The organism is Flammeovirga sp. SJP92, from assembly GCF_001583495.1.
In the GTDB taxonomy this organism is placed as follows: Bacteria; Bacteroidota; Bacteroidia; order Cytophagales; family Flammeovirgaceae; genus Flammeovirga.
On record NZ_LQAQ01000091.1, the window covers coordinates 57672 to 115342 of the forward strand.

Consider the following 57671-nt stretch of genomic DNA (forward strand, 5'->3'; position numbering starts at 1 on the left):
TAATATTTTGACAGGTTACCTTCAGTTTACTTATAACGAGAAAAAAAGAAAGGAAGGAGAGGAACTGATAAAAATTGCTCTAGAGGCACATCCTAATGATGATAGAGTTTTTGCAATATATGGCGATTTTCAAGTTTCAATTAAACAATACGCTGAGGCAAGAAAATATTACAGAAAATCTTTAGATATCAATCCTAATAATTTTAAGCTTTGGCAACAAGTTCTATCAATTGACTGGGAATTACAGGAAACAGATTCCGTAGAAGTACATTCAGACTTAGCTATTGAATATTTTCCAAACCAAGCTATTCTTTATTTTTATAGTGGCTCTTCAAAGTTATTTTTGGAAGAATATGAAGAGGCTGAGGCAATGTTAAATCAGGGACTTCAAATTGTAGTAGACCCTTCTCTAAAAATACAATTCAACGCTCAATTAGGTGATACTTATTATAAATTAGATGATTACGATAAGTCCTTTAAAAAATATGAAGAGGTACTTAAGGTTGATCCAATCAATTTATATGTGTTGAATAATTACAGTTATTTCCTTTCTCTTCGAAAAGAGAACCTAGAAAAAGCAGAGGAAATGTCTCATGAATTAATCTTAGCAGAACCTGAAAATGATACTTATCTAGATACTTATGGTTGGGTTCTTTTTGTAAGAGAAAAATATGAAGAGGCTGAAAAAGTGTTAGAAAAAGCAGCTAAGAATACTAAGAGCGGTACAGTTTTAGAACATTATGGAGACGTTCTTTTCAAGGTTGGAAAAGAGGAAAAAGCCATGGAATATTGGAAGAAAGCCAAGGAAACAGGCGATGAAGTTACCGAAGTATTAGATCAGAAAATAGATCAGAAAAAATATATTGAAGAATAAATTAAAAAGGCATTGAAGAATTTAACTTCAATGCCTTTTTAATTACCCTTCCTTCTCAGATAAATATTTCAATACCTTAAGAGTTGGTTCATAATTAGAACAACCTTCCAAAGATTTTTGAAAGTACCTCCTCGCTAATTCTTCATTATTGGATTGTAGATAGGCGATAGCTAAATTATAATGTAATGCTGGGAAATAAGGAAGTCTCATCTGCATTTTTGTGTATAAATCAGCCGCCTCTTTTAATTCTCCACATCGACTAGCAAAATTGGCGTCAGCCAATTCTGTAAAATCAGGGTGATGTCCTTTATTGGCTCTATAATACTCAATGAGCGTACCTGGAACTCCAATTAGAAACATAAGGTTTTTTAGAATATTTTTATGGAAAAACTCAATTCCTAAGTTGTCACCACCGTAATATTTGGTTGTTTTCCAATAAAACTTCTTTTCAAAGAAATAATATTCGTATTTCCATCTGTAACCCAAACGGTCATAATATCCTGTTTCAGGACAAATATCAAATAATTCTCCATTGGAGAATAATAATCCATGCTTGTCTGAAATAGAATGACACTCATTGCAATAGTGATATTGAGATTCAAGTTGATGGTCCCAATTTATTGGATTATCACAATGCCCACATCTTCTTGTAGTTTTTGCATTTTGAGAAATGAAAATATCAAAGGCTCTTTTAATATCCTTAATCATTCCAGATTTGATCACAAGAGCATTATTTTTTTCAATTCTCCATTTGGCAGTTCTTTTTCCTAGCAAAGGATACTTCTGAAAAGTGATAATTAAGTAACCACCGAAGTAGGTCATACGTAAAATATCATAGAAGGAGATTAATTCTCCTGTTAAATAGATGCCATTTTCATTGATATTTCCTAATTTAGGAAGGAAGAAATAACTTTTTTTCTTTTCTGAATAAGCTTTAAAAGAAAATGCAAATGATGGATTTTCAAGCATAAAAAGGTTTATAAGACGATTTTATCAAATGTATAAGCACTAATCCATTGGTTTCACGTAAACTTTTGATATTTTTACAAATCAGAAGTAAAACTTCTTATAAAAGAATAATACAACGTATTTAATGCGTTTTAAAGATAATTAATTTGACACTAGTAGAAAACCTGTCGCTAATAGCGCCAGGCTTTTTTTTATTTCAATTTTTCTCATTAACTTTTATTTTGTGTTGATTGAATAAAACTTCAAACAGATAATTTCATGAAAAACAGAACTAAATTTTCAATTTGGTACTTTTTAAGCATTCTTGGAGGAATGCTATTTTTAGAGGCTTTATTTTTCTCAGGACCCAATGTTAAAGAACTTTCTTATAATGCTTTCAGAGATAGTGTAGAAAATGGAAAGATAGAGCATGTGGTGATTGCAGACGATAAGGTTTATGGTAAAATTATAAAGTCTTCAAATTCTATAATTAATGATACAACCGAAGTGGATTCTACTGATGCAAGTAAGCGTAATGGTCTTTGGAAAATTGATGCTACAGGAAAGGCTGCTCCATGGAGAATTGATTATGAAAGAAGAAAAGAAGATTTGAGCCGTCAGTTTTACGTGATAAAATTAGACGACCCTAATCTGATACAAGATTTACAAAAAGCGAAAATTGATTATAAAGGTATAATTGAAAATGATTGGTTGGGAAACTTTTTCTCTAATTGGTTACTTCCTTTTGGATTACTTTTCTTGATCTGGGCTTTGGTAATGAGGCGTATGGGTAAAGGTGGTGGACTCGGTGGAGGTGGAGGTAATAATTATCTCAATGTTGGAAAAAGTAAAGCAAAAATATATGCTGCTGATGCAGAACACTTAGTAAATTTTGATGATGTAGCTGGTTGTGATGAAGCAAAACAAGAGTTAGCGGAGGTAGTAGATTTCCTTAAAAACTCTACAAAATATACTGAGTTGGGAGCTAAGATACCTAAGGGTATTTTATTAGTAGGCCCTCCAGGTACAGGTAAAACATTATTGGCAAAAGCAGTGGCAGGTGAAGCAGGTGTACAGTTCTATAGCTTGTCAGGTTCTGATTTTGTTGAAATGTTTGTTGGTGTTGGTGCCGCAAGAGTAAGAGATTTATTTACTCAGGCAAAGTCAAAAGCACCTTGTATTATCTTTATTGATGAGTTAGATGCTATTGGTAAAAGTAGATCTTCTAATGGGATGTCTGGTAATGATGAAAGAGAGAATACATTGAATCAGCTTTTAGTAGAGATGGATGGTTTTGCGGCTGACCAAACAGTGATTGTTTTAGGAGCGACCAACAGACCAGAGATTTTAGATAAAGCCTTATTGAGACCAGGGCGTTTTGACCGTCAGGTACAAGTGGATAGGCCAGATTTAAATGGCCGTTTAATGATTTTGAAGGTACACTCTAGTAAAATCAAATTAGGGAGTTCAATCAACTTGGAGGAAATTGCTGCACAAACCGCAGGTTTTGTGGGTGCTGATTTGGCCAACTTATGTAATGAAGCGGCTTTATTGGCTGCTAGAGAAGGAAAAACAGAAGTAGAGCAAATCAACTTTACAGATGCATTTGAAAGAGTAGTGGCAGGCTTAGAGAAGAAAAATGCTGTGATTAGTGAATCTGAAAAGAAAACAGTTGCTTATCATGAAGCAGGCCATGCCATCGTAGGACACTTTACTAAAGGTGCTGATCCAGTTAGGAAGGTTTCTATAGTCCCAAGAGGTTCTGGTGCTTTAGGATACGTATTACAAGCACCAACTGAGGATCGATTCTTAATGAGTAAGGATGAATTATTAGGCAAGATTAAAGGGCTTCTTGGTGGTAGAGCAGCAGAAGAAATTATTTTTGGAGATATCAGTACTGGTGCATCTAATGATTTAGAAAAAGTAGCGTCTATAGTTCGCTCAATGCTTACGGTTTATGGTATGAGTGAAAAATTACCTAACTTGTCTCTTCAAAAAGAAGGACAGAATAATTTCTTAGGAAACGGTGGAGCTTCTTATAAACGATCTGAAAGTTTAGAAAAAGAAATCGATAAAGAATCCCTGGAGATTATTGCTACTTGTTATGAAGAAACAAAAGTCTTTTTAAATGAAAGAAGAGATGATTTAGAGAAATTAGCTCAGATATTATTGAAGAAGGAAATTCTAGATGAACAAGATGTCCTTGAAATTCTCGGACCAAGAGCAGTTTAAAATGATAAGAGAGGAAAAGAAAATTGATGAATTTATCAATAGGGAAGCAAAAGGAATTAAAGATATGTTGAAAAGTGGAAGCATATCAAAAGACTTAGTGACTTTAGAAATCTTTATAGATAATATTATGTCAGATTTTCAAATTGATCAAAGCCAAAAAGAATATACTGAAAACCGTTCGAAAGAAATTTTAAAGGAAAAAGGTATAAATATTTCTGGATTGTAATTATATTGAAAGCCATATGTTTCATAGTATTGAAATGTATGGCTTTTAACTTGACTAACTATTTTTTCGTTTTAAGTATTATATCGCAGTTGACTTAAGTTAATTTCGAAAAAGTACCTAAATAATTAAACACATAATTTCACATATTTAACCAATCACTAGCATGTATTTTATTGAAAAACAGGAGTACGATAAGTACACTGATGAAGACCATCAAGTATGGCAGACACTCTACAAAAGGCAAATGAAAATCTTACCATCATTAGCTGAAAATGATTTTTTAGAGGGGATCAAAGCCATAGGATTTAAAGAAGATAAAATTCCTTCTTTTAAAACATTAGATGAGAAGCTACTGTCTATTACAGGGTGGAGTATTGCACCGGTAACGGGACTCATTCCAAACAAAGAGTTTTTTGAACTATTGAAGGCTAAAAAATTTCCTTCTTCCACATGGTTTAGAAAGTTATCAGAATTGGATTATTTAGAAGAGCCCGATATGTTTCATGATATTTATGGGCACGTGCCTCTTTTAACCAATAAGTTCTTTTGTCAATACTTAGAAAAAATGAGTGTTATTGCTTTGCAATATATTGACAATGAGCATGTAATTGAATTGATTTCACGTTTATATTGGTATACCGTTGAGTTCGGTTTAATTGAGAAAGAGGAAGGTTTGAGAATTTATGGAGCCGGAATACTTTCTTCTAAAGGGGAAAGTGAATACAGTCTGTTTTCTGATATTCCAAAACGCCATCAATTCAATGTGCTGGAGATTATTCAAACTCCTTATATCAAAGATAAATTTCAGGAACAATATTGGGTGATCAGTTCTTATAAAGAGTTGTATGACAGCTTGGATGAATTGGACCGCCTTTTGGGTAAAGTTGTGAAAAATGATATTATTATTCAGTAGGTGAATATATAAACTCAAAATGCTCTTCTATATTGGACATAAAGGTTTTTCTAAAAAGTAGAGCACCATTAATGTTATATAAAAAAGAACTTCTCTGAACAATACCTATCGGCAATAGATAACATTGTAATTGCTTTGCAATTCTTGCTTTCGAATCAGCCAAAATAGGGAAGGGGAAGTTCTTTTTCTTTAATACCTTTGAAATTTCTTCTTCATTTTGATGAACAATGACAAATATATTTTGAACATGTTTTGTAATCACCTTCATCTGTTTTTTTAGTAAATGAAGGTGCTCTTTATCCAATTTTGAAGAGACGGTAGGTAAAAAGACAATAAGAGCGTTCTCGAATTGAAAACGATGGACCTGTCCTTTATAATTTCTTAATTCAAATGTTTCCATAAAAAAGAAGAGCGTATAATACTGAAATTATACGCTCTTAAAATATAATTTAGAAAGAATTACTTAAGGATATTATGTCCCATTTTATCTCTCTTAGTCTCTAAGTATTTTTTGTTGTATTGATTAGGTGAAATCTCAATAGCAATGCTATCTACAATCTCAAGACCGTAACCAATCAAACCAGCTCTTTTCTTAGGATTATTAGAAATCAATTTCATTTTACTAACCCCTAATTTTCTTAAGATTTGAGCACCAACACCATAATCTCTTTGATCCGATTTGAAACCTAAAGCTTTATTTGCTTCAACAGTATCCAAACCTTCTTCTTGAAGTTTATAAGCTTTTAATTTGTTGATCAAACCAATCCCTCTACCTTCTTGATTCATATAAAGAATGACACCTCTGCCTTCTTTTTCAATCATTTCCATGGCACCATGAAGTTGAGGACCACAGTCACATCTGCAAGAACCGAAAATATCACCCGTTACACATGAAGAGTGTACACGAACCATTACAGGTTCATCCGTAGTAATATCACCTTTAATCAATGCAAGATGTTGTTCTCCAGTTTGTGTATGACGGAACGCTTTTAAGTTAAAGTGTCCGAATTCTGTTGGCATATCAACACCAATTTCTTCTTCTACTAACGACTCCTCCAACTTCAAACGGTATTGAATTAAGTCTTCAATACTGATCAACTTTAAGTTGTGTTTCTTTGCAACATGTACCAAGTCTGGAAGACGTGCCATTGTTCCATCATCATTCATGATTTCAACAAGAACACCACATGGTTCTAAACCTGCCAAACGAGCTAAGTCGATTGTAGCTTCAGTGTGACCTGTTCTTCTTAAAACACCATTTCTTTTCGCCTTAAGAGGGAAGATGTGTCCTGGCTTACCAAGTACTGCTGGATCAATGTTAGGGTCAGCTAAAGCTTGTACTGTTTTAGCACGGTCGCTTGCTGAAATACCTGTAGTACATCCATGACCAATTAAATCTACAGATACAGTAAAAGGTGTTTCAAACGCAGCTGTGTTTTTACCCACCATTAACTCAAGTCCAAGATCTTCGCAACGATCTTCAATCAAAGCACAGCAGATTAAACCTCTACCTTCTTTAGACATGAAATTAATGATTTCTGGAGTCACTTTTTCAGCAGCACAGATAAAGTCACCTTCGTTCTCTCTATCTTCATCATCAACTACAATAACTATTTCACCATTTTTGATTGCTTCAATTGCATCTTCAATGGTATCTAATTTGAATTGTTCTGACATTTTATATATGGATGTGAATTGTTCTCAACATGTTTATATTACAAAGGTAGGATATTATTGAAATATAAACTATAAAAGAACACTTATTCATTTATTTTAAAAAGCTTGTTAGGACTAAACTCATAACGAGTATTAATCCTCCCATCATATAGAGTATGATCATGCTTGATCGTAGCCACTTCTCATCTTTATCTTTACTAAACTGATAGAGCTGACTACCAATGAAGACAAAAATGACACAACTAATAAAAATAGTTGTTTTATGATTGATATTACTTCTGGGAATATCTTGGATATACTTGTAAACAAGGTCTCCAATACCAACACCTAAAAGGGCACCAAGCCCCATAAACCTTTTTAGCATATCGTATAAAAAAACGGAAATAAGCTGAATTGCCTATTTCCGTTTTGTATTTATAAAGTGTTATACAACAACATTTACAATTCTCTTAGGAACAAAGATAAACTTCTTGATTGGTTTATCTTCTACCCATTTTTTAACTACTTCGTTGGCAAAAACAGCTTCTTTTGCTTCCTCTTGAGAAATATCCATTGGAAGGTCAATTTTCACTCTCATTTTACCATTAATAGAAACTGGGTAAGTATGTGAAGCTTCTACTAGTAATGAAGCATCAAACTCAGGGAATGAAGCTAAAATTACAGAATCTTCATGACCTAAAGCTTCGTGCCATAATTCTTCAGCAATGTGAGGAGCGAAAGGAGATAAGATCACTAATAATTGCTCTAATACCTCTTTCTTATGACATTTAGCAGCTGCTAACTCATTTACACATACCATGAATGCAGGAACTGTAGTGTTCAAACTTAAAGACTCCATGTCTTCACCTGCTTTCTTGATCGTTTTATGAAGGATCTTTAATTCCTCTGGAGTAGCTTTACCATCAGTTACAACTAATTGTCCTTGATCATTGTAGAACAATCTCCACATTTTTCTTAAGAACTTCCAAACACCGTCAATACCTTGCATTGACCAAGGTTTTGATTGCTCGATAGGGCCTAAGAACATTTCATAAAGACGAAGTGTATCTGCTCCGTATTTCTCGATTACAACATCTGGGTTAACCACGTTGTATTTAGATTTTGACATCTTTTCTACAACATGACCACACATATATTTGCCGTCTTCTAAGATAAATTCAGCGTCTGCATAATCTTTACGCCACTCTTTAAATTTTTCTGTATCTAATTCATCGTTATTTACGATGTTTACATCTACGTAAAGAGGTTGCACGTCATAGTCTTTTCTTAAACCATAAGAAACGAACTGATTTGTACCTTTTACTCTGTAAACAAAGTTAGAACGACCTTGGATCATACCTTGGTTTACGATTCTTTGGAATGGCTCTTCATGACCGATGAAGCCCATGTCGAATAAGAACATGTTCCAGAAACGTGAGTATAATAAGTGACCTGTTGCGTGCTCAGTACCACCTACATATAAATCTACTTGGTTCCAGTATTCAACCGCTTCTTTGCTTACGAATGCCTCTTTGTTTTGAGGGTCCATATAACGTAAGAAGTACCAAGATGAACCTGCCCAACCTGGCATTGTTGTTAATTCGTAACCGAATTTATCATCAAATTTCCAGTCCTTAGCGTTTCCTAGTGGAGGATCACCTTCAGGAGTAGGTAAGTAGTTTTCAACTTCTGGTAAGTTCAATGGAAGTTGTTGATCAGGTACCAATTGAGGAGAATCATTTTCATCAAAGTATACCGGAACTGGCTCACCCCAATAACGTTGACGAGAGAATACTGCGTCTCTGATTCTGAAGTTTACTTTCGCTTTACCTTGACCAGACTCCACTAATTTGTCAATTGCCACTTTGATAGCTTCGTCAGAATCCAACCCATTTAAGAAACCTGAGTTGATCATTTTACCCTTTTTCACTTGAGTAGGGTCTTCCATGTCTTCAGTTCCCTCGATTACACGAATAATTGGTAAGTCGAAGTGATTTGCAAAACGGAAGTCACGATCATCTGATGAAGGTACCGCCATTACAACACCTGTACCGTATCCTGATAATACATAATCAGCGATCCATAACTGAACTTTTTCACCAGTCAAAGGATTGATTACATAAGAACCAGTAAATACACCAGATACTGTTTTTACGTCTGATTGACGATCTCTTTCTGATCTATTTTTTGCCTCTTCAACATACGTCTCAACTGCCTCTTTTTGTGCATCAGTAGTTAAAGTAGGGATTAATTCGTGCTCTGGAGCTAAAACTACATAAGTAACACCATAAACAGTGTCAACACGAGTAGTGAAAGCTGTTAAAGTAATATCGCTATCTGCTACTTTAAAGTCTAATTCACAACCAATAGATTTACCAATCCAGTTACGCTGCATTTCTTTTAAAGCGTCAGACCAATCTAAACGATCTAAGTTACCCAATAAACGATCCGCATACGCTGTGATACGCATCATCCATTGTTTCATTTTCTTTCTTTCTACAGGGTGTCCACCTCTTTCTGAAACACCATCTTTTACTTCGTCGTTGGCTAAAACCGTTCCTAGAGCAGGACACCAGTTTACCATTGCTTCAGATAAGAAAGTTAATCTATATTGTAATAGGATAGTAGCTTTTTCATTGTCTGAGTATCCTTTCCAATCCTCAGCAGTGAATACAGTTGCATCGTCATCACACTCAGCATTGATTCCTTCAGAACCGTTTGCTTCAAAGTGCTTTACTAACTCAGCAATGTCTTTCGCTTTATTCTCGTCTTTATCGTAGTAAGCATTGAATAATTGTTCAAAGATCCATTGCGTCCAACGGTAATACTCAGGCGAAGAAGTCTGAACTTCACGACTCCAGTCAAAACTGAAACCGATTTTATTCATTTGAGACTTGAATGTGCTGATATTTTGCTCTGTAGTGATTGCAGGGTGTTGCCCTGTTTCAATCGCATATTGCTCTGCAGGAAGACCAAATGAATCAAACCCCATAGGGTGAAGTACATTGAATCCTTTTAATCTTTTGTATCTTGAAACAATATCAGAAGCAATATATCCCATTGGGTGACCTACGTGAAGACCAGCTCCAGAAGGGTATGGGAACATATCAAGTGTATAATATTTTGGCTTACTTTTATCAATGTCTACTTTATAGATATTGTTGTCTTGCCAATATTTCTGCCATTTAGGCTCAAATGAATTATGGTTATATTCAGACATACTGTAGATGTATCCTAAAAATTAATTGCGTTTTTTGTTTTAGTACTAAAGCCTAGCACTCTAATTTTTTGACCTGAAATCAATAAATCAAGCAAAGATATAAATAAATCTATTTTATAATACTTCTGAGAGTAGGATAAACTAAGATTTTTAGATCAAACAATAATAATTGTCAATTTTAAAGCTTCAAGTACTTTTGCTTAAGAAATCTTATTTTAATAAAAAATGAGAGATTAGATATATTCAAGAATTGTCATTTCACTACCATTGAATTTAACCTTGTCATTCTCTGATTTTCCAATAAATATTTTACCAATAGGAGATTGAGCACTGATTACAAATACATTTTCTTTCTCAAATTTAACCTGACCAATACTAATAAGTAGATAGTATAATCCTCTATTAGTCTTGATTAAACTTCCTGGCTTAATAGCTTCAGATTTTGCATCATTGATTTCCTCAATAACTTTCAAAAGTTGAAGGTTTTGAGAGAGTTGAGTACCCATTTTTTCCTTTTCTAAGTGCATCATGGCACGAGCTGTATCATGTTTATCGCCTGCAGTACTTCGTGTTTCAGCATTTGCGGATTGCTGGGCGCTTTCCATGGCTTCCTCTAATGATTTAACCTTGTCTACTATTAGAGATTTACAATGTAACTTTAAAGCTTTTTTATATTCAATATTTAATTTTTCCATCTATTCTAAAAAGAAAAGAGGAAGACAATTCTTCCTCATTGGTTCACTCACTTTATAAATTCGGATTTCAAAATAGTAATTTCATTTCCGACTTTCAAATCATAGGAGTCGTATTTTTTATTATACATTTCTTTAATGTATTGAACATGCTTCCAAGTCAGTTCCTTTTCAGGAAGATGTAAAGCTTTGAATAACCTTCGTGTGATTTGAAAATATCCATCACCATATTGAACTGTAAGGATAACGGAAATAATTGTGTAGTTTTTTACTTTTTCATGACTCTCTACAGTAGCGAATGTTTTTGAAGAGAAAAGGAGAGAGGCTGTTAAGAATAAGATCAAAAGATGTTTCATAATATGAAGTAGTTGCTTAATGAATTATGTATTACAAATATATATACATTGAATCACTCTTACAACTAAAATAGTAATAAAAATATACTTTAAAACATTGATAATGAATTATATAAAACTACTATTCATTTTTCTCAAAACTTCTATTTAACATAATGTTTATTATATTTAAATACTAATATTATCTATCAAATAGGCTCATATTCGTTTCTTAGATTAATTCCAACCTAACAATCTTTCCATTACTTTCTGCATCATAATATATTCATAATTCTGATCAGGCTCTTTGATTGTACTTAAAGAATGAATTTTACATATATGCTTTGTATCGTTTGCTAAGTGATCGCCTATGCAGATAATTCCAAAATTAGTTTCCTTACAGAATTGTTCTGCTTTTTGAATGTATTCATCATTCATAGGAATTGCCAAATAAAAATAATCGCAGAATAATGTCTTTGTCATAATTTTCTGTTTTTGAGATTTAAATGATGACAAATCTGTAATGATCTCTGAACCAATAATAACAGGACGTTTTTTATAGTTCTTTTCAGGCCTTGCTAAAGTAACTACATCAATTTCTTTAGAAGGCTGTTGAATTACAAAAGCAACAAGGTGTTCATGATTGGATGAAAAATCAACTTTTAAAGTTCTAGCAACCCATTGTTCAGACCTTAAAGCATTCAGGATGTTGGCTCTTGCTAGGTTCTCTGAAGAAAGTTGGTATTTCTCCATTTTCTTCAAATCTTGCCAATAAGTATCAATGGTATTTTTCTCTACATTTTCGTTTCTAACGGTATCTTTCAATTGATATGGAAGTACAAACTGCGATTTAGTTTTCTTATCTGTAATCACAACTGGATCCTCTTTTTTACGTCCTCTTTCAGTCTTCCCCCCTTTTAAAGGTCTATAGATTTGCCATAATTCCCTTAATTCATGACGCATATTTTCCCCTTTCAGCATCTTTTCTTTTACGTCTTCCACAATTTTTGTAGGAGCTATTGTTCTTACCTTACTGAACGTTTCTAATTGTTCCGGTGTGGTTTTAACGATAGATTCATCTAATTCATCAAGATGATTCATTTCTAGAATTTCTAAATATAACTTTGCTCCTGACCTAGCTCTCCATAATGTTGAAATATTAATTCTGTTTTTTTGAGCTAAGCCTTTTACGTATTCGGTAAAAGATCTCGATCTTAATTTATAAAGCTGTTGGGATTCGATTTGATCCAATAGTTTTGCTACTCTCAGCCAGTTTCTTCTATCCTTTTGTATAAGGATTTCGAATTCTAACTCAATTTGTTCTAATTTATTCAAATTCATAGTTGCAAATTGCAACTAAAAATTAATAAAAACAATATAAATAGATGGGTTTTAAGTGCTTACTTGAACAAAAACTGTTTAATACTGATTCTATTAATTGTTTTGAGATTACTTCCTTCAAAAAACTTAAAATAGAATAACTAATGTTGCGTTTTTTAGACTTGTTCTTACAAAAAATATATTAGAATTAAATATGATCCATTTTTGGCTTAGTACTTAAAAGGATAATAGTATATTTGAAAGGCATAAGTACTAAGAAAAATTAATCGGATTGATATTGTCCTGATACATCACTCTAAGACGCATTACTTTTGAAAAGATTATATTTATATATAGGGCTATTTTTTTTAAGTCCATTGTCCTACTCTCAGGATGTTCTCTCTTTATTTTCAACAGAAGGTCAAAATGCTCAGGTAAGCAGTTTAGAACTCTTTAACCGTTATGCCAACCCTTTAGTAGAAAGCTACAAGTGGTCTGTAGGTTTAGGATGGAATCATACCGCTAGACCTCATAGACCTATTGGTTTTGACCTCAGTTTTGGTTCATCATTGGTATTCATTCCTTCGGAGCGACTTTATTATACAGTTGGAGATATTGACGGTGTAAGAATCATAAAAGGCAATAAGAGAATCCCTACTTTTTTTGGTAGCGATGAAACTGAATCTGTAATTGGGGTAAAAAATGATGATGGTACTGAGGCGATAATGCCGGCAGCAAAGGGTGTGAATATTCCAGTAGCTCCTCTTCCCTATCTTAAGTTTGGTTTGGGAATTTATAAAAACACAGAGATCATGGGACGTGTTTTTCCTAAAGTAGAATATAATGGAATTATACTTCAAATGTGGGGAGCTGGTTTAAAACACAATTTGATCCAATGGTTTTTTAAAGAGAAGTCCCCTTTTGATTTAAGTATTTTTGGTGGCTATACACAAGTGGAAGGAAATTATCCTTTGGAACAAAGTGAAGTAGCTCCTGTAAAAGATCCAGGTAATCTTAATTTCATTACACGAGGTGGTGATTTTGAGTTGATTATGTCTAAGACACTTCCCCTATTGACTCTTTATGTCAATTCTGGGTTTGTTTACAGCAAAAACACAACAAGATTTATCGGTGATTATAGGTTACTGGAAGATGAAGGTAAAACACTCAACCTGCCTTCAGATGGTGTTGTAGAGGAATCAGAGCTGAGAAGATGGAAATTTGGAGGTGGAATTATGCTTAAATTTGGTTTAGTTTTCCTTAATGGGGATTACACTTTCTCAAATTATCATCAATTTAACGTTGGAATGGGGCTTACATTAAAATAAACTTCAAAAATATGTTAAAAATACTTAAATGCTGAACTATAATAGTACGTTTTAGGACTATAAAACCGATTTTTGTCAATGTCTCAAAAAGAGGTGTGCTTATTTTATATGAAATTGAGTACTAAATATTCACTCCTGGGACATATTAGATTGTAATTAGAATAATGTTTCAAGCATTAAAATAAGACTATATCGTGGATTTATTTGAAAAACTTCTTCAAGACAGAGGACCATTAGGAAATCATTCCAAAATGGCTCACGGATATTATGCATTCCCAAAACTTGAAGGAGAAATTGCTCCTCGTATGACCTTCAGAGGTAAGGAAGTATTAACATGGAGTTTAAACAATTACTTAGGGTTAGCAAACCATCCAGAAATTAGAAAAGTAGATGCTGAGGCAGCTGCTGAGTACGGATTGGCTTACCCAATGGGTGCACGTATGATGTCTGGTAACTCAAACTTGATTGAAGAGTTTGAATCAGAACTTAGTTCATTCGTAGGTAAAGAAGATACAATGGTTTTAAACTTCGGTTACCAAGGTATCATGTCTGTTATCGACGCGTTATTAGATAGAAAAGATGTTGTAGTATACGATTCAGAGTGTCACGCATGTATCATCGATGGTTTGAGAATGCATGTTGGTAAGCGTTTCGTTTTCCCTCACAATGACATTGAGAACTGTGAAAAGCAGTTACAAAGAGCTACAAAATTAGTTGAAGAAACAGGTGGTGCTATCCTATTGATTACTGAAGGTGTATTCGGTATGTTAGGTGACCAAGGTAAGTTGAAAGAAATCGCTGACCTTAAAGATAAATATCAATTCCGTATGTTAGTAGATGACGCTCACGGATTTGGTACTTTAGGTAAAACAGGTGCTGGTGCTGGTGAAGAGCAAGGATGTCAAGATAAAATCGATATCTACTTCTCTACTTTTGCTAAGTCAATGGCTTCTGTTGGTGCATTCATCTCTTCAGACGAGCAAGTAATTGAGTATTTAAGATACAATACAAGATCTCAGATCTTTGCTAAAACTTTACCTATGCCATTGGTAAAAGGTAACTTAAAGCGTTTGGAAATGCTTCGTAACATGCCTGAGCTAAAAGATAAGCTTTGGGAGGTTGCTACTGCATTACAAGACGGTTTAACATCAAATGGTTTTGACATTGGTTTGACAGATACTCCTGTTACTCCTGTATTCTTACAAGGTGGACAGAATGAAGCAGTGAATATGATTATGGACTTAAGAGAGAATTACAACATCTTCTGTTCAGTAGTTGTATACCCTGTAGTGCCTAAAGGAGTAATCATGTTAAGATTGATTCCTACTGCTTCTCACTCATTAGAAGATGTAGAAGAAACAATCTCAGCATTCAAAGCAGTAAAACATAAATTAGAATCAGGTGAATACGCTAACGCTGAACCACAAATAATGAAGTAATTTATTATTGATTTTAATTAAAATAAAAAAAGGATAAGATTTCAATAAAAAATTGAGATTTTATCCTTTTTTTTCGTCAAAAATATTATAATTTTTCAAAGTTATTATATAAATTGCTATACACTTAATTAATTCATCGATAGAAATTAATATTAATAAAATGGACAAATTCACAGAATTAAAGGAGCTTATTCAGCAAACTGAAGAAGATGCACAGAAGTTCTACAACAGCAAAGTTGCTGCAGCTGGTACTCGTGTACGTAAGAACATGCAAGACATCAAGAAGCTTGCACAAGATATTCGTTTAGAGATCCAAGAGATCAAAAACAACGGATAGTTTTAAGAATAAGCTATAAAAAAAAGAGAGGTTAGATTTTAAAATCTAACCTCTTTTTTTACATCTTGTTTAGTACTTCAATAGCAGACTTCAACCTGTCGTCAAAAGAAAATTGATCTGATAGTAATTTCATTTCACAAAAATCTTCATCTTGATGTTCACCTAAAGTGACCCTACAAGTAGCATGAGATTTTCTTGTTAATTGATCTAATATTTTTGAAATTGAAAGTGAATATGTAAACAAATAATCAAATGATTTTTCAACAAATATTTGAAGATCATTCTTTACATTTCCACTATTCCAGTCGATTTTTGATACAGGTATAAGCTTACAATTAAAGGGTATTTCGAAATCTGTTTTACTAAATTCAGAGACAAATATTATTTCTAAATTTTTAACAGATTTGGGTAGAATATTCCTCAAAATTTTTATCTCATTCAATAAAGATTCAAGGTTCAATTTATCTTTTATATAGAATAAAAAACCAACTGAAGTAGCCTTCTTAAAGGGTAAATCATTATTATGGATAATTTCTTTTGATGGAGATTCTTTTTCAAGTTTGTAATTTAAAAGCTTGTTTCTAAATAAATTAATCATTATCCCCTATCAGTAATTGACCAAATTGTTCCTCGGTTAAAACAGTAATTCCTAAGCCCTCTGCTTTTTTTAATTTGGAACCTGCTTTTTCCCCAGCCACAAGATAATCAATTTTTGCCGAAATTGAAGTACGCACTTTACCTCCATTTTGTTTGATAAGGTCATGAATTTCATTTCTTGAATATACAGAGAATGTACCTGTACATACAAAAAGCTTATCATTTAGAGTACCTGCATTCTCTTTTTCAACCAATTCAAACTGAAGTTGATGTTTCTTGAGTTGCTTAATTAATTCAATATTATCCTCACTGTTTCTAAATTCTACAATGCTTTCTGCGATTCTTTCCCCTACTTCATAAACATCTGCTATTTGTTCTTTTGTAGCTTCAAAAAGAGTATCAATGTTTTTGAATACCTCAGTTAACTTCTCAGAGATTGTACTTCCTACATGACGAATGCCTAAAGCAAATAATACTTTCTCGTAAGGTATATTTTTAGAAGCTTCAATCCCCGATAGAAGGTTATCAATAGACTTTTGCTTAAAACGCTCCATGGCTTCTAGCTTTGTTGCATCAAGCTCGTACAAGTCAGCATAATTACTGATTAATCCCTTTTCGATTAGCTGTTCGATTGTTTCTCCACCTAGTGAATCAATATTCATTGCTTTCCTGCTGACGAAGTGTTGTATGCGACCTTTTACTTGAGGTGGGCAAGAAATTGTATTCGGACAATAATGCTGAGCTTCTCCTTCAATTCTAATAAGTACAGTATCACAATCTGGGCATTTATCAATAAACTCAACAGGGGTAGCATCTTCCTCTCTCATAGTTTTATCAATTCCCGTAATTTTTGGGATGATTTCACCACCTTTCTCAACATATACGTAATCGCCCTCAAAAAGCTCTAGCCTTTCAATTTCATTGGCGTTATGAAGCGAAGCTCTTTTTACTGTAGTTCCTGCCAATTGCACTGGTTCAAGATTGGCCACAGGAGTAATAGCTCCTGTACGCCCTACCTGATAAGTAATTTCTCTTAATTTCGTTTTTGCTGCTTCAGCTTTGTATTTATAAGCAATTGCCCAACGAGGACTTTTAGCAGTATTACCAAGTTTTCTTCTTAAATCTTCTTGATCAATTTTTATTACCACTCCATCTGTCTCCAGAGGAAGGTTGAAACGATCTTTATCCCATTTAGTAATGAAATCCCAAACCTCGTCAATGTTTTTTACCTTCTCGAAAGAGTTTGGAATATTGAAGCCCCAAGCTTGCAAAGTTTTTAAGGCATCATAGTGATTCTTGATGGAATCATAATTTCCAACAATTCCATAGATGTATACATTAAGATTTCTTTCTGCAACTTTTTTAGGATCTTGTTGTTTTAAGGCACCTGCACAAGCATTTCTAGGGTTTGCCAGAAGAGGTTGCTCTTTTTTGCCCTCACTTTTTCGGATTTCATTTTCGGCAATAATCCTTTCATTGTTCTTCTCAAAGGAATCCTTGCTCATGAATACTTCTCCACGTACTTCCAACTTTTCAGGGAAGTTTCCTCTCAGTTGTAAAGGAAGTGTCTTGATGGTTTTGGCGTTATTCGTGATTTCATCACCCTCTTCACCATTACCTCTTGTTACGGCTTTGCTTAGAATACCATTTTCATAAATAAGACTGATTGCTACACCGTCATACTTTAATTCACAGACCATCTCAGGTTGAATACCTAAGTCTTTTTGAATTCTAGTGTCAAATTCTATGAGATCTTCTTTATTGTAGGTATTGGATAAGGAAAGCATAGGCACCTCATGCTTCACTGTTGGGAAGTTTTTTGTAGGTGCACCTCCTACTCTTTGAGTGGGTGAATTGGGTAAAAGTAATTCCGGATGGGCTTCCTCTAGTTGCTGTAACTGTTGTAGCATCTGGTCAAATTCCTGATCTGATATTTCAGAAACACCATCGATATAATATTTTGTATTTAAATGATGCAACTTTTCCGAAAGTTGCTCAATTTGTTTTTTAACTTCTTCTTTTGATGACATGAGAAAATACTGACTATAACTTATAAATGAGTGCGAATTCTTTGTGCAATTTCTGCTAATTCTTCCTGACTTAGGTTTAATTTATTCGCAAAATTCATATCATGCATTGAGCTGATAGGAATCAAGTGCATGTGCGCGTGTGGAACTTCTAGTCCTATAACAGCGTGTCCAACACGATTACAAGGGAATTCTTTTTTGATCGCTTTTGAAATCTTTTTGGCTGCGACATATAATCCTGCTAGCAAATCATCGTCTAAATCGAACATATCATCTACCTCAACTTTTGGAATCAGTAAAGTATGTCCTTTTTGAACGGGTGAAATATCAAGAAATGCATAGTAGTTATCGTCTTCATATATTTTGTGCGAAGGAATTTCTCCTTTGATTATTTTAGTAAATATACTCGCCATTTTATTTTTTACTTTTCGGTTTGATTAAAAGATAAAACATTAATATTAATGATAATGAATACCCAATTGTACTAACAGTTGGCATACCCATAGCGTTTCTTTGTAAATAAGTCAGCGGTGAAGTCATCACAATAGACGATGAAATCAAGAGTCCTATAATTAATAAAACTATATTTAAATTAGAAGATGACTCCGCTATTTGTTTCGTTAAAGGTTCTAAACCTTTATGTTCAACATTGATAGATAACTTCCCTGTTCTTGTTTTCTTCAAAATGTACTTTAGCTCCATAGGGAGATTGTAGATTAATGAAGAAATCTGATAGAAAGAATAATAAAAATCAGAACTTAGGTTTTTTAATGAAAACTGTTCCTGAGCAAGTTTTTTTCCATATGGTTCTATCTCAGGTAAACTCTCTAAGGATGGCCATAACACATTGCATATACCTTCTAGAATAGCCAATGCTCTAAGGATCATAAAGATTGATCCTGGAACGGCTAAGTGATGCTTATAAATGATTTCTTGAAGGGTGCCAGTGATATCTGCCAACGTAGAATCAGAAGAATGAATAATATAGCGATCAACTAATTCACTCAAGTCTTGCTCTAATACTCTTAAGTCTTCAGCTTCAGATTCTTTAGAAATGCGTCTTAAATGCATTGCCATACCTCTCGCATCCCCATGTCCCATAGAAGTGAGAAAATTGGCAAAACTATATCTTTGGTATTTGGTTAAACGGCCAATCATACCAAAATCAATCAGAATAATTTTACCATCAGGTCGAACCAAAACATTTCCTGGGTGTGGGTCAGCATGAAAATAACCTTGATTGAAAATCTGATCCAAATAAAGATGAAGGCCATTCAAAGCCACTTGTTTTACATCTAATCCCCAAGATTCTATTGTTCTTTTATCCGTGATTTTACACCCGCTAACATACTCCATTACAAGGAGTTTTTTAGTAGTATATTCTAAATATGCATAAGGGATATGCAATTTTTCATTATTCTTATGAGCGTTTCTAAACTGTACAATGTTTTTAGCTTCAATTGTATAGTCTAATTCATTGATGATACTTTCCTCAAAGGTTTCAATAATTTCATCAGGATTCAAAATTCCATAACGCTCAAAGAAATGTTTAGTATGTTTGACAAACTCACGTAATAAACGCAGGTCTGTATGAATTTGTTCTCGTGCCCCAGGTCTTTGAATTTTAAGTACAACGTCTTGCCCCGTTTTCAATCTTGCTCTATGTACTTGACCAATACTGGCGGCTCCGAGTGGTTTATTATCAAAGAAAGAAACAAAGTCATTTAAATTCATACCTGTTTCTTTCTCTACAATAGCCATAGCTTCTTCTTCTGAAAAAGGAGCTACATTATCTTGCAGTTTTTGAAGTTCTTCAATTAAGTCTTGCGGGAGTATATCTGGTCGGTTACTCAAGGTTTGAGCAAATTTAACAAAGGTGGGACCTAAATCTTCAATGACCATTCGTATACGTTCTGAACGACTGAACTTAAGTACCGGTCTGTTGTCTCTCTTCCAATCATCAATAGGAACAAACCTACTTAGTGATGTAGTAGACACAACATCTTCAAACCCATACTTCAGTAAGATTTTTATGATTTCTTGAAGTCGTTGAAAATTTTTGACTTTGGTTGAAAAAAACATCAATTAAAAAGTATACAAATCTTAAGTATTAAAATAATTAGGATCTGAAGTTAAAAATTTATTTACCCTTGTCCTTATACTCCAAGAAAAAATATTTTACTATCATTTCAAATCATCAACTCGAAATAGAAACAGGTTTAAAGTTTTCTTAGTATTTTCTCACAAAATAAGTTTATTTCTGTGGAGTACTTATCAAAAATAAGGCATAAGAACTACTACTACAATTATATTGTTCATATTTAATCAAAGAAATGAATAAATCCATGAATTATAATTGAGAAAATTTTAATAATAAGTGAATGAATACTTCTTTAATTTTTAGGCTTCAATATTAGAATGGATAACCAATCGCTAAGTTAAAGACAATATCATTGAATTTAGTTTTCTTAATTACCCATTGGTCACCATCATCAGGTAAATAAGGTACTTTTACAGGAACAGCAAAGTCAAAACGTAATACAAAAAACTGAACATCAACTCTTAAGCCAACACCAGCTCCTATTGCTAATTCGTTGAATAATTCTTCCATTTTAAACTCACCACCTGGTAAATCATCGTTTTTATTAGATAACCAAACGTTACCGTAATCAACAAATGCTGCCAACTTAAGGTATTGATGTAAATCATAACGATATTCCACGCTTCCTTCTAGCTTTAAATCACCAGCTTGCTCGCCAAAGCCAGAGTCTTGCCCGTCATTATCAGAATTTTTACTTGGATCGTAACTACCAGGTCCGAGTGTTCTGGTTTTGAATGCCCTAATACTGTTTGGACCTCCCACAAAGTATTGTTGGACAAAAGGTAAAGCAGTAGAGTTCCCCCAAGGTTTACTGTACCCAATCACTAATCGGTTGGCCAAGGAACCTTTTTTAGATGTTCTAAAGAAGAACCTTAAATCATTAGTGAAACGGACATATTGGGAAAAGGGGCTTCCGAATATTTCATATTGACCTGTATCAGGATTTTTTTCAGCTCCTAATGTTTGCATTGCGGCATACCATAAGTTACCTGAAATAGCAATATCTCCTTTATAATAAAAACTTCCCCAATTTCTTTTCTTGTCCCATGTTGGTGCGTATTCAAAAGAATAATTTGAGCCTAAAATAAATTGATTTCTGAATGTTTCCTCTAGTGAAGGAAAAGCTTGCCCGATTGTAGTGCTATCTGTAGATCCTGTGGCTTGAAAACTGATTGCAACTGGGTTCAAAGTATGTTTGATATTCTCATTTGTTCTCCAGTCAAAACCGTAGGAAGTATTGAAATAGTTAAGGGTGTATTTCGGTAAAAAATGATACCTTTTGAAACCAATTCCAAAATTTGTATAAGGAATATAGAAGTCTCCGCCTGGATGTACATCTATTGGGGCTATTACTCTCGGAATTGATAATTTCGCATCAATACCATACCATGCGATGGCATCAATACCGTTTCCTTTTCCTCCAAATTGTTTTTGAATGCCCGTGAAACCTGTAATGGAAAGTCTTTCTGCACCTCCAAAAGTATTTCTATTTTTCCAAGTAATATCTAATTCAGGACCAGAGTATCCTGTTGACCACGTTGACATGGCAAGTTCTGTAGAAATTGCATGAAGTGTCACTTGAGACATCTTAGCGTTCACATCTAATTTACCATAATTCGGGTCATCAGTTGGTTTAGGAGTAAATTCCATGTTGACATACTTGAAAACACCCAAGCCAGAAAATTGTCTTAATGACGCTTGGTGTTTATGTCTTGAATAAATATCTCCTGATCTAGTTTGTAGTGTTTCTTCCAGAATTTTTGGTTTTAAGTTGACAGGGTCACCTTTAAATGTAATACCAGAATCAATTTCGATCACTTGTTGCTTTCTTTTTGATGCATTAAGACCATCAAGGTCAAAGTCGGGTTGTAATAAAACAGAATCGATAGTATACTGCCTCTTTGTTTTGGGAGGCATTTCTTTGAAGTATGCTTTTACATCAATTGTATTATCGCCTTTTGCACTGTCAAGGTCAAACATTAAATAATTTGAACTGAAAAAGTAAAATCCAGAATCTTTTAAAGCATTGTTGATTCTTACTCTCTCCGCTCTAAAATTATCTAAACTATATCTTTCTCCACCTACTAATTCTGATTTATCTTTGATTGATAACACATGTTCATTCAAAGGAATATCACCTTCCATTTCCCAACTTACGTTGCTTAATCGATATGGTGTTTTCTTGACATAAACATCATATTTCACGCTTGCAGACTTTGTTTTTTTGTCACTTTTTTTCTTGAAATAAACTTTTGCATCAAAATATCCATTATTATTCAAGTTGTTCTGAATGAGATCTGCCGTTTTTTGCATGACATTTTCCTCATAGTAAACAGGTTTACTACCGAAGGTTTTTGCCATCCACTTTTTCATACCTTTTGGACGTTTGGCATTTTCTCCTCTGTAATAGTACCATGCACCAGATTTAGAATTAGGCGAAGTGGTCTCCGCTACTTCTTGAAGTGCATATTTTAAATCTCCATCAATACCTACAGTGTCAGTATGATATTCAATAATTGCACCTGTGTAAAAAGCTTTATCTTCTTCAATATATTTTGTAATACTACAGCTGTTAAGAAGCAAAAGGAAGATAAGTGATATATTAAAAAATAATTTATTCATCATTTTGAGCCAATGATATTATCGTAGTTTCGTTTTTTTGATTAGGGATAAATAAATGAAGAATGTTTGATTCATTTATCGGAAGTTTTTGTTGACCAATCGGTTCTGATTGTGTCTCTTTCGTTTCTTCTTTTTTGATACTATCTTGTTCGATTATCGTTGTCGAAGAATCTGTATCTACATTTACAGAGTCTGATTTAGCAGGTTTCATTGATGTTGAATTGGCTGGCTTCATACCTCCACTGTTGGAAGTGCTGTCAGAACCGGCTGCTTTCATCATGCCCCCTCCCGAGTTTGATCTTTTGATCATACCCATTCTTTTCCTAATATCTTTCTTCTTATCAAGGTTTCTGATAAACAACTCTTTACTATTGTTATATTCTTTTGTAAACACTATTGAAACACCTGTTTTAAAAACATCTGGAGTAAAATACTGAGCATCGATTGATCTGAAAAGTCTGTTTTTTAATGTACCGTCAGTCAATAATTTATATTCTAGTAAGAAGTCAGTATTAAAACTATTGGAGTTGTTGTTATTGGCATTTTGATTACCATTGACAGCCATTTTACCACCTACAGAAACACTTAATCGATCATTAAATAAAGTCTTTTTTAATGTAACACCCACATCTGTTCTATTACTTGAGTGGTCACCCTCTGTTTGAGAATAAGAATCCAAGTCAAAATCAACATCTACAAAGCCATTCGTAAGATTATCAGTGACATTATTCAATTGCTGACTTATGATTGAACTAACAGAACCAGCCACCATATCAGAGGTGCTTGCTCCTTCTCCTCCAGCGTCATTCAGGAATGTTCCTAAAATCAGTAAGGCAAATACCTGCTTGTTCAATTGTGATTCATCTTGATTCAAGTTTTCAACAGCTGAAGCAATTTTATCACCACCTTGACTACCTTCAGGGTATTCTAGTTTAAATGAAAGTTCAGGTTTGATCACATCGCCATTCATATTCATATAAACAATAAATTTCCTTTTGGCTTTATATTGATTGACCTCTGCTTGTGAAATTTGATTAGCTACTAAAGGATATGGAGATGTAGAAGCTTCATAAATTGCTGTCATATTCGCTTGAGGGTTATAGGGATCTCCGGTCCAGAGTACACTACTTCCTTTGGCGAGCTTTAGTTTTTTATTCATAAGCTGATAGAAGGTCATCGAATAATCACCTTCTGTGATAGTATATTGACCAGACATCACCATATCATCTCCTCCGTCCATTCTTAAGTTTAGAGTGCCACCACCAACTAAGGTCAATGCATCACCTGCTCTAGGATCAATTACCACTTTAAATATAGATTGTTCATCAATATGAATGGTTGCTGAGATCTCATAGTTATCGCCTTTGGTTTTCACAACAGTGGTATCGCCTTTTTCAACAAAATTAATAATGTCATCACCGGTGTCAACATCACCAACACCACCGTCCATATATACATAAGTAAGATCTGTACCTCTGCTGATTCTTACATCTGAGTCTATGATTAAATGATCTAAAGGACCTTTTATCTTAGTTAAATTACCAACTATCAATTTTCCGTAATACTCAGGATTATCTTGTGAAGTAGAATTGATTAAAGTAATATCATCGGCCGAGAAACTTAAGTTGAAATTGAACTCTTCATAGTTTTCAGTTTCAATATCGCCTTTCAAAATTGCTAAATGTCCTTCATCATCTTTGAAACCAAATTGGTTGAAATGTATTCCTGAATTATCAAATACCATTTTTCCATCAATACCTGTCAAACTGACATTTAGAAGATCAACTTTAAAGGATGGTTTATCCATCAATATTTCACCAGCTACATGTAATGGTGCTTTTCCCAGACCTTTAACTTTGATACCTCCATTAAAACCGCCACTTAAGTTTGAAGCATAACCAGTAGAGAATTTTTCAAAAGGTTCAAGTAGTAATTCATCTACGTCAATGGACAAATCAAGCGGTGCAATACTGTCCACCATATTGTAAGTAGCTTCTGAAGTAATTTCACCAATAGCTCCTTTTATGCTTGTCTCATTTTTGTAAATATCTCTATTTCGAGTATTTGAAGCTGTATTTTTTATCGTTGCTAGAATATGGTTGAAGAACCCAAATTTATCAATTGACAAATCAGCTGATAAATCTCCGCCATTGTGAAGGTTACCGATATTTACTAAAGCATTGATCTCACCATTGATTAATGAAGTATCAGTTTTGACATTATAGGTAGCGGAGTCAAGTGAAAACTTATTAATTTGGAATGTATACACTGTGTCTTTTTCATCAAACTGAGTGGTTTCAAGTTTGATCCGCTGTGCTCCCTTTTCGATATGCAAATTATTGACATAAGGCATATTTCCATCAGACAAAATATAATTATCCTTGTTGACAGCCCAGTGTTCATTATTGACGATAATCTTATCTTCTAAACTAAATTTATAAGTGGTTGAATCTAATTCAAGATCACCTCCCATATACAACCATTGTTTTTGATAATCTTCACTAAATCCTTCCGTTTTAAAAGTAAGATGATTGTTTGATCCATCCCCTCCAAAATTCCAATGGTGAACAGCATAATCTTCATAGCCAAGCATTAAGAAACGATGAAACCCTAAATCATATTTCAACTTCTCTGTGTTGGCGTGAACGTTGGTATAAATAGTATCTAAATGATAATCAGAATAAGCAATCTTTGGAATGAGTAAATCAAAATCGAAAGTGTTGGCGGCAGCGTTGAAGTGGAACTCACATTTTTCAAATTCCAGACTGTCTAAATCCTGAATTGTACCATTAGTAAGCAGTTCACTATCCTTGATTTTAACATAACCATTTAGATTTCCTTTTGATGGTGGCAATTTACCAATCATCTTTCTAGAAGATAAGAATTGTGAGAAGTAACGTTCAATCATCACTGAAATGCTGTCAAGAGTTACGTCAGATTCGACACGAGCTTCGACAGCCTCAGATTCTAAATTGACAAAGAAATGAGTGCTATCTAATTCAACGTGTGATTTCACATAACTTACATCATGTCTTTCTTTATCTTGTATGAAATAAATTTTATCTAAATTGAGTGTTGAATTTAGGTTTTCTACATCAAATCCAATCGTATTTGATTCTATATCCATACCAAATGCAAGTGTATCTTCATATAGATTGAGTTCATATAAGTCTATTACATTGACCTTACCATTAATAGATGCTGTCGGAATTTCTTTATTCATATCTACAGTTCCTACAAGGTCAAAATTCATAGCTTCTTTATCCGCAAAAGCTTTCCATTTGGCTGACTGTCTATCAATACTCATTTTCATAGACAAGCCTTTATAATCGTAATCGTTGTATTCTGCTTTCTGAAGAATAAATGAAAGTTCGGCGATTAGATCTTTTTCCACATCAAACCCTTTTCCCGTCAGTGTTAAGTCAGTGCTTATCTTTCCGATGGTAGAATCTTTTAAAATACGCCCGATATCTAAATCATATGTTTTTGTTTTCAGGGCATATTCATCTTCATTTTTAAGGTCGAAGTTTAAAGTAAAATATCCATTGTCAAAAATATTGATTTGGGATTGTGTAGTAACATGTGTTAATCCTCCTTGTGCTCCTATGTTCCCTTGTATTCTTCGAGGAATTCTATAATCCTGTTGCATTGCAGAATCCAAGAAAATATCTAATAAAGGAGGTGTGTAAAACTGAAGTGAATCTATTGTTATACTATAGCTCAATGAATCATCAGACATTACATTGGCTAAATCCATTTTAAAGTAAGTGCTTATGCCAAGACTTGTTGATAGCTCAGTGTTATCAATTGACATTTTTGCTAAATCCCCTTCCACGACTGTTTTTGCATCAAGATCATGTTCTAAGAAAGGTTGAATAAGAGTATCTGATTTTAATGTTGGATCAAAAATAGTGGCATCACTAAAGGCGATATGCGCCTTTTTTAATGAATTTTTGAAATACAATTTTTCAGGATAATCCCCTATTAAAAACAAATTTGGATAGCGGAGATAAAGATCATTTTGAATGAAACTATTGTTGAGCTCAAGCAACAAGTTATTTACGGATAATTCTCTGGGTTGAATAGAAACATCAGTTCTAAGATTATTGACCTTAAAACCACTTTTCTCACTCACATAAAAAGAGAAAACTTCGAGGTCAATTTTATCATTGTCAATAACAATATCATTTGTAATGTTATCAATCTGATTAAAATAAATGTGATTTGGATCTAAGCCCGACTCGACTTTTTCATACAAGTTGTCATCGTATTTCAAAGAAAGTTTTTCAATCTGTGTTTCTTTGATATTAATGTTCCATCCTAAATCCAAAGATTCTAACCTTGTCAACTTAGGTTTTACATACGGCTCATCAACTTTCAAAGTATCAGAGACCAAAGCATACTTAATATGAGAATTAGTTAATTTATTACTTTCAATTGAGATGATTGTCTTTTCTAAATCGAATAAGTGATTATCAATTTCATAGAAGCCAATCTTCACTTGTGCTTTCTCTTTGAGGACATTTTCATTATAATACAAAGAGAAATTATCAATCTTACCTTTTTTCAGTTTTAATATAAAAGGAGTACTTTCAGGACTTTCCTCAACTGGAACATCTTCACTTACTGGCATTGGACCAAACTGAGTATAAACAACCGTTGAATTATTTAATGCAAAATAATCAATGGCATAAATGCTGTTATTAAGGTCTATTTGAGGAATTGATGTTTCTGCTCTTCCTATTTCAACCTCAGCAGTTAAGTTCAAAATACTATCAACGTAATTGAAAGTGGTATTTTCGATCAAAATAGAATGAATTACAATTTCTGGTAAAGGTGATGAAGTTGTATCTTCTACGACTTCCTCTTCCTCACCAGAAGCAAAGGCTTCTATTAAATAATCAAAATTAAATTTCTCATCAGTACCTACAACAATTGTAGAAGAAAATCCTCTTAGAGCAATTTCATCGAGGATGATTTTCTCTAGAGAAAGTGTTTCAAAATCAATATCAACTTCAAGTTCCTGAGCGGAAAAAAGCACCTCATTTTTAGGTGTAATCAAGGAAACCTCCTCAATAACTAATGATTTTGGGAAATTTAGGGCTATGTATCCTATTTGAAAGTCACTGTTTGTTTTTTCTGAAACATAAGAAGTAACTTTTTGGACAACTAGGTTTTGTATGTATGGTACTCTTAATATACCATAGATTGAGCCTAAAAGAATTATGAATAAAAGAAGAATACCAAAAAATATTCGCTTGAAAGATCCTTTCATTATCGAATAGAGGGAATTGTGATCTATATATAAAAGTGAAACATAAAATTACTTAAATATTATATGTAGACCCAATTAAAAAGATGAAATAAAAAGGTATTCTAAAAAAAAGGCAAAAAAATATAGTCTTTAAGACGTTAGCCAGGCTTTATATCTGTTTGAAATGACCACTTTCATGATATCAAAATTCTCCCAGCTGTCTTTTACGTGAAACATGGAATTTAATCCTTCAGATAATGTTTTTTGATAGTCTGCCAAGTATTGCCCACTGCCATAATATGATCTAACAAATGGCTTTAATGTTTCTCTGAATAGAGAATAGTCAATAATACCGTCTAGAGTCTCTGCTAATATGATTGGAGAGATATCATTATTCATAAAGTGTATAATCTGAGCGCCGTATTCATCTTCATAGTCATCACTGTAGAAATCATTTTTGATTACCCAACCCATGAATACACCCATATGAAGATAAGCTTGGTCTAAAGCTACTTCATCAGGGAATTCTGACCCAAAATAATTCCTTACATTATCTACAATATTGCTATTCATTATCTATTATTTTAGTAACTAAAGTTAGTTTCACGAAATTAATATAATTATAAAAAGCAAAAATAACTTAACTTTTTAGATAAATTACGTGTAAAATGTAAACTAGATTTTAAAATCACTAAATTAGATTAATTTTTAAATGTACTTTCTTTAAAGTATACCAATTTTTTAATACCGTTTTTTGCAATTATGCTTAAAAAACTAAGTCTATCCTTCTGTTCACTATTACTCGTTTTATTCGTCGGAGCCAGTCATGATTCAATTGCTCAGACCGCAACACTTAGAGGTGTTCTGATAGATTCTGTAGGAATGCCAATTCGATCAGCTATAGTACAAGAAGGTAAAAACAAACAGAATTTTTATCTAACCAATGATAAAGGCGGATATATTCTGACATTACCAGCAGATTCAACAATTACCGTTTTCTTCTCACATCCTAGCTTCTCTCCTAGAGCCTTTGAAGTGAGATTGACAGAAAATGAGATTAAAACGCTTGATGCAAGATTATTCAAGCAAATTTACCATTTGAAGGAAGTGGAGATTTCTGGTGATAAAACACAACAAGAGCTAAGGGACAAACCAAGTACTGTATTTGTGAAAGGTGATGATCTTAGAGAAATACCAGTTGGCTACGGAGAGTTTACGCAACAATTGGTAGCATCTGGAGCTTTGGGCATTGCCTCTAACAACGAGCTATCTTCTGACTATTCAGTACGTGGAGGTAGTTTTGATGAAAACTTAGTATATGTCAACAATATAGAAATCTATAGACCATTTATAGCGAGAGCGGGGCAACAAGAAGGTTTGAGCTTTGTGAACACAAATATGGTGGAAGATATTGAGTTCTCATCAGGTGGATGGGAAGCAAAATATGGTGATAAATTATCCTCGTCATTAAATATAAGATATAAAAAGCCCGTTGATTTTGGAGGTACACTTGAAGCATCATTACTTGGCGGTTCTTTGACGTTGGAAGGAGCTTCAAAAAATAAAAAGCACTCTGCGATTATTGGAGCAAGATATAAATCAACAGAATACTTATTAAGTACTTTACAGACGCAGGGTGAATATAAACCCCGTTTTGGTGATGTACAGTCTTATTTAAGTTTTGATATTTCTGGAAAAGATAAATACGGAAAGACTTATATCGATGCTGTACTTTCTTATGGAGCCAATAGATACAGTGTTTTCCCATCTACAAGAAGTACAAATTTCCAAACAGGTGAAGGCATCAATAACTTGACCATTGCTTTTCAAGGAAAAGAACAATTGGACTATGATACTTTCCAAGGTGGTTTGAAATTGATTCATACATTCAATCCTAAATTGACTAGTAATCTGATTACTTCGGCGATGATTACCCAAGAGCGTGAAAGAAGTAATCTGGAGAGTGGTTATAGAATTAGTGATTTGGAAGACTTGGGGGGAATTAATGGCAACGTTACAGAAAGAGGTCTTGGTGGAGAATTTCAATATTCTAGGAATACTTTAAAAGGGAATGTATTCATTATTGAAAACAGGAATGAGTATGAACACAATCATTTCTGGAGAACTGAAGTCGGTTTCCAAGCCAAATTTGAAGATATTGAGGATAATTTGAATGAATATAAAGTAAAAGATTCAGCAGATTATGTAATTTCAGTTGAAGATCAATTCAGGGCTGTCAATGAGGTTTCTTCTCAACGTTATTCAGCTTACCTTCAAAGTACTTACCTCTCTCCTAGTGATCTACATAGAATAACAGTAGGTTTAAGAGGAACGTATTGGTCAATCAATGAAGAAGTGAATGTTAGCCCACGTTTACAATATGCTTTTAGACCAGAATGGAAAAGGGATATTATTTTCTCATTTGCCACAGGTGTTTATTACCAACCACCTTTTTACAGGGAAATGAGGAGACCTGACGGGTCACTCAATTTGGATTTGAAAGCACAAGGTTCCATGCACTTTATAGGTGGTATTGATTATAATTTTGAGCAATGGGGTCGTCCTTTTAAATTGATTTCTGAAGTGTATTATAAACAAATGTGGAATGTTGTTCCTTATGATGTAGATAATATTCGAATTCGTTATTCTGGAGAAAATGAGGCTGAGGCTTATGCAGTTGGTATTGATACTCGGTTAAGTGGTGAATTTATTCCAGGAACTCAATCGTGGGTTGGTATGAGTGTGATGAGTACCAAAGAAAAGGTTGACGGAGACCCTAGAGGTTACATCAGAAGACCAACGGATCAGAGAGTTACATTTACCATGTTTTTCCAGGATCATCTACCCAATAATCCTACTATGAGGATGAATATGAGGTTTATGTATGGTTCGGGCTTGCCTTTTGGTCCTCCTAACAATCCTGAACTAAGGAACTCATTTAGCGGAGGGAACGATTATATGAGATTAGATGTTGGTTTTCAAAAAATAATTGCACTCAATAAACAAGCAGATAACCCAAGTGAAGAATTTTTAAAGAATCTATCACTTGGAGTAGAAATATTGAATATACTTGGTAACAACAATGTGATTTCCCATACGTGGGTGTCTACTTATGATGGTACACAATATGCTGTGCCAAATACTTTATCGCAAAGATTTTTCAATGTGAAAATGATTTTGCACCTATAATCAATGTTTGTAACTTTACATAGAATAATCCGAAGATCTTATGCAGGGAAATGATTTAGTACGTCCAAAAGTTGGAAGGTTTTGTAGGACTGAAGTTGCTTTTTTAGGTACTTCTTCCAGCAAAATTAAAGAGTTGATTTTTAGATTGACTGAAAGTTTATCTAAAAATTGGAATATAGGTTATATTGATTGTGATCATCAGTTTTCTGAGTTAGAGAAAGAATTAGGTGTGGATTCTCAAACTTCTTTATCTCATAAGTCAAGAGTTGAGATCATTGATAAAATCACATTTTCGAGGATTGATGTAAAGAAAGCATTGAGCGTCAATGATAGACATGTTGTGTTAAATGATATTGATGTTGCTTTTATCAATGGAAACCACTTCAAAGCGTCGAAACAAATACTGATCATTGATAAAGAAAACACTTCTAAAATCAGTCGTAAAATCAGCCGTTTAAGCAATTTACTTTGCATTATCTATGCTGATGGAACAACGGAGGCTGATATTCCAGATATTTTGCATGAACGTATCCATAATATACTCCAAAAGCCAGCCTTCCCCATTGAAAAAATACATCACATTTGTCAAGTAATAGAGGGTAAAATTAAAGCTGATATTGGTCAGATTAATGGTTTGCTTCTTGCAGGTGGTAGAAGTAAAAGAATGGGTGGTAAGGATAAAGCTAGAATTAACTATCATGGCAGAGAGCAGCGTTTCCATATGAAAGAGATTCTTTCAAAATATACAAACGCGTCATTTATGTCATGCCGACCGGATCAAATTGACACTTTTTCTGATCAATTGAACCTTCTTCCTGATACCTTTTTGAATTTGGGCCCTTTTGGAGCATTATTGACTGCCTTTAGAAGTAATCCCAATGCAGCATGGATCACAGTTGCTGTAGATTTACCTTTTGTAGACGACAAAACAATTATGCATTTGATTGAGCAAAGAGATCCTACAAAGGTTGCGACACTTTATAAATCAACAAATACAGGTGATCCTCAACCACTTCTTGGTATTTGGGAACCACGTGCCTATCTCCTGCTTTTACAATCATTAGCTTTTGGAAAAAATAGTTTAAGAGAAGTCATTGAAGATGCCAATATTAAATTAATTACTCCACTTTCTGAACAAACTTTGAGTGAGGTAGACACTATGGATGAGCTAGATATTGCCATAAAACAGCTAAGTCAGCAAAATTCAATTTAGATTTTTGCTGATAATGTTTAGATTTGTGTAGAAATTAATAAAAAACGTCTTGAATAAAGTAAGATTAGAAATATTAGGGCTATCAGCTAGCCATACCTCACATGGTTCTTTTGCTCTAGTACTTGGAGAGAAACATGGAAATAGAAGACTGCCAATTATAATTGGTATGTTTGAAGCACAAGCTATTGCATTGGAGATTGAAAAAATTTCATCTAACAGACCAATGACACACGACTTGTTTAAAAACTTCGCTTTAAAATTAGGAGCATCTATTAATCATATACAGATTTCCAATTTGAAAGAGGGAGTTTTTTATGCTGACATTCATATCATTACTGCAGATGGAGAAGAAATTGTTTTAGATTCACGTCCATCTGACGCTGTGGCAATCGGAATTCGATTCAACGCCCCTATTTATGCATATGAAAATATAATGGGTGAAGCAGGTATACAGGTTGAAGAATTAGAACAGGATGAAGTAGATCACATTGACGATGATTTAGAAGAAGATGACGATTTGGAAATCGAAGACTTCGAAGGAGTTGAAGATGAAGATGACAGTAATGTTATTTCTGAATCAGTTGGTGGTGATTTATCTACTGTTTCATTAGACCAACTGAATAAAATGCTTCAAAAAGCAATTGAAGATGAGGATTATATGAAAGCGGCCCAATTAAGAGACGAAATTACAAAAAGGCAATAGCGATACTGATGAAGTCAAGATGCTTAAAAGTATTGATTATATACAAAAAGACAGCACCATGAATAATTAAATTCAGGTGCTGTTTTTTTATGCTGATCAATCTTAAGTATGAATCTGCTAAGCAGTTTTCTAATTATTGAGGAGCTGTTATCTTAAGCTTAAAAAGAAATGCACCAAGAATAACTTAGTGCATTTGCTGTTTAATCCAATTCAATATTTACTTAATTAGAAGTTTATGGGATTTTGCATATTGCATATCCACATTCACTTTCAGAATATAAACTCCTTGAGGTAAACCTTCTAAAGGAATTAATTCAGAATGCATACCAGCAGGTTGTTGTGTATATGATTTTCTATAGATGCTTTTACCATGAATATCAACTACTTCAAACTGGACATTTGCTTGTTCATCAACTTTATAAGCCAAGATTGCTTTACCTTCAGTAACAGGGTTAGGGTAAACTGTTGAGTGTTCAAATGATCCAAGATCTAAGTGGATTGGTTCTCCATTTTGATCTCTGCCGTTCATCACCGCAGAAGGATCGTCAATAATTTCAACATAAACAAAGTATCCTACTAAACCATTTTCTTTTCCATCGTCTGCAACAAATAACAATCGCCCTACTCCTTCTGTATTAGGATTAATATTGATGTGAGCATAGCCTAGTGCTAAGTCAACAATATTCGGGTTGTCATTTCTCGCATAAATTTGAAGTTGATCTCCGTCAGGATCTTCAAATAGATCGTTTGGATCAATTGTGACAGTTTGAATAGTATCAGCCAAGTTAATTCTGATGATGGCATAATCCATATTCAACACTGGAGGTCTGTTTTTATGAGTAACCTCTATAAAAGTTGTATCTCTAGTGATGTTACCAAATTCGTCTGACACTGAAATTGGAAGACTATAAATACCTTCACTTTCATAATCTGCATTCACTTTTAAAGAAGCGGTTTGTGCACCATCTTGTTGGAAGTGGTATTGAATCTTCTGAATATTATTTGAATCCACTTGAATAGTCATAAGATCACCTTCAGGATCTTCAAATAAATAGTTGAATACATATTCCCCATCTTCGCTGACTCTCAATGTATCTTGATAACTGTTTGGCGTGTGTGTGAATGTAGGACGGCCATTGACCGATACATTCATCTTCACTAGCGTCTTTTTATTATTGATATCATTTGAAGTCACGATGATAGAAGCTACATTTTGACCTGGGTTTGCAGCAGAAGCATTGATTGTTGCTGTCACTTCAGATAAACCACCTTCAGAAAGCACTCCCTCTTTTTGATCTAATGATAGCCATTTATTTTCAGCACTGGCAGTTAAAGGCCTGATTTTCCAAACAAACTTCTCATAGTCATTTGCTTGCCACCAACGGTATTTATCATCTCCTTCTTCACCGCTGAATACACCACTGAAAGTATTGTCCAATATTGATCTATCTTCTGAAGTGTTGAAACCCATATACTTGTGAGTCACAGGTAATCCTACACCTATATAGAAAGCTTCACCTTCTGGAATATGGAAAGGTTTTTCCAGTTCAAAATACATCCAATCTTCATCAATTACTTCAACAATTTGGAATTTTTGATCTAATAAAATAGTACCATCCTGTGGTAAATCACCTCCTTGGCTGATCATGATTCTCACATATTCATTGATGTTTTGAATGTAGGAATACACTTTTACATGTGTGATGTCAAATCCACCTTCTGGAGCCACAAATCGATTGGCAAAACCTAATTTTGCACCTACCACAAACGGTGTGAACACGCCATCTGCATCCTCACTCCAATCGATAGCTAATGAATCAACAGCTAAACCATTCGTAGTTTTTATTTCACCGATTTCATCTATTACACCAGGAATTACAGTTGGATCAATTTCTGGTAAAACAGCAGGAATAACAGTGTATTTCAACTTAGAAGTACCGTCGTTTTCAATGTTGAATGAATATGTTGTTGTATCAGTACCTCTCAATGAATATTCTTGGTTTGTAGCATTCCATTTAAAGACTGGTGAATCAACCAACTCTGCTGTAATTATAGCTGAAGATTCCCCAGCAGTATTGATGAAGTTTATTTTCCCATTAATATCACTTTGCTCTGCTATTGGGAAAACCGCTTTAACAGTTATAACTTCCCATGGAGCAATTTTAATTGGTGATAATAATACGCCAGAACTATTCATGATCATTTGATTACCTTCTTCATCAAAGAAGTCTACTTTATCGAGATCAGTTTTTGTGATTTGAGTGATTTCTAAATCATTATTACCACTATTCATTAGCTGAATATTTTCAGAAATACTCAAGTTTTCTTCAAAAACAACCTCATCAAAGTCAACATCATTTAATACTGATAACGCTGAAGTTCCTGTAAGATTTACTTTAACTGGGATTTCAATGATAGGTTTGATATCACTGTTTGTTCTAACTCTCAACGTATCAACATAGGCACCAGAATAATTGAATCTTGAAGTGTTGATTGAAAGTGTAAAACTATCTTTTGCGTTGGCATTGACCTTGTGATGAACTGGAGGAACAATTGCTATTGTTGATTTATCGGTGAGTTTAGATTGATTGACAATTAATACATTTTCATCTTGTAAAGTGTATTTTTCATCAGGGCTTTCTAAACCGTATCTTAATAAACCACCCCATGTATCCAGTTTTTTATAATGGAAATAAATTCGCCCATCTTTCACTATTTCAAATCCGAAACTCAAAATACCAGGGCTAGAAGTAGCATCTTTACCAATGATATTATTCCATTGTACTAATAAGCGATCCTCCGTTACTTTGTAGTAAACACTGTCTGTTCCAGAATATTTAAGGTAAGACCAGAAAGGTGCAATAATACCGCTTACTCCGTCTTCTTTCTCAAATCGTTGGTTTAAGAAATCTTCTTCCATTGGAAGAACCGAGGCCATACCGTGAATTGACACCCAGATACTGTCATATTCTTCTCCATAGAAAGGGAAATCAAATGGAAGACCTATTGCTAATGGTTTACCATCAACCAGTGAAAGTACGCTCTCATTTTTGATATTTTCCCAACGGTAAAAATCGTTTTCTGAATTACTTGTATGCCAAGTGTATCCATAATCATCCTTCATGAATCCAAAAGCAGTGCTGTCAAATGTGTCATTGATTGCATCATTTTCAAGAGAAGTAAATAAACCTTCTTGAATTACATACTCGAAATCAACACCATTACTTTCATTCTGGATATATACATCATAATTTTTTGTTTCTCCAATTGTTCCATCAAAAGTAATCTCTGAAGGAAAATTATGAACGTAATCAGCATCGTAAATACCATCTGCTACAACACTAGTTTGAGTGATTGTTCCATCACTGAAAATAATATTGATTTTACCTTCTTCTTGAGAAGTTGATGTTGGTGTAAACACAACTGGAAGAGGAAAATTAGATTGTCCTTTAATTTCTGTATTCAATAAAGCATCATCAATAGAGAATAATTCATTTGAAATGGAAATGGATGAAATAGTCACTGGAGCAGATCCTGAGTTTTCAAGTTTGATAAACTCTGTGTCATCTAAACCAATTTTCACTTCTCCAAAGAGCAAAGAATCAACTGCTTCAATGTCTGGTGAACCTTGCACATTTACTGTGAAAGGAAGACTTGTTGAACCTTCAACTGTATTGGATTTTACAACAATTGAATTTTTATAGGTCCCGTTGATTTGCTTATTGAATTCAGGATCTAAAGTCACTTTCAAGTCAACACTTCTTCCTGGAGCAACAATACCTTTTGAAGGCGTGATATCATAAACCATATTGATATCTGAAGTAGGTTCAAAAGCTACAGTAGTTCCATTTTTTAATGGAGCATCATCAAAGTCCTTGTACATTAAAGTATCTGTAACCAAGAACCCAAGCGTATACACTTGATATCTTGTTTCAGGATCAATATCTTCTACATTAATATAATTGTATTCAATTGTACCATTTCTATGGAATACAACCTGATACTCTAAATCAGTATTTTTAACAATAGTTTTAGAATCCCAAATAAGGTGATTTGTCTTCATTGAAAGAGCAAATTTATCACCGTAAGCATGGTACTTCATCTCTATTGCACGTTGATAACCTTCTTCAAATCTTAGAGGAGCACATGCCATATAATTATAGAGGAATATGCTCGCATTATATGTTAGATCAAATTTCTTTAACTGCTCATTAAAGAATGGGAAGTCCATACCGAAGTCATAAGACTCAAAATTTATATCTGTATCAATTGCTTGACCAATTTGATTGATTTCATCCCATAATTTTCCATCAAATGGCTTTGTTTTGATAGAATAGGTCAATGGTTCTGGAAGAACTCCGCCTTTAAGTGCTAATTGACTGTAAGGAGTTAGATCATATTCCAAATCAGCTTGCGATCCAGTATTTTCTAAAGTTAAAATCACTTCTTTTTTCTCTCCGTAAGTGATGTCAAATTCAGTCGCTTCCAACATGGCATTGACACTTGGGGCAATTACGCTAGAGATTGTTAAAGGGATACTTACCTGGCTGTCATCAGAGTTTAATATCAAATCTTTCCTATGAATTCCATTGCTTGTAGTAGTGAAATTAAATTTGAAAGGCTGAATAGATTTTGCTCCAACTACTATAGAATCTTCAAGCGTAACTACTGTTCCATCAATTTCATAACTTCTAATGATAAAATCGCCAAAACCTTTATTTTCTAAAGTTACTTCATGTTCTTTTTCAACATTAGTAAAGCTTTCTAATTCATATTGTTTTGAAAGGTTGATGTCAGGGTTATGACCAGAGACATCTACTTTCACTTCAATATTGACAATGGGTTTGTGAATATCATTAGTTAGAATTCCTAAAGATGCAAGGTGTTGTCCATTGGTTAAGGATTGAGCATCTATTGTAGCTTTCACTGAAGTGGTCTCACCTGATTGAACTTTTCCGGCTGTTGGATCAATAAATACAAAAGAACCATTGCTACCAGTACTTAAAACTCTTAAAAGTGGAATTGTACTTCTTGCTGAAAGTGCAACAGCTGACTCATAAGTTCTTCCATTATCTCTCGATACAATGAAGTTGTCGACTTCAGAAGGAATAAAACCAAATTGAAGTAATAGTGGTCTTTCAATTTCTTTAGGGAAATGAATAACTGTCCAGAAAGTCTCATTTTCATCAAAAAATTGAGGCTCATACAATGGCATTCTGTAATATTTCATTACACCTGCTGTGTCAGGGTAATACTCTTGTGTATACACTAATTCAGATTCCAATAAGTTTCTGTACCCTCCTTTTCGAACTTCAATAAAGAAAGGCTTGTCACTTACAGTTGGGAGCATCCCTAATTCAATATGAGTTAAATTAAATTCATAATCATATGGAATATGGAAACGAGTTGCATAGATTAAACCTGCATTTGGGTTACCTGAACCTACAATAATACTAGGGCCTTCATACAATTCATAAGACATTCCTGATGTGTATTCAGTAACATCGTTTTTCCAGTGTTCATTAGAATGTAAAATAGATTCCTCTACCTCAGTCACTTCCATTGCTGTAGGAAATCCAATAGATGGGTCCACAGCATTTACCGCCACTTCATTATTGTAGTTCAAAGGCATACTCAACACCTTATTCACTTCGGTTTGTGCTACTGAAGCAGATTGAGATTCTATACCATATTCTTGATGAAAGTTGTGTTCATTGGTAACTAAAGCAGACCAGTAAACAGTACCGTCTCCAATATTCGAAAATTCTAATGGAGCTTCGGCGGTTGTTTGTTCGTTTACATCAATAGTAACGTAAATTTGATCTGTAGAGGCCATGAAATGAGGTTCATCTACAGTTGTTACTTTTAAGATATTTGAAATATCAGATAAATTGGTGAATTGATCCGCTGATTTTAAGGCAAACCAGTAGTCTGACTTTTTCAATAATTGATTGAAGCGTACACGCATTGTATCTCCCTCAGCCAAGTTGTTTTCAATACCAAAAATCAATTGATTATTGAAGTTTTCTTCAGTGATTTCTTCTGTAGAAAAAGCTAAGTAAAAAATACCAGGGCCTTGACTGTCTTCATCAACAGGAACTGTCCATTCTAATGTTACTTCATCATGAAGAATTTCACCTGCTCTTAAGTCTTCAATTGCATTAGGTGGAATGCGATTATCATCGGCTAAAGCATTGGCTGCATTAAGCACACCTCTACCAAATTTATTTTCATGCTGGAATGTAAAAGGAGCTGCTGAATTCAATAAAATTCTCTTAAGATCTGAAGCTGTAAAATCTTCACCTCCAAATTTTGAAATGATCAAAGCCGCAACACCACATACGTGAGGACAAGCCATTGAAGTACCTTCCATATAACCGTAGTTATTATTAATAAGTGTACTCAAAATTCCACCTTCTTGATCAAAGCTTCGCATATCTCCCCCCGGAGCGGCGATGTCTACCCAATCCCCGTGAGTCGTGTAATAGGAAGGTAAACCTGATGGTCCTAAAGCAGATACAGCTACTACTTCATCAAATGCACCAGGGTATTTATTTTGCTCTAAACCTGTATTGCCCGCTGCAAAAAATAAGACACCGCCTTTCATAGGACTTCCTTCATATTGACCTGCTTCTGCAACAAAGTATCTGATTGCTTCTAATACTTCTGGTTCGTAGTAATTTTCAGCATTATAACCCCAAGAGTTTTGAGAAATTACCGCACCATTATCTGCACCATATACAATTGCTTCGGCAAAATTGGCTCCTCCACTTTCACGATAGTCAAACACCTGGCAAGACATGATTTTCACACCATTTCCTGAACCATCACCGCCGGCTACACCAGCAACACCAATTCCATTGTTGTTAACTGCACCAACTGTACCTGCAACGTGAGTACCGTGATCACCAGGCGTAATAGGTCCTGGTACAATAAAGTTGTAACCATAAACATCATCTATGTATCCATTTCCATCACTATCTTCACCAGGTGTTCCGTTGAGCTCTGCTTCGTTTACCCACATGTTTGCACTGAGGTCTTCATGATAAGGATCTACACCTTGATCAACCACAGCTACAATGATGTCTGAACGTCCAGTTTGAATTTCCCATCCATCTTTTAGATTAATATCTATATGGAACTCTCCGCCAATTTCTTTATGGTTTATGTAGTGCCATTGATCTGTTAAGAGCGGGTCATTAAACTTAAATTCTTCTTCAGAAGTACTTTCAGTATGAAAAACATCTTGTTTAAAGACGACTGGTTTGGATCCATTGTCAATACTTACTTTAGCGTAGACTGGTTTTACGATATCGACTTCAGTTAACCCTTTGTAATTTTCTATCATTGCATAAGGATCAATAAGCGTATCAAAATCTATCTCATACCAAAGATGAAGCCCATATTCTCTATGTTTTGCTTCATGTTTGATTGAAAAAGGAAATACTCTTTTGATAGAGTGAATTCCTACTTGTTGGTTCACATCATCTACATGAGCTACCCCAACTCTATTGTTAGAGGAAGACAACCTTAAACTTGAAGAAGTATCAAGTACATCTTTAGCAAATTTAATCCTGATTTTTCCGCTAACTATATCATCCCCCTTAAGTGAGTTCTGTTGTCCAAAAGCACTGAATACAAAGCCAATACTTAAGAACATTAATATCAATAATTTTTTCATTTTCTCAATTTTAGCCTTATTGTTTTTCACGTACATAGCGAACTGTCATACCGTTGAAGTAAGTGTTCATGACAGCAAACCCCACATTTGGAATTGAAGTATTCATTAGAAAAACATATCCCATACCTGTGTCTTGATTGATGTCTGAGGTCATGATTAGAACTTCTTTTTCCTGACTCTTGAAGATGTGTCTAAATGCAGGGTCAGAAACATCACTGAAAGACAAGTAACCTGGGAAATTAATTTCCATTCCAGACTCTCCTCCTACTTTTAAGGCTTCTTTGGCGTATAATTCTCCACCATATAATCGGATAATATCATCTAACTCGATAGCAGTTGGTAGCCTCCAACCTTCAGGAGGCCTGTTCATGGCAACATCAATAAAGTATAGACGGCCATAACGTTTTCTTTCCTCTTCATCATCAAGAGCATGACCATCTTGAATCAGTGCTCTATAACCATATCCATAGTACCACGATTGATTACCTGGATCTTCGGCATAATTGTAGTTGTCGGCCATCCATTCCAATCCATTGATTTCCACAAAACGGTACTCCTGATTATCACGGTTATCTACCCAAACACCCCATTTTCCTCTGAATCTGATTTTTACTGTGTCTATAGAAACGGTGTTATTTACTTCCACTTGCCAAGCCAGTTCATACTCGGTATCCGGATCACCTTTAAAAAGAGAATGAGGAAGATTTTTATGATATACTTCTCCATTTTCTCCACCAATCAGTGTCCAGTTTCCTTTAGCACCTGCTGGAAGAAAAGCTTCCAAAGTGTAGAATTTTTCTTCTTTGCTATTTAAGTCAGTGATAATATCTAAGTTATCATCACCCGCTAAAGCTTTCAGTTCATTAGTTACAAATTCAAGCTCTTCTGTGACTGTCTGATTGCCGAATGATAAAGCCCACTGCACTTTGTATGTTGTGTTTTTCAAACCAACAAAAGTAGCAGTGCTGTCATTGATCATTTCTATATTTCCACCGTCACCTTCTAAAATGGACCAACTGCCAGCAGCACCGTATTTTGGTGCTACTGCAGTTAAGTAGGTCGAAACATTATGAAAAAGTGTATCCTGAGGGATTTCGGTAAGAATCGTTGGAGTAAGGTTTTTATAAGAGACTGTTATTAGATCTGTCTTATATTGATCTCCTTCAGTAACTTCCCAAATAAGTTGATATGTGATACCCGGTTCTCCATAAAATTTTGAAGTTGGATTATGAATGTCTTCAAAATTGCCATTCTCTCCAATATATACTTTCCAGGTACCAATTTGTCCTTTATCAACAGGTCTTGCTGATAATTCCACCATATAACCGTCACTTTCAATATCAATAAAGCTCGGGCCGGCATCAGGGTTTATTCTTATTATATCAGTATCGTTTTTACAACCAAATCCGAAGATCAGTAGTAAAAGCAAACTAATACTTTTTTGAATTAGTTTATTGTTCATTACGAATTCCTATTTTAAGCAATTGTGATGATTTTGTAGATCATCAATTGGTTTAGTTTATTAATACCCTACATTTTGATCTAGCTCAGAAATATTCTTGTTTGCATCAATTTCTGATTGAGGAATAGGGAAAGTCAATCGATAATAATCGGCATCATTGGCAGTGAAATTGAATTTTACCCAGTGATCTCCTTCACGTACAAATGGCAGTTGACGTCTTTTGATATCATTCCATCTAAACCCTTCTCCGAATAACTCTTTTCTTCTTTCTAATAGGATTTCATCAATCAACTCTTGCCCTGTATTTCTACTTTTGGGAACACCAGGATAAGCTCTTGATTGAATTAAATATAAGGCATCTTGTGCTTCAGAATAATTACCCAATTCTGCTTCACATTCTGCTTCAATTAAATGCATTTCTGAAGCTCTGATCACAATTCTTTCCGCATTACCAACCGTACCATTGTGTCCGAATTTTAAAATTAGGTTTCTATCTGCATCAATTTCCTCTTCAATCAAAAAGAAGTATACTCTCAAGTCTTCTGTAGAAAACTGCTCAACAAATTTGTCATTTGCTCTCATTGAACTGTATCCTGCTACAGGCCAATAAAAAGAAGGTAAACTCAGGTAAACGTTGTTATCTTCTTGTGTATATGCAATAGAATAAATTGTTTCTGAATTTCTATAAAGAAAACCTTGAAGCATTTCATTGGCTGTCATTAAGGGAATATCTGCATATGCTTTTTGAGCATTTTCTTTTGCCTCTTCCCATCTTTCCTGATCCAAATAAGTTCTTGCCAATAATGCATAAGCACCTCTTTTTGAAATAAAACCTCTATCAATATCAACAGGATCTAAATCTTCCAGCATTTCAATTGCCTGAACTAAATCTTCTTCAATAAAATCATAAGCATCTTGAAGAGTAGCTCTTCCTGGATCTTCATCATCAACAGCAAGGATCCGGTCAACAATCATGATAGATTGTGCCATATTATCCTTTTTGTGAGCTGGAGCATACATTTGAACTAACTTCAGGTTTACATAAGCTCTTAACGCTCTAGCTTGTCCTTCAAGTTCTTCTTTTTGTTCTTGTGTTGCATCAGGGATATATTGAGCATTTTCGATAATCTTATTAGCATCAAAAATTAGTTTATAACCAGACCACCATGGATTACTTACATAATTATAAGTAGGCAACACATTCATTTGGTAGACATCTGTAAACCAGTTCCAGTTGTCAACTGAATTGATCATTACATCCTCTCCCATGATGTCAGCCATGATTGGATTATAAAGACCATCAAAATAGGGTGAGCTTAATTGGTCATAAGCACCAATCAACGCTGCTTTTGCATTTGCATATTTTGTAAAGACATCTTCCTCTTTAATAGAATCACTAGGTTCCAGCTCTAAAAAGTCATTATTGCATGAAAATAAAAGACTTAACGAGAACAATGTGATGATGCTATTTTTAATTATTTTTTTCATTTTTCTTCTCCTTAAAAATCTAAATTGAAACCTGTTGAAACGACTTTCACACCTGGAATATTATTTCCGGTGACCCCATTGATACTCATCTCTGGGTCAAAACCATTATAATTTGTTAGTGTCCAAAGGTTTTCTCCTGACACAAAAGCTCTCACACTGCTAAGCCCTGCTTTTTCACAAAGTCTTTTAGGCAATCTGTAGGCTAATGTCACGTTCTTCAATCTGACATAAGAACCATCTTCTAAATATCTTGAAGACATTTCATTCCCTCTATCAGTATTGTTTGTGATATATCTTGGTATATCTGTGTGGATATTATCAGGAGTCCAAGCATTTAAAGCTGATGCTGCTAAGTTGCCTCCAGGGTTTACACCATCATGCATATTGCTTGCGTAGTCATGGTTGTAAACTTTATTTCCATAGCTAAAGGAGAAGTATACACTTAATTCCAGATTTCTGTAACCTACCATATAATTTAATCCACCGAAGATTGTAGGCAATGCGGTTCCTAAGCGAACTCGTTCAGCATCATTGTATTCACTTGTAACTAATTTCCCTGAGCCATTAGGGTCTTCAAAAGCTGAAGTTGGCATTGATTCACCATTTTCACCAGAGTGATTGACATACCATAATGGACGGCCATTTTCTGGGTTCACACCTGCCCATTCTCTAAGGTAGAATTGGTATAAGCTAGCTCCTTCTTCAATCAGCTTTGTGCCATTTACAATTTCGTCTGTTGTTAATTCTAAAATGGTATTCTTATTTGTTGATACATTGAAACCAACAGTACTGTAGAAGTTTGTGCCTGTCTTTATATCATAAGAAAGTGCTAATTCTACCCCTTTGTTATCCATTGCACCTAAGTTGGTTAAAATAGAACCAAACCCTTTTGAAGCAGATAATGGTTGTGAGAATAATAATCCATCAGAATGACGGATATAATATTCAGCAGATAAGGTTAATTTATTGATCAACCTTGATTCTAAACCTACGTTGAAACTAGTGATTTTCTCCCAGCTTAAATCTTGATTTTCTAATTGAACAGGAGTTAAACCAGCATAACCACCATAGTTTGCACCACTTCCATATAAACCAAGAGATGCATAATTGCCAATATTATTGTTGCCTGAAGTACCGTAAGAAGATCTAAGTTTCAAGTGATTGATCCAAGAAATGTCTCTCATGAAGTTTTCGTTATTGATTCTCCAGCCACCACCGAAAGAATAGAATACTCCGTACTTGTTATTTTTACCAAAACGAGAACTACCATCTGTACGAATACTACCACTTAAGTAATAACGGTCCAGAAAATCAATTTTAGCTTGACCTAAGTAGGAAACTAAGTTCCACTGAGTAGTGAAACTGCCAGGTTGTGTTGGTTTTGAACCCCAGACTAAATCGTAATATCCGTCCACTGAAAAGTCTGTCACACCACTGCTTACCGTAGAGATACTTTGACCTGCTGCTTCTTGTCCGGCTAATACTTCAATAGAGTAATTTTCTCTGTATAGGTTATAAGAAAGAATATTTGATAAGTTCCAGGCAATATTGTCTGATTGTGACATTGTACTTCTACCATTCACACCTGCACCATTACCATGTTCAGGATTATAATAGTTCACACCTTTGTTGATGGAATTATCAATACCAAGAGTTGTTTTGAATGATAAGTTTTTAGTGAAGTCAGCTTTCAAGTATGAATTCAAAACACCTCTTTTCGTTTCATATAAATACTTGTCTTTTTCTGCTAAACCAATAGGGTTGAAATCGAATACAGCTTTATTATCCCAGTTATATGAACCGTCAGCATTGTATACAGGAGACGCAGCATTGATGATTTCAACTGAGCGTACAGGGTTGGCGCCTTCACTTCCACTTGGAGGAGCATTCGTTTTTGAGTAAGATAACATTGAGTTGACACCGGCCGTAAGGAAGTCGTTAATTTTGTGAGATACATTGATCTTACTTGTATATCTTGTGTAGTTAGAACTTAAAATTGTGCCGGTATCATCATAGTAACCTAAAGAGAAGAAAACCTTTGTAAGGTCATTTCCTCCGCTTACATTTAAATTATGGTTATTGACTAAACCATTTTTATATAATTCATTTCTCCAATCCGTATCAGTATGTACATGCGTACCTGGAATAACTTTTCCATTTTGATCTAACGGGGCTTCTGTACTGAATGGATTAAAACCAACAATACTTTCAACATTATCATGAGCATACTGCCTTGCTTGTTCTGCAGACATATCATCTGATAATCCTCTATTATATAAACCTTGCCATGAGTGCTCGTAAATTTGAGAAGAATTCATCAACTGATATCCATCAGAAATTCTGCTTGATACACCAAATTGAGAATTCAATGAGATTTTTGTCTGTCCTGATTTACCTTGATTCGTGGTAATTAGAATGACGCCATTGGCAGCACGAGAGCCATATAAAGACGCAGCAGCTGCATCTTTTAGTACAGTTACGCTGGCAATATCATTAGGGTTTATATCTGTGATTGAACCAGTCATTGGCACGCCATCCAAAACATATAAAGGAGAACTACTAGCACTCAATGAGCCTATACCTCTGATTCTTACAGTAGAAGCTGCACCCGGCTGTCCAGAACTACTTGATACCATTAGACCAGGAGTTGTACCTTGTAATGCTTTGTCAAAAGAAGTAACGGCTCTATTTTTGAGTACTTCATCGTCTACTACTTCAGCAGAACCTGTAAATGCTTCTTTGGAAGTAGTTCCATAAGCTACAACCATTACTTCCTCCAAGTGCTGAAGGTTTTGTTCCATTGTGACGTTGATGACTGATCTATTATTCACTCTTTCATATTGATTTGCCATCCCTAAGAAAGTGAATATTAATGTTGATGAGTCAGATGGAACAGTTACTTGGTAATTACCCGTCATATCTGTGACGGTGATAATATTAGTACCTAAAACTTGAATGTTAACGACAGGAAGTTCTACTCCCTCTTCGTCCACAACCTTACCTTTTACAATCTTCTCTTGTGCAAACAAAGAAGTCACTGCAAACAGTTGTAGAAGAAAAAATAATAATATATTCTTCATTAATAAAGATTTGAATTGGTAGTATAATACCGAGCATTTATGTGCTCAGACCTATGATAAATTGATGGAAAAAAATATTGGATATATTGAAAAAATGGATTAGCGGGGGCACCACTGTTTTGTTGTTGTGATGCCCTTTTATTAAAAAGCTATTATTGCCTTAGTATACTAGGTTTTTATTCGCAACCTGCTAAAACTTGATCAATTGTAGCGTTTGCATCTTCTACATTTTGGTACCATCCCCATTCGTTAACCGCTTGAATGTTGATGATGTAGTTTGGATTGCCAAGCTCATCATTCTTGATTTTAGATAAGATGGTAGAAATAGAACATAAAGTAACATCAGTGTTTTTCGGCACTGCCAATGTTAAATAAGATAAATCATCAAAAGTTGGTAATAAATCCTCAAGAGCATTGAATGCATTAAATTCAGTTACATCACCAACAGTTAAACGTAAACGAGTTGCTTTTGTCATTGAAGAGAAGCCTTCAAACTTTACTACTACAGTTGAGAAAAGGCCAAAACCACCATCGTCTGCCGTAGGATCTTTAATTTCAAGTGTGATATCACCGCCTTCTAGAAGGTTAGAGAAACCATTGAACCAATTTGTTTTCTCAACAACATACAGTTTTGTATTTTTTCTTGTGAATTGAGAAACTTGTACTCCAGCTTCAGTTACATTATTGAAGATATCCAATACAGATAATGAACCGTTGTTATTAAATGTAACGTTTTCACCTGTAATTGAAGTGACAGCATTAAATGCTTCAATGGAAGTTAATGCAGAGTTACCTTCAACATTTACATTACCTTTGATTTCAGTCAATTCACTGAAGCTTGGGAATGTGGTAAATCCAGTAGTATTAGCCACTGAGAAGAATCCTACACCAGAACTTGCAACATTGTTTGAAATCTTAATATTACCATTTACTGTTTTCAAATTGTCAACTACAAGGTTAGTGAGCTCTCCATTATTGATCACCTCCAAACCACCTAAGGTAGTACCTGTAATATTAATATCTGTAAATTTCGTTTTCTCTAATTTTAAGTGGCCCCCTACGTTACCAATATTTACAGAGCCAGTACCACCAAATGCTACTGTAAGATCTTTTTCTACATCTACTTCAGATAAAATAACAGAAGATAAAGCACCATAGTTATTGTATTCAGGATCTTCAGCCCAGTAGCTATTAATCAATAAAGACTTCACGAATGCTAGTGATTCAAAAGAAACTGTTTCCAAAAGAATGTTTGTTTGAATTTCTACATCTCCAGATACAAAGGCTAATTTATTTGCAACTAATGCTGTTTGCTCAGCATTGTTGTTGTCAAATACACTACCCGCAACAGTGAATAAGTTGTCAAAAGTAACAGTACCTTTTACAGATGATAATACTAGGTCTCCACCTACTGTTTCTAATGCAGGAAGTGTAACGTCAGTTAAACTTGACACATGAATATTTCCTCCAGCAACTCTTAATGCTGCAAGAGTATTTAATTGGTCTTCTGTAGTAACTAAAATATTGCCTGTTACAATAGAAGCACCTTGAGCGGTATACTTAGCAAAATTCTCTGCTGTTAATAAGTCACCATAATAAACTGTATTGTTACTTCCAGAAACTTCATCTTTGATAGATTGTAAACTATCTGATATTGCAGAATACTGTTCTGAAAGCTGTGCATTTTCAGCAATTAGTCCTGCCATCACATCATCCATTTCTTGAAGTTTTTCAAGTAATGCTGTTTGATGAGCCTCTTTTAGTGATGCTAGTTCTTGATCTAAACTGTCTAAGTTCGAATTTAAATCATCTACTTTTCCTGTTAAGTCATCAATTTGACTTTGAATGTTGTCGTCTTGACAACTTACCATACAGCAAGAAAGTGCTAGTAATGATAGTACAAGTTTGTTGCGAAACATAATTTAAAAGTTTAAATAAATAGATAAGGAGTTGTCTCTCTCTTTAGTAATTGTTTGTAAATTTTCGTTAAAAATATGGATCGCCCTAATTTGCACTATAGTAAGTTGTGTCATAGTAACTAATGGTACAACATCCACGAGTGGTACACTCTACTTTCCACGAGTGGTACACCTTAAGTACTTAATATTTTGTTACTTAATATTATTTTCTTTTATATAGGTACTAAGTTGTGAAAGGTGCGTAAAATTGGACTAAAGTGACCTTCAGAGAAATTATTAGCTTATTCTAACATTCTAAATTATGATTTATAGCCAAACGGTATTTACTTTTGTGGTAAGAGGAATCCATCATTTATCTAACGGGAAACCCTTTCAAAAAATAGGACTAAAACCATCTCATCACTAGTGTATAATCACTTGTTACTACATTATATTCAAGTTTTGAATACGATTCACTAGGCAATATTATTTAGACAAAGAATAGCGTTCATGATCTTAGACAGTATATTTCATTTATCACTACTAATAGGAGTAATTTTATCTTTTTTACTTTCAATGTATATCTTTTTTGTACCTCCAAAAAACCTTTCAAACACAACCTTGGGAAGTTTGATTTTAGTTTGGACTACAACAGTATTTGTGTATGTGTTTAAATCGGATGAGTTTTTCATTCAGTATCCACATCTATATTCTGTGATTGATGCAATTGTTTTACTGTTTTTCCCTTTGATGTATTTTTACATCAAATTTTATTTTACCCCTACTTCAAAAGTAAGTTATAGTTTGCTTTTACACTTTTTACCTGTCTTCTTTTATTTCATTGCTTTCTCCCCCTTCTTTATACTATCCTCTACACAAAAAGTAGAGTTTTTGACCAATGGTATGCCGGAATGGTTTATGCCATACAGCCTTTTCTTTGATTTTATTATCATTATGCAAGGCGTTATTTATTCTTTAAAATCAGCAAAGATCCTTTATCAATTTCATGATACATCAAAGATTTCAGATGATTTAAGGTGGTCTATTCGTTTTATGAAGTTTTTTATTTTTAGTAATATCTTTTTGTGGGCTTTGGGAACTGCTGGAGTTGTGCTTCAAATCCTCAATGTACAAGTAACCATCAACTTTTTCCATTTCTTCTACTTTGGGTTAACTTGTCTGATGTTGACTATTGGGTTTTGTGCATTCAAATGGCCTAACCTTTTCCTTCATCTAAAACCAATGAATGAAATAAAAGCATCAAAAGAAACCGTTGTGATTGAAGAGGAAATTGATACTATGTCCATAGAAGAAAATAATAGACTTAATGAAGAGAGTCAGAGGTTGTTAGAATTAATTGAAGAGAAAAAGCCTTATTTAAAAAATGACTTGAAAATGCAGGAATTAGCTGATATTACTGAATTTTCATATAAAAAAATATCTCAGCTCTTGAACAATGAACTGGATACTTCCTTTTATGAATTGATGAATGATTTCAGACTCAAAGAAGTTCTGAAATTAATTGATGAGGGAAAACATATTCAATTTAATTTGCCTCATATAGGAGAGCAAGCAGGTTTTAATTCAAAAACGACCTTCAATAGAATTTTCAAACAAAAAATTGGTCAAACGCCGTCTGAATATATTAAAGGTTTGAGTCAATAAAAAGTAGTAGTGTTTTTGGGTAAATGTTGGTAGTGAAAATACCTTAATAGCTAAGGATTTTCAGTTGTTTCTGTCTGAACATCGTCTGGTCCATCGCCTAAATCTTCTTCTGAAAATTCTTTTGGTGAAGGTAAATCTCTTAAAGTGGTGATACCAAAATATTCTAAAAACTGATCAGTGGTACCATAAAGCATAGGTCTCCCAATTGCTTCAGATTTACCCTTCATTTTCACTAGTCCTCTATTGAGCAATTTTTTCATTGCATAGTCACTACCTACACCACGGATTTTTTCAATTTCACCTTTTGTAATTGGTTGTTTGTAGGCAATAATAGATAATGTTTCTAGAGCAGATCTTGATAACCTCTTTTTAGATCTGTTTTTCAGAAAAGTATTTACAACTTGACTTGTCTCTTTCTTTGTCAGGAAACTGTAACCTTCACCGCTTTTGATAACTTCAAAAGAATAATCCTTACGCTTGTACTTCTTAATCAAGCGCTCTATGTTTTCTATAATTACTTCTTTGGAGATCTCCTCTTCTTCAAAAGTTTCCTGAAGTGTGGTTAAAATTTCGTCTACTGATACAGGTTCGTTGGAGACAAAAATTAGGGATTCAATGGCAATATCTATTCTTTCCATAAAAAAATGTGACACTTGGTAATTATGTTCTACCAAGTGCCACCAAATGATTTTAATACCTTGTAATTAACTTCTTTTCAATTTAGCTTCAATAGAATGTTGTGTATGCGGTACAGCACGTAAACGTTCTTTAGAAATTAAGTTTCCAGTATCCACACATACTCCGTAAGTACCATTTTTGATTCTTACTAATGCCTTTTCTAATTGGGTTCTGTATTTTACAGTTCTGGCAGCCAATTGGTTTAACTGCTCTTTTTCGAAGGCATCGGCTCCATCTTCTAGAGTTTTCCCACCTGTGTGATTAGAATCTTGACCACTAGTATCTTTGGTAATAGAATGTTTTAAATGATCAAGTTCCTTATTAGTTCTCTCTAGCTTCTTATTTAGAAGAATCTCAAACTCTTTTAAATCTTCGGCCGAATAGCGTAATTTTTCAACTGCCATGTCTAAAAAACGGTTAAGGTAATATGATTTTACAAAGTTAATGAATATAAATCTAAAAAAATCGTACCATAAGAGTATTCACGAAAAATAAACTTAAAAAATAGAATTAAACTCATTATTATTGTGTAAATATAAACTATTAATCTGAATTCAGACTTTTTTTATGAAAGAGAATATAGGAAAATATTTAGAAAATAATTTTTGGCCTAAATTATCAAAAGAGAAATTAACCACAGAAAAAAAGAAATATGAATTAGCTTTACCTGCACAAAAAAAAGTAACATTCTTCAAAAAAATTGAAGAAGAGTTTTACAAATTTGATGTAGTTAGAAAAGGTATAGTTGCCGCTAATGTGCTTGCTTTAATATATGATTCAGATGTCTCTTTCCTCTTAATGGCGGGTTCTGCTTTTTATCTTTTCAATCAAGCAAAAAAAATTAGAAGTACACCTGAAAAAATATTTAATTTGATTTCAGACCATCAAGTTCAAACAAGCTACCCAACAAAATCTTTCCAGAAAAGAACATTTAACTACGACCCTACTTCTATTGGAATTAATGATATTCAGTTAGGTTATTTAATAGATTATAATCTAAAAACATATCAAGTTGTTGAACATTTTCAACTGAATTCAAATAGCGGTGCTGAGGAAGAAAAACTTGTTTTATTATCAGGAATTGATGAACTGGTTCTTTTTAAATATTTTGATCAAGTTAATTTAAAAATTAGAGTGGCTGAAAAGGTAAATATTTATAGTATTGACGAAAGTTTAGATACAGAAATTTTACTCAAACAACAGCCCAAAGCTATACTAACCGTTAACGGAAAGAAGTTTTACAGAGACGCTTATCAAACGGGTTCCATTTATTCCTTCACAGATGACAAAGTCACACATAAATATGGAAGATGGGATTATTATGATGAAAGTCGTGTAGAATATCTGACAATTGAACAGGTTGGGGCTAAAAATTTCCATGCATATGTTGGTAAATTGGTACATGAAACCGCCTTTTCGGATATTTTACCTAAAAAATGAGTGTTAAAAAAAGTTAGCTAACTTTAAGGTTAGTCAACCACCAAAAAATTATATTATTTTTGAGGGAAAATTTGAGCAATACCTATTATATTTCCTCAAATAAAAATTTAGAAGATATTATTTTTATATAATGATACTAAAAGCAGATAATCTTATTAAGCAGTACGGTAAGCGTACAGTAGTTAATGATGTTTCTATTCAAGTAGAGCAGGGAGAAATTGTTGGTTTATTAGGACCAAACGGTGCTGGTAAAACTACATGTTTCTATATGATTGTTGGGTTGATTAAACCAAACAACGGAGAGATTCATCTTGATGCAGAAAATATCACTAAACTTCCAATGTTTAGACGTGCTCAGAAAGGCGTTGGTTATTTAGCTCAAGAGCCATCGGTTTTTAGAGGATTGACTGTTGAAGAAAATATTATGTTGCCTTTAGAAATGGAGAAAATTTCTAAAGAAGAGAAAAAACAAAGAGTTGAAAACTTATTAAATGAATTTTCTCTAACGCACGTTCGCAATAACTTAGGTATGTCTCTTTCAGGTGGTGAAAGAAGAAGAACGGAGATTGCACGTACGTTATCAACAAATCCAAGTTTTGTACTTCTTGATGAGCCTTTTGCTGGTGTTGACCCAATTGCAGTAGAAGAAATTCAACGAATAGTATATAACTTAAAAAAGAAAAATATTGGTATTCTTATTACAGACCACAACGTAACAGAGACCTTATCCATTACAGATAGAGTTTATATATTACAAAGTGGCGTTGTATTTAGGGACGGCACTCCAGAGCAGCTGATCAACGACCCTGAGGTTAGAAAAGCTTACTTTGGAGAATACGCTGAATACAAAAAGAAAGATTTCTCTGAGTAAGAAAGCCATTCATCATAATAAGGACACTCAGTTGGGTGTCCTTTTTTTGATACCCAAAATTTTATATTACTTTAGCGTTTATCTTGAAACCAAATTGATGGTCAATTACCATTATTGCTGTATTCCTGTTTTCTAAATAACAGCTCGGAAAATGGGGCCACTAAATTACTTTTTTAGTTTCATAAATGATCTTAGAACTATCTTAACATATGGAAATACTTACTTCTGCTATTAGCTGGATTTCAAAAAGAAGAATGCATCAGATTGAACATTTTATGATGCATCCAATCGAAGTACAAGACAACTTATTTAAAGATTTAATATCTAGTGCTTCTAAAACGGAATGGGGTAAGAAATATGATTATAGTTCAATTAAGAATCTAGATACTTTCGAAGAAAGAGTGCCTATCTCTACTTATGAAGATTTGAGCCCTTATATCGAAAGAATGATTCGTGGTGAACAAAATATATTATGGCCTACGAAAATCACTGATTTTTCAAAATCATCAGGGACTACAAACGCCAGAAGTAAATTTATTCCTGTTTCTAAAGAAGCTTTGGAAGACTGTCATTACAAAGCGGGGAAAGATTTAATTACCATATATCTTAATAATCACCCCCATTCAAAGGTGATGTTTGGAAAGAGTTTGGGGATTGGAGGTAGCTTGCAGAAAAACCATCATTACAATGATAGTCTATTGGGTGATGTTTCTGCCATCATTATGAAGAACCTCCCCTTTTGGGCTGAGTTTATGAGAGCTCCCAATTTAGAAGTTGCTCTGATGGACGAATGGGAATCAAAAATTGAAAGAATTGCTGAAACAACCATAGAGAAAAATATTACAAGTATTGCAGGAGTTCCAACATGGACTTTAGTATTATTTGAAAAGATATTGGAGCAGACAGGTAAATCTTGTTTATCAGAAGTGTGGCCAAACCTTGAAGTGTTTTTCCATGGTGCGGTGGCATTTGGTCCCTATAGAGAAACTTTTAAAAAGCTGATAGGCAGAAATGATATGCAATTTATGGATGTCTATAATGCATCGGAAGGTTTCTTTGGTATTCAAGATACAACCAACGATGATGAACTTCTGCTTCTACTCGATTATGGTGTATTTTATGAGTTTATTCCAATGTCAGAATTTGACAAGGAAAACCCAAAAGTAGTACAGCTGGCAGATGTGGAAATTGGTAAAAACTACGCAATAGTAATTACTACCAATGCAGGTTTATGGAGATATTTAATTGGCGACACCGTCCGATTTACTTCAAAATATCCTTATAGGATTAAGATTTCAGGACGTACTAAGCATTTTATTAATGCATTTGGTGAAGAGGTTGTTATTGAGAATGCTGAAGAAGCAATAAAAGCAGCTTGTAAAGCAACGCAAGCAGAAGTGAGAAACTTTACGGCCGCCCCTGTTTATCTACAAGAGGGTCAAAAAGGTGGTCACGAGTGGGCGATAGAATTTAAACATATTCCTAACGATCAGCAAGTGTTTATTAAGACACTGGATGAGAAATTGAGAGAGATCAACTCCGATTATGATGCCAAGCGTTATAAGGATATTGCTTTGGTTGAACCGAAAATTCATTTTCTGGAACCAAAGTCCTTTTATAATTGGATGAAATCAAGGGGGAAATTAGGAGGACAAAATAAAGTACCTAGATTGGCTAATCATAGAGAATACTTAGACTCTTTATTAGCGTCATTAAAATAACTGAACATGAAACAACAAACACCGAAGACTGCCATCTTATTGATGCATTGTCCCGATCAAAAAGGAATTATATCATATACAACTCAATTCATACATGAAAATCAAGGCAACATTATTTACCTTGATCAGTACGTAGACCGTGAGGAAGGAAGATTCTTCATGCGTATTGAGTTTGATATTGATTCTTTTTTAATTCCAGAGGATAAAATCAGAGATTATATAGAGACATTATTAGCGAAGAAGTTTGATATGACTTTGAAACTTTATTTTAATACACAAAAGCCTAGAATGGCTCTATTTGTGACGAAGATGTCTCATTGCTTATATGATATTTTATCAAGAACGGACTCGGGTGAATTACAAGCTGAGATTCCTATGATTATCAGTAATCATCAACACTTGAAAAAAGTAGCAGATAAGTTCAAAATTCCTTTTTATCATTTCACAATGAATAAGGAAAATAAGAAAGAACAGGAAGAAGCTCAGTTGCAATTAATGAAAGAGCATAATATTGATTTTGTAGTTTTAGCAAGATACATGCAGATTCTTTCTCCTGAATTTATTAAGAGCTACCCCGATAAAATTATCAATATCCACCACTCTTTTTTACCTGCTTTTGTGGGAGCAAAACCTTATCACGCTGCACATGAAAGAGGTGTGAAAATTATAGGAGCAACTTCACATTATGTAACTTCAGACTTAGATGCAGGCCCAATCATTGAGCAGGATGTGGCGAAAGTAAGTCATAAAGACACCGTGAAAGAGTTGATTCGTAAGGGTAAAGATTTAGAAAAAATTGTTTTATCAAGAGCACTTTATCAGCATGTCAATAGAAAGCTGATGACTTATAAAAATAAAACAATCATATTTGATTAATCCATAAATAAAGGGTGATACATTTTTTGTATCACCCTTTATTTTTATGCAAAAATGGAGACTATAGAGAAATATCTAAGATCTCAAATTTCATCATTCCTCTTGGAGTTTTCACTTCAGCAATCTCCCCTACTTTTTTGCCCACTAAACCTTGAGCAATTGGAGAATCGATTGAGATTTTATTTTCTCTAACGTTAGCTTCCTTTGCTGATACTAATGTGTAAGCCATCTCAGCTCCAGTTGGCGCTTTGATTTTCACTGTACAAAGAATACCTACTTTCGAAGCATCAAGTTTTGATTCGTCAATAACTCTTGCATTAGCAATTAAGTTGGCTAAATTGGCAATTTTAGCTTCTAAATGGCCTTGAGCGTCCTTTGCTGCATCATATTCAGCATTCTCACTTAAATCTCCTTTATCTGTTGCTTCTGCTATTTGACGTGCTATATCCGCTCTACCTTTGGTTTTAAGCTCATTTAATTCGTCCGATAACTTCTGAAGGCCCTCCGCTGTATAATAAGTAACTTGTGCCATAAGTTTATATTTATCTATAAATGAAAAAACGATCCAAATAATTCAGATCGTGTTATAATCGAGTAAGACAACAAATATATGCTATCTTCTATTATTTAGAAAGAATTTTAATGATTATCTAGTGATTTATCTGATTTACCAGCTACAAATACTGCACCGATTAATACTACTAATAATAAGATAGCTGTGAGTTCGAATGCAAAGATCTGATCCGTCATAAAACTTACACCTAAGTTGGATGTAACCCCTTCGTTATTGATGGTATAATCTCTGTCAATTCCTTCTTCTAAAATACCAAAAGCTAGAATTCCAAATAGAATTGCACCAAACGAAAATCCTACCAATGACCTTTTAGAACCACTATCCATCTCATGATCAATAGAGTTTTTGGTATACATCACACCAAATAACAGAAGGACAAGTACACCGCCAATATAAACCATTACCTGTGTGATAGCTATAAAGTCTGCACCGGATAATACAAATAATCCTGCTACACTCAATAATGAAAAAAGTAAATAAGCGGCATTATGAATGACGTTCTTTGTGAAGAATAACGCAAAAGATGATAATGCTATTACTCCAATAAAAAAATAAAATACTATTAGTTCAATCATTATTTCTTTTTGATCACTTTAGGTCTGAATTTTGGTTTTGGAGCAACTTTTTTCACAGGTTTTGCTTCAACTTCAGTTTCCTCCTTTGAGGCAGTTGGAACTTCTTTCGCTGTATTTAATTTAGCCGCTTTCTTTTTCTCCTGCTCTAGATCGTAAAGTCTGTTTTTTTCTTCAACTTCTTCAGGTGACATGTTTGCAAAGCCATAAGTCAAGCTTCTCATATCTAACTCACTGTAATCGTATGATTTAGTCATCGTCAAACATTCTGTTGGGCAAACATAAGTACACAAACCACAGAAAAGACATTTTGCCATATCAATATCGAATTTGGCGGCATAAATTCTTTTGGCTGTACCATCGGAAGTTTCTCCAATCACTTCAGAGGACTTGATGGGTGCTATATCAATACAATCTACAGGGCAGATTTTTGCACATT

39 protein-coding genes (2 of these 39 cut by a window edge) are annotated in these 57671 nt (G+C 34.1%); 15 read left to right on the top strand and 24 right to left on the bottom strand.

Going from position 1 to position 57671, the window contains the following annotated elements; all coding sequences use genetic code 11:
• Positions 1-874 carry the 3' portion of a tetratricopeptide repeat protein gene (locus tag AVL50_RS20190; protein ID WP_062618292.1) on the top strand. 902 nt of this gene lie to the left of the window's left edge, so only the last 874 of its 1776 coding nucleotides appear in the window; its start codon lies beyond the left edge, outside the window; the stop codon is at positions 872-874.
• Positions 875-916: 42 nt separating this feature from the next.
• Here the strand turns inward: AVL50_RS20190 and AVL50_RS20195 are convergent, their stop codons facing one another.
• Positions 917-1843, bottom strand: coding sequence for a tetratricopeptide repeat protein (locus AVL50_RS20195; protein WP_062618293.1), 927 nt, complete (start codon positions 1841-1843; stop codon positions 917-919).
• A gap of 258 nt (positions 1844-2101) precedes the next feature.
• Between AVL50_RS20195 and ftsH the strand changes: the two genes are divergently transcribed.
• The 3 genes from ftsH to phhA all read left to right on the top strand — a co-directional run bounded on the left by ftsH (position 2102) and on the right by phhA (position 5193).
• Entirely contained in the window at positions 2102-4054 is a 1953-nt protein-coding gene (ftsH, locus tag AVL50_RS20200) for an ATP-dependent zinc metalloprotease FtsH (RefSeq protein WP_062618294.1), read from the top strand.
• A gap of 1 nt (position 4055) precedes the next feature.
• A complete protein-coding gene (locus tag AVL50_RS20205) occupies positions 4056-4280 on the top strand; it encodes a hypothetical protein (protein ID WP_062618295.1) in 225 nt (74 codons plus the stop codon).
• A 163-nt stretch (positions 4281-4443) separates the two neighbouring features.
• Positions 4444-5193: a phenylalanine 4-monooxygenase gene (phhA, locus tag AVL50_RS20210; RefSeq protein ID WP_062618296.1), complete on the top strand. Its 750-nt coding sequence runs from the start codon at positions 4444-4446 to the stop codon at positions 5191-5193.
• On the opposite strand, the gene AVL50_RS20215 is transcribed toward phhA, so the two are convergent.
• The 6 genes from AVL50_RS20215 to AVL50_RS20245 form a co-directional block, all read right to left on the bottom strand.
• Entirely contained in the window at positions 5183-5593 is a 411-nt protein-coding gene (locus tag AVL50_RS20215) for a redoxin domain-containing protein (RefSeq protein WP_062618297.1), read from the bottom strand. The genes phhA and AVL50_RS20215 overlap by 11 nt on opposite strands.
• A 59-nt stretch (positions 5594-5652) precedes the next feature.
• Positions 5653-6870: a bifunctional 3,4-dihydroxy-2-butanone-4-phosphate synthase/GTP cyclohydrolase II gene (locus AVL50_RS20220; protein WP_062618298.1), complete on the bottom strand. Its 1218-nt coding sequence runs from the start codon at positions 6868-6870 to the stop codon at positions 5653-5655.
• A gap of 424 nt (positions 6871-7294) precedes the next feature.
• Entirely contained in the window at positions 7295-10069 is a 2775-nt protein-coding gene (gene leuS / locus AVL50_RS20230) for a leucine--tRNA ligase (RefSeq protein WP_062618300.1), read from the bottom strand.
• Between the two features lie 233 nt (positions 10070-10302).
• Positions 10303-10764, bottom strand: coding sequence for a hypothetical protein (locus AVL50_RS20235; protein WP_062618301.1), 462 nt, complete (start codon positions 10762-10764; stop codon positions 10303-10305).
• Positions 10765-10811: 47 nt separating this feature from the next.
• Entirely contained in the window at positions 10812-11117 is a 306-nt protein-coding gene (locus tag AVL50_RS20240) for a hypothetical protein (protein ID WP_062618302.1), read from the bottom strand.
• Positions 11118-11333: 216 nt separating this feature from the next.
• Positions 11334-12437 carry a hypothetical protein gene (locus AVL50_RS20245; protein ID WP_062618303.1) on the bottom strand — a complete coding sequence of 368 codons (1104 nt, stop codon included), beginning with the start codon at positions 12435-12437 and terminating at the stop codon, positions 11334-11336.
• Between the two features lie 311 nt (positions 12438-12748).
• On the opposite strand from AVL50_RS20245, the gene AVL50_RS20250 reads away from it, so the two are divergent.
• The 3 genes from AVL50_RS20250 (at position 12749) to AVL50_RS20260 (ending at position 15520) form a co-directional block, all read left to right on the top strand.
• On the top strand, positions 12749-13744 hold the full coding sequence (locus AVL50_RS20250) for a DUF6588 family protein (protein ID WP_157491461.1): 996 nt from the start codon (positions 12749-12751) through the stop codon (positions 13742-13744).
• Between the two features lie 194 nt (positions 13745-13938).
• Entirely contained in the window at positions 13939-15183 is a 1245-nt protein-coding gene (locus AVL50_RS20255) for a pyridoxal phosphate-dependent aminotransferase family protein (RefSeq protein ID WP_062618305.1), read from the top strand.
• A 160-nt stretch (positions 15184-15343) separates the two neighbouring features.
• Positions 15344-15520, top strand: a complete 177-nt coding sequence (locus AVL50_RS20260) for a hypothetical protein (protein ID WP_044203993.1) — start codon at positions 15344-15346, stop codon at positions 15518-15520.
• A gap of 58 nt (positions 15521-15578) precedes the next feature.
• Here AVL50_RS20260 and AVL50_RS20265 read toward each other — a convergent pair whose 3' ends face one another.
• From AVL50_RS20265 to AVL50_RS20295, 7 genes are all read right to left on the bottom strand, one after another.
• Entirely contained in the window at positions 15579-16118 is a 540-nt protein-coding gene (locus AVL50_RS20265; protein WP_062618306.1) for a hypothetical protein, read from the bottom strand.
• Positions 16111-18147, bottom strand: a complete 2037-nt coding sequence (gene ligA / locus AVL50_RS20270) for an NAD-dependent DNA ligase LigA (protein WP_062618307.1) — start codon at positions 18145-18147, stop codon at positions 16111-16113. The genes AVL50_RS20265 and ligA overlap by 8 nt, the downstream gene beginning before the upstream one ends.
• Before the next feature lie 20 nt (positions 18148-18167).
• Entirely contained in the window at positions 18168-18557 is a 390-nt protein-coding gene (locus AVL50_RS20275) for an HIT family protein (protein ID WP_062618308.1), read from the bottom strand.
• 1 nt (position 18558) lies between these two features.
• Positions 18559-20226 (bottom strand): AarF/ABC1/UbiB kinase family protein, encoded by a 1668-nt coding sequence (locus tag AVL50_RS20280; RefSeq protein ID WP_062618309.1) that lies wholly within the window; start codon positions 20224-20226, stop codon positions 18559-18561.
• Positions 20227-20557: 331 nt separating this feature from the next.
• A complete protein-coding gene (locus tag AVL50_RS20285; RefSeq protein WP_062618310.1) occupies positions 20558-22870 on the bottom strand; it encodes a BamA/TamA family outer membrane protein in 2313 nt (770 codons plus the stop codon).
• A complete protein-coding gene (locus AVL50_RS20290; RefSeq protein ID WP_062618311.1) occupies positions 22860-28142 on the bottom strand; it encodes a translocation/assembly module TamB domain-containing protein in 5283 nt (1760 codons plus the stop codon). The genes AVL50_RS20285 and AVL50_RS20290 overlap by 11 nt, the downstream gene beginning before the upstream one ends.
• A 129-nt stretch (positions 28143-28271) precedes the next feature.
• The gene (locus tag AVL50_RS20295; RefSeq protein WP_062618312.1) at positions 28272-28694 is read right to left on the bottom strand and encodes a hypothetical protein; all 423 of its coding nucleotides are present in this window, start codon (positions 28692-28694) and stop codon (positions 28272-28274) included.
• A 189-nt stretch (positions 28695-28883) separates the two neighbouring features.
• Here AVL50_RS20295 and AVL50_RS20300 point away from each other — a divergent pair, with 189 nt between their 5' ends.
• The 3 genes from AVL50_RS20300 to AVL50_RS20310 are packed head-to-tail and all read left to right on the top strand — an operon-like array spanning position 28884 to position 33226.
• Positions 28884-31310: a TonB-dependent receptor gene (locus tag AVL50_RS20300; protein WP_062618313.1), complete on the top strand. Its 2427-nt coding sequence runs from the start codon at positions 28884-28886 to the stop codon at positions 31308-31310.
• A gap of 40 nt (positions 31311-31350) precedes the next feature.
• Complete coding sequence (locus AVL50_RS32790; protein ID WP_062618314.1) at positions 31351-32523, top strand: NTP transferase domain-containing protein; 1173 nt, start codon at positions 31351-31353, stop codon at positions 32521-32523.
• A 49-nt stretch (positions 32524-32572) separates the two neighbouring features.
• Positions 32573-33226 (top strand): bifunctional nuclease family protein, encoded by a 654-nt coding sequence (locus AVL50_RS20310; protein WP_062618315.1) that lies wholly within the window; start codon positions 32573-32575, stop codon positions 33224-33226.
• Between the two features lie 217 nt (positions 33227-33443).
• Here the strand turns inward: AVL50_RS20310 and AVL50_RS20315 are convergent, their stop codons facing one another.
• The 5 genes from AVL50_RS20315 to AVL50_RS20335 all read right to left on the bottom strand — a co-directional run bounded on the left by AVL50_RS20315 (position 33444) and on the right by AVL50_RS20335 (position 48856).
• Positions 33444-40907 (bottom strand): S8 family serine peptidase, encoded by a 7464-nt coding sequence (locus tag AVL50_RS20315; protein ID WP_172826891.1) that lies wholly within the window; start codon positions 40905-40907, stop codon positions 33444-33446.
• Between the two features lie 16 nt (positions 40908-40923).
• Positions 40924-42369 (bottom strand): FISUMP domain-containing protein, encoded by a 1446-nt coding sequence (locus AVL50_RS20320; RefSeq protein WP_062618317.1) that lies wholly within the window; start codon positions 42367-42369, stop codon positions 40924-40926.
• 60 nt (positions 42370-42429) lie between these two features.
• Positions 42430-43857 carry a RagB/SusD family nutrient uptake outer membrane protein gene (locus tag AVL50_RS20325; RefSeq protein WP_062618318.1) on the bottom strand — a complete coding sequence of 476 codons (1428 nt, stop codon included), beginning with the start codon at positions 43855-43857 and terminating at the stop codon, positions 42430-42432.
• An 11-nt stretch (positions 43858-43868) separates the two neighbouring features.
• Positions 43869-46937 carry a TonB-dependent receptor gene (locus AVL50_RS20330; RefSeq protein WP_062618319.1) on the bottom strand — a complete coding sequence of 1023 codons (3069 nt, stop codon included), beginning with the start codon at positions 46935-46937 and terminating at the stop codon, positions 43869-43871.
• A 176-nt stretch (positions 46938-47113) separates the two neighbouring features.
• The gene (locus AVL50_RS20335) at positions 47114-48856 is read right to left on the bottom strand and encodes a hypothetical protein (protein WP_157491462.1); all 1743 of its coding nucleotides are present in this window, start codon (positions 48854-48856) and stop codon (positions 47114-47116) included.
• A 555-nt stretch (positions 48857-49411) separates the two neighbouring features.
• On the opposite strand from AVL50_RS20335, the gene AVL50_RS20340 reads away from it, so the two are divergent.
• On the top strand, positions 49412-50500 hold the full coding sequence (locus AVL50_RS20340) for an AraC family transcriptional regulator (protein ID WP_062618321.1): 1089 nt from the start codon (positions 49412-49414) through the stop codon (positions 50498-50500).
• A 50-nt stretch (positions 50501-50550) separates the two neighbouring features.
• Here the strand turns inward: AVL50_RS20340 and scpB are convergent, their stop codons facing one another.
• Together scpB and AVL50_RS20350 are read right to left on the bottom strand one after the other, a co-directional pair.
• Entirely contained in the window at positions 50551-51138 is a 588-nt protein-coding gene (scpB, locus tag AVL50_RS20345; protein ID WP_062618322.1) for an SMC-Scp complex subunit ScpB, read from the bottom strand.
• Positions 51139-51204: 66 nt separating this feature from the next.
• The gene (locus AVL50_RS20350; protein ID WP_062618323.1) at positions 51205-51582 is read right to left on the bottom strand and encodes a TraR/DksA C4-type zinc finger protein; all 378 of its coding nucleotides are present in this window, start codon (positions 51580-51582) and stop codon (positions 51205-51207) included.
• A 163-nt stretch (positions 51583-51745) separates the two neighbouring features.
• Between AVL50_RS20350 and AVL50_RS20355 the strand changes: the two genes are divergently transcribed.
• The 4 genes from AVL50_RS20355 to purU all read left to right on the top strand — a co-directional run bounded on the left by AVL50_RS20355 (position 51746) and on the right by purU (position 56086).
• Positions 51746-52618: a DUF4178 domain-containing protein gene (locus AVL50_RS20355; protein WP_062618324.1), complete on the top strand. Its 873-nt coding sequence runs from the start codon at positions 51746-51748 to the stop codon at positions 52616-52618.
• 130 nt (positions 52619-52748) lie between these two features.
• On the top strand, positions 52749-53489 hold the full coding sequence (gene lptB, locus AVL50_RS20360) for an LPS export ABC transporter ATP-binding protein (RefSeq protein WP_062618325.1): 741 nt from the start codon (positions 52749-52751) through the stop codon (positions 53487-53489).
• Between the two features lie 209 nt (positions 53490-53698).
• Positions 53699-55210: a GH3 auxin-responsive promoter family protein gene (locus AVL50_RS20365; protein WP_062618326.1), complete on the top strand. Its 1512-nt coding sequence runs from the start codon at positions 53699-53701 to the stop codon at positions 55208-55210.
• Between the two features lie 6 nt (positions 55211-55216).
• Complete coding sequence (purU, locus tag AVL50_RS20370) at positions 55217-56086, top strand: formyltetrahydrofolate deformylase (protein ID WP_062618327.1); 870 nt, start codon at positions 55217-55219, stop codon at positions 56084-56086.
• Between the two features lie 61 nt (positions 56087-56147).
• On the opposite strand, the gene greA is transcribed toward purU, so the two are convergent.
• The 3 genes from greA to AVL50_RS20385 form a co-directional block, all read right to left on the bottom strand.
• Positions 56148-56618, bottom strand: coding sequence for a transcription elongation factor GreA (gene greA / locus AVL50_RS20375; RefSeq protein WP_062618328.1), 471 nt, complete (start codon positions 56616-56618; stop codon positions 56148-56150).
• Positions 56619-56725: 107 nt separating this feature from the next.
• Positions 56726-57235 (bottom strand): NADH-quinone oxidoreductase subunit J, encoded by a 510-nt coding sequence (locus AVL50_RS20380; protein ID WP_062618329.1) that lies wholly within the window; start codon positions 57233-57235, stop codon positions 56726-56728.
• A protein-coding gene (locus tag AVL50_RS20385; protein ID WP_063850809.1) for a 4Fe-4S dicluster domain-containing protein crosses the window boundary here: on the bottom strand, positions 57235-57671 show its 3' portion. The gene runs 271 nt beyond the window's last position; 437 of the gene's 708 nt are visible here — the last part of the coding sequence; its start codon lies off the right edge, out of view; its stop codon occupies positions 57235-57237. The genes AVL50_RS20380 and AVL50_RS20385 overlap by 1 nt, the downstream gene beginning before the upstream one ends.

What these genes read in the sequence shown, in the direction of transcription:
- AVL50_RS20195 (WP_062618293.1), bottom strand. Translation starts at nt 1,843, where the DNA reads ATGCTTGAAAATCCATCATTTGCATTTTCTTTTAAAGCTTATTCAGAA.
- ftsH (WP_062618294.1), top strand. Translation starts at nt 2,102, where the DNA reads ATGAAAAACAGAACTAAATTTTCAATTTGGTACTTTTTAAGCATTCTT.
- AVL50_RS20205 (WP_062618295.1), top strand. Translation starts at nt 4,056, where the DNA reads ATGATAAGAGAGGAAAAGAAAATTGATGAATTTATCAATAGGGAAGCA.
- phhA (WP_062618296.1), top strand. Translation starts at nt 4,444, where the DNA reads ATGTATTTTATTGAAAAACAGGAGTACGATAAGTACACTGATGAAGAC.
- AVL50_RS20215 (WP_062618297.1), bottom strand. Translation starts at nt 5,593, where the DNA reads ATGGAAACATTTGAATTAAGAAATTATAAAGGACAGGTCCATCGTTTT.
- AVL50_RS20220 (WP_062618298.1), bottom strand. Translation starts at nt 6,870, where the DNA reads ATGTCAGAACAATTCAAATTAGATACCATTGAAGATGCAATTGAAGCA.
- leuS (WP_062618300.1), bottom strand. Translation starts at nt 10,069, where the DNA reads ATGTCTGAATATAACCATAATTCATTTGAGCCTAAATGGCAGAAATAT.
- AVL50_RS20235 (WP_062618301.1), bottom strand. Translation starts at nt 10,764, where the DNA reads ATGGAAAAATTAAATATTGAATATAAAAAAGCTTTAAAGTTACATTGT.
- AVL50_RS20240 (WP_062618302.1), bottom strand. Translation starts at nt 11,117, where the DNA reads ATGAAACATCTTTTGATCTTATTCTTAACAGCCTCTCTCCTTTTCTCT.
- AVL50_RS20245 (WP_062618303.1), bottom strand. Translation starts at nt 12,437, where the DNA reads ATGAATTTGAATAAATTAGAACAAATTGAGTTAGAATTCGAAATCCTT.
- AVL50_RS20260 (WP_044203993.1), top strand. Translation starts at nt 15,344, where the DNA reads ATGGACAAATTCACAGAATTAAAGGAGCTTATTCAGCAAACTGAAGAA.
- AVL50_RS20265 (WP_062618306.1), bottom strand. Translation starts at nt 16,118, where the DNA reads ATGATTAATTTATTTAGAAACAAGCTTTTAAATTACAAACTTGAAAAA.
- ligA (WP_062618307.1), bottom strand. Translation starts at nt 18,147, where the DNA reads ATGTCATCAAAAGAAGAAGTTAAAAAACAAATTGAGCAACTTTCGGAA.
- AVL50_RS20275 (WP_062618308.1), bottom strand. Translation starts at nt 18,557, where the DNA reads ATGGCGAGTATATTTACTAAAATAATCAAAGGAGAAATTCCTTCGCAC.
- AVL50_RS20280 (WP_062618309.1), bottom strand. Translation starts at nt 20,226, where the DNA reads ATGTTTTTTTCAACCAAAGTCAAAAATTTTCAACGACTTCAAGAAATC.
- AVL50_RS20285 (WP_062618310.1), bottom strand. Translation starts at nt 22,870, where the DNA reads ATGATGAATAAATTATTTTTTAATATATCACTTATCTTCCTTTTGCTT.
- AVL50_RS20290 (WP_062618311.1), bottom strand. Translation starts at nt 28,142, where the DNA reads ATGAAAGGATCTTTCAAGCGAATATTTTTTGGTATTCTTCTTTTATTC.
- AVL50_RS20295 (WP_062618312.1), bottom strand. Translation starts at nt 28,694, where the DNA reads ATGAATAGCAATATTGTAGATAATGTAAGGAATTATTTTGGGTCAGAA.
- AVL50_RS20300 (WP_062618313.1), top strand. Translation starts at nt 28,884, where the DNA reads ATGCTTAAAAAACTAAGTCTATCCTTCTGTTCACTATTACTCGTTTTA.
- AVL50_RS32790 (WP_062618314.1), top strand. Translation starts at nt 31,351, where the DNA reads ATGCAGGGAAATGATTTAGTACGTCCAAAAGTTGGAAGGTTTTGTAGG.
- AVL50_RS20315 (WP_172826891.1), bottom strand. Translation starts at nt 40,907, where the DNA reads ATGAAAAAATTATTGATATTAATGTTCTTAAGTATTGGCTTTGTATTC.
- AVL50_RS20320 (WP_062618317.1), bottom strand. Translation starts at nt 42,369, where the DNA reads ATGAACAATAAACTAATTCAAAAAAGTATTAGTTTGCTTTTACTACTG.
- AVL50_RS20325 (WP_062618318.1), bottom strand. Translation starts at nt 43,857, where the DNA reads ATGAAAAAAATAATTAAAAATAGCATCATCACATTGTTCTCGTTAAGT.
- AVL50_RS20330 (WP_062618319.1), bottom strand. Translation starts at nt 46,937, where the DNA reads ATGAAGAATATATTATTATTTTTTCTTCTACAACTGTTTGCAGTGACT.
- AVL50_RS20335 (WP_157491462.1), bottom strand. Translation starts at nt 48,856, where the DNA reads ATGTTTCGCAACAAACTTGTACTATCATTACTAGCACTTTCTTGCTGT.
- AVL50_RS20340 (WP_062618321.1), top strand. Translation starts at nt 49,412, where the DNA reads ATGTATATCTTTTTTGTACCTCCAAAAAACCTTTCAAACACAACCTTG.
- scpB (WP_062618322.1), bottom strand. Translation starts at nt 51,138, where the DNA reads ATGGAAAGAATAGATATTGCCATTGAATCCCTAATTTTTGTCTCCAAC.
- AVL50_RS20350 (WP_062618323.1), bottom strand. Translation starts at nt 51,582, where the DNA reads ATGGCAGTTGAAAAATTACGCTATTCGGCCGAAGATTTAAAAGAGTTT.
- AVL50_RS20355 (WP_062618324.1), top strand. Translation starts at nt 51,746, where the DNA reads ATGAAAGAGAATATAGGAAAATATTTAGAAAATAATTTTTGGCCTAAA.
- lptB (WP_062618325.1), top strand. Translation starts at nt 52,749, where the DNA reads ATGATACTAAAAGCAGATAATCTTATTAAGCAGTACGGTAAGCGTACA.
- AVL50_RS20365 (WP_062618326.1), top strand. Translation starts at nt 53,699, where the DNA reads ATGGAAATACTTACTTCTGCTATTAGCTGGATTTCAAAAAGAAGAATG.
- purU (WP_062618327.1), top strand. Translation starts at nt 55,217, where the DNA reads ATGAAACAACAAACACCGAAGACTGCCATCTTATTGATGCATTGTCCC.
- greA (WP_062618328.1), bottom strand. Translation starts at nt 56,618, where the DNA reads ATGGCACAAGTTACTTATTATACAGCGGAGGGCCTTCAGAAGTTATCG.
- AVL50_RS20380 (WP_062618329.1), bottom strand. Translation starts at nt 57,235, where the DNA reads ATGATTGAACTAATAGTATTTTATTTTTTTATTGGAGTAATAGCATTA.